Source organism: Corynebacterium sp. ACRQP, from assembly GCF_022345915.1.
Classification (GTDB): Bacteria; Actinomycetota; Actinomycetes; order Mycobacteriales; family Mycobacteriaceae; genus Corynebacterium; species Corynebacterium lehmanniae.
This window is the reverse complement of record NZ_JAKRMZ010000001.1, coordinates 224,809-267,188: the sequence shown is the minus strand read 5'-3', so window position 1 is coordinate 267,188 and position 42,380 is coordinate 224,809. Positions and strand designations below refer to the sequence as shown.

51 protein-coding genes and 1 tRNA gene (1 of these 52 running past the window's edge) are annotated in these 42,380 nt (G+C 64.4%); 17 read left to right on the top strand and 35 right to left on the bottom strand.

Features of this window, described 5'->3' with window-relative positions:
* Together MHY23_RS01340 and MHY23_RS01335 are read right to left on the bottom strand one after the other, a co-directional pair.
* Positions 1 to 980 (bottom strand): hypothetical protein (locus MHY23_RS01340; protein WP_239306087.1); only part of this gene is annotated, 980 nt, incomplete at its 3' end.
* Positions 981 to 1,157: 177 nt separating this feature from the next.
* Positions 1,158 to 1,817 (bottom strand): DUF3558 family protein, encoded by a 660-nt coding sequence (locus tag MHY23_RS01335; protein WP_239306086.1) that lies wholly within the window; start codon positions 1,815 to 1,817, stop codon positions 1,158 to 1,160.
* 169 nt (positions 1,818 to 1,986) lie between these two features.
* On the opposite strand from MHY23_RS01335, the gene MHY23_RS01330 reads away from it, so the two are divergent.
* Complete coding sequence (locus MHY23_RS01330; RefSeq protein ID WP_083327966.1) at positions 1,987 to 2,652, top strand: TetR/AcrR family transcriptional regulator; 666 nt, start codon at positions 1,987 to 1,989, stop codon at positions 2,650 to 2,652.
* 5 nt (positions 2,653 to 2,657) lie between these two features.
* Complete coding sequence (mfd, locus tag MHY23_RS01325; RefSeq protein ID WP_239306085.1) at positions 2,658 to 6,302, top strand: transcription-repair coupling factor; 3,645 nt, start codon at positions 2,658 to 2,660, stop codon at positions 6,300 to 6,302.
* A 20-nt stretch (positions 6,303 to 6,322) separates the two neighbouring features.
* Here the strand turns inward: mfd and MHY23_RS01320 are convergent, their stop codons facing one another.
* The gene (locus MHY23_RS01320; RefSeq protein ID WP_239306084.1) at positions 6,323 to 6,976 is read right to left on the bottom strand and encodes a CPBP family intramembrane glutamic endopeptidase; all 654 of its coding nucleotides are present in this window, start codon (positions 6,974 to 6,976) and stop codon (positions 6,323 to 6,325) included.
* Positions 6,977 to 7,019: 43 nt separating this feature from the next.
* Positions 7,020 to 8,345, bottom strand: coding sequence for an esterase-like activity of phytase family protein (locus tag MHY23_RS01315; protein WP_239306083.1), 1,326 nt, complete (start codon positions 8,343 to 8,345; stop codon positions 7,020 to 7,022).
* A gap of 158 nt (positions 8,346 to 8,503) precedes the next feature.
* Between MHY23_RS01315 and MHY23_RS01310 the strand changes: the two genes are divergently transcribed.
* A tRNA-Leu gene (locus MHY23_RS01310) sits at positions 8,504 to 8,577 on the top strand.
* 253 nt (positions 8,578 to 8,830) lie between these two features.
* On the opposite strand, the gene MHY23_RS01305 is transcribed toward MHY23_RS01310, so the two are convergent.
* From MHY23_RS01305 to MHY23_RS01245, 13 genes are all read right to left on the bottom strand, one after another.
* The gene (locus MHY23_RS01305) at positions 8,831 to 9,367 is read right to left on the bottom strand and encodes a phage protease (RefSeq protein ID WP_239306082.1); all 537 of its coding nucleotides are present in this window, start codon (positions 9,365 to 9,367) and stop codon (positions 8,831 to 8,833) included.
* 9 nt (positions 9,368 to 9,376) lie between these two features.
* Positions 9,377 to 9,757 carry a capsid cement protein gene (locus MHY23_RS01300; RefSeq protein WP_239306081.1) on the bottom strand — a complete coding sequence of 127 codons (381 nt, stop codon included), beginning with the start codon at positions 9,755 to 9,757 and terminating at the stop codon, positions 9,377 to 9,379.
* Between the two features lie 9 nt (positions 9,758 to 9,766).
* Complete coding sequence (locus MHY23_RS01295; RefSeq protein ID WP_239306080.1) at positions 9,767 to 10,663, bottom strand: major capsid protein; 897 nt, start codon at positions 10,661 to 10,663, stop codon at positions 9,767 to 9,769.
* A 2-nt stretch (positions 10,664 to 10,665) separates the two neighbouring features.
* Entirely contained in the window at positions 10,666 to 10,881 is a 216-nt protein-coding gene (locus MHY23_RS01290; protein WP_239306079.1) for a hypothetical protein, read from the bottom strand.
* A 3-nt stretch (positions 10,882 to 10,884) separates the two neighbouring features.
* Positions 10,885 to 11,379, bottom strand: coding sequence for a hypothetical protein (locus MHY23_RS01285; RefSeq protein WP_239306078.1), 495 nt, complete (start codon positions 11,377 to 11,379; stop codon positions 10,885 to 10,887).
* Positions 11,318 to 11,689, bottom strand: a complete 372-nt coding sequence (locus tag MHY23_RS01280) for a helix-turn-helix domain-containing protein (protein ID WP_239306077.1) — start codon at positions 11,687 to 11,689, stop codon at positions 11,318 to 11,320. The genes MHY23_RS01285 and MHY23_RS01280 overlap by 62 nt, the downstream gene beginning before the upstream one ends.
* A 325-nt stretch (positions 11,690 to 12,014) precedes the next feature.
* Positions 12,015 to 12,329, bottom strand: coding sequence for a hypothetical protein (locus MHY23_RS01275; RefSeq protein ID WP_239306076.1), 315 nt, complete (start codon positions 12,327 to 12,329; stop codon positions 12,015 to 12,017).
* 92 nt (positions 12,330 to 12,421) lie between these two features.
* Positions 12,422 to 13,834 carry a phage/plasmid primase, P4 family gene (locus MHY23_RS01270; RefSeq protein ID WP_239306075.1) on the bottom strand — a complete coding sequence of 471 codons (1,413 nt, stop codon included), beginning with the start codon at positions 13,832 to 13,834 and terminating at the stop codon, positions 12,422 to 12,424.
* A 3-nt stretch (positions 13,835 to 13,837) separates the two neighbouring features.
* Entirely contained in the window at positions 13,838 to 14,362 is a 525-nt protein-coding gene (locus MHY23_RS01265; RefSeq protein ID WP_239306074.1) for a hypothetical protein, read from the bottom strand.
* A 211-nt stretch (positions 14,363 to 14,573) separates the two neighbouring features.
* Positions 14,574 to 15,020 carry a hypothetical protein gene (locus MHY23_RS01260; RefSeq protein ID WP_239306073.1) on the bottom strand — a complete coding sequence of 149 codons (447 nt, stop codon included), beginning with the start codon at positions 15,018 to 15,020 and terminating at the stop codon, positions 14,574 to 14,576.
* 69 nt (positions 15,021 to 15,089) lie between these two features.
* Positions 15,090 to 15,470 (bottom strand): hypothetical protein, encoded by a 381-nt coding sequence (locus MHY23_RS01255; protein ID WP_239306072.1) that lies wholly within the window; start codon positions 15,468 to 15,470, stop codon positions 15,090 to 15,092.
* Positions 15,471 to 15,487: 17 nt separating this feature from the next.
* Positions 15,488 to 16,177 carry a hypothetical protein gene (locus tag MHY23_RS01250; protein WP_239306071.1) on the bottom strand — a complete coding sequence of 230 codons (690 nt, stop codon included), beginning with the start codon at positions 16,175 to 16,177 and terminating at the stop codon, positions 15,488 to 15,490.
* Positions 16,178 to 16,191: 14 nt separating this feature from the next.
* Positions 16,192 to 16,380 (bottom strand): AlpA family transcriptional regulator, encoded by a 189-nt coding sequence (locus MHY23_RS01245; RefSeq protein ID WP_239306070.1) that lies wholly within the window; start codon positions 16,378 to 16,380, stop codon positions 16,192 to 16,194.
* A 134-nt stretch (positions 16,381 to 16,514) separates the two neighbouring features.
* Here MHY23_RS01245 and MHY23_RS01240 point away from each other — a divergent pair, with 134 nt between their 5' ends.
* Both MHY23_RS01240 and MHY23_RS01235 read left to right on the top strand, forming a co-directional pair.
* The gene (locus MHY23_RS01240) at positions 16,515 to 17,219 is read left to right on the top strand and encodes a hypothetical protein (RefSeq protein ID WP_239306069.1); all 705 of its coding nucleotides are present in this window, start codon (positions 16,515 to 16,517) and stop codon (positions 17,217 to 17,219) included.
* Positions 17,206 to 18,339, top strand: a complete 1,134-nt coding sequence (locus MHY23_RS01235; protein WP_370645786.1) for a tyrosine-type recombinase/integrase — start codon at positions 17,206 to 17,208, stop codon at positions 18,337 to 18,339. Before MHY23_RS01240 ends, MHY23_RS01235 begins: the two co-directional genes overlap by 14 nt.
* A gap of 170 nt (positions 18,340 to 18,509) precedes the next feature.
* Here the strand turns inward: MHY23_RS01235 and MHY23_RS01230 are convergent, their stop codons facing one another.
* The 3 genes from MHY23_RS01230 to MHY23_RS01220 form a co-directional block, all read right to left on the bottom strand.
* A complete protein-coding gene (locus MHY23_RS01230; protein ID WP_239306067.1) occupies positions 18,510 to 19,268 on the bottom strand; it encodes an SDR family NAD(P)-dependent oxidoreductase in 759 nt (252 codons plus the stop codon).
* 84 nt (positions 19,269 to 19,352) lie between these two features.
* Positions 19,353 to 19,709, bottom strand: a complete 357-nt coding sequence (locus tag MHY23_RS01225) for a hypothetical protein (RefSeq protein ID WP_239306066.1) — start codon at positions 19,707 to 19,709, stop codon at positions 19,353 to 19,355.
* Positions 19,710 to 19,735: 26 nt separating this feature from the next.
* Positions 19,736 to 20,602 carry a GDSL-type esterase/lipase family protein gene (locus tag MHY23_RS01220; RefSeq protein ID WP_239306065.1) on the bottom strand — a complete coding sequence of 289 codons (867 nt, stop codon included), beginning with the start codon at positions 20,600 to 20,602 and terminating at the stop codon, positions 19,736 to 19,738.
* Between the two features lie 90 nt (positions 20,603 to 20,692).
* Here MHY23_RS01220 and MHY23_RS01215 point away from each other — a divergent pair, with 90 nt between their 5' ends.
* Entirely contained in the window at positions 20,693 to 21,157 is a 465-nt protein-coding gene (locus MHY23_RS01215) for an S-ribosylhomocysteine lyase (protein ID WP_239306064.1), read from the top strand.
* Here the strand turns inward: MHY23_RS01215 and MHY23_RS01210 are convergent.
* Positions 21,150 to 22,076: a suppressor of fused domain protein gene (locus tag MHY23_RS01210; protein WP_239306063.1), complete on the bottom strand. Its 927-nt coding sequence runs from the start codon at positions 22,074 to 22,076 to the stop codon at positions 21,150 to 21,152. The two genes, MHY23_RS01215 and MHY23_RS01210, sit on opposite strands and share 8 nt — an antisense overlap.
* Before the next feature lie 181 nt (positions 22,077 to 22,257).
* Between MHY23_RS01210 and MHY23_RS01205 the strand changes: the two genes are divergently transcribed.
* Positions 22,258 to 23,064 (top strand): Bax inhibitor-1/YccA family protein, encoded by an 807-nt coding sequence (locus MHY23_RS01205; RefSeq protein WP_239306062.1) that lies wholly within the window; start codon positions 22,258 to 22,260, stop codon positions 23,062 to 23,064.
* 73 nt (positions 23,065 to 23,137) lie between these two features.
* Here the strand turns inward: MHY23_RS01205 and MHY23_RS01200 are convergent, their stop codons facing one another.
* The 3 genes from MHY23_RS01200 to MHY23_RS01190 all read right to left on the bottom strand — a co-directional run bounded on the left by MHY23_RS01200 (position 23,138) and on the right by MHY23_RS01190 (position 24,803).
* On the bottom strand, positions 23,138 to 23,677 hold the full coding sequence (locus MHY23_RS01200) for a hypothetical protein (RefSeq protein WP_239306061.1): 540 nt from the start codon (positions 23,675 to 23,677) through the stop codon (positions 23,138 to 23,140).
* A gap of 39 nt (positions 23,678 to 23,716) precedes the next feature.
* Positions 23,717 to 24,238, bottom strand: coding sequence for a transcription elongation factor GreA (gene greA / locus MHY23_RS01195; RefSeq protein WP_181888100.1), 522 nt, complete (start codon positions 24,236 to 24,238; stop codon positions 23,717 to 23,719).
* A 106-nt stretch (positions 24,239 to 24,344) separates the two neighbouring features.
* Positions 24,345 to 24,803, bottom strand: coding sequence for a DUF4307 domain-containing protein (locus MHY23_RS01190; RefSeq protein WP_239306060.1), 459 nt, complete (start codon positions 24,801 to 24,803; stop codon positions 24,345 to 24,347).
* Positions 24,804 to 24,919: 116 nt separating this feature from the next.
* On the opposite strand from MHY23_RS01190, the gene mca reads away from it, so the two are divergent.
* Genes mca through MHY23_RS01175 form a run of 3 tightly spaced genes read left to right on the top strand, consistent with a single transcriptional unit; the run spans position 24,920 to position 26,872 of the window.
* Positions 24,920 to 25,774: a mycothiol conjugate amidase Mca gene (gene mca / locus MHY23_RS01185; RefSeq protein ID WP_236883387.1), complete on the top strand. Its 855-nt coding sequence runs from the start codon at positions 24,920 to 24,922 to the stop codon at positions 25,772 to 25,774.
* Positions 25,775 to 26,074 carry a hypothetical protein gene (locus tag MHY23_RS01180; RefSeq protein WP_239306059.1) on the top strand — a complete coding sequence of 100 codons (300 nt, stop codon included), beginning with the start codon at positions 25,775 to 25,777 and terminating at the stop codon, positions 26,072 to 26,074.
* Between the two features lie 18 nt (positions 26,075 to 26,092).
* A complete protein-coding gene (locus MHY23_RS01175) occupies positions 26,093 to 26,872 on the top strand; it encodes an isoprenyl transferase (protein ID WP_181888103.1) in 780 nt (259 codons plus the stop codon).
* Here the strand turns inward: MHY23_RS01175 and coaA are convergent, their stop codons facing one another.
* Positions 26,873 to 27,796 carry a type I pantothenate kinase gene (gene coaA, locus MHY23_RS01170; RefSeq protein ID WP_181888104.1) on the bottom strand — a complete coding sequence of 308 codons (924 nt, stop codon included), beginning with the start codon at positions 27,794 to 27,796 and terminating at the stop codon, positions 26,873 to 26,875.
* Between the two features lie 113 nt (positions 27,797 to 27,909).
* Between coaA and glyA the strand changes: the two genes are divergently transcribed.
* Entirely contained in the window at positions 27,910 to 29,202 is a 1,293-nt protein-coding gene (gene glyA, locus MHY23_RS01165) for a serine hydroxymethyltransferase (protein ID WP_370645783.1), read from the top strand.
* Here the strand turns inward: glyA and MHY23_RS01160 are convergent.
* Complete coding sequence (locus tag MHY23_RS01160) at positions 29,199 to 29,600, bottom strand: DUF5997 family protein (RefSeq protein WP_181888106.1); 402 nt, start codon at positions 29,598 to 29,600, stop codon at positions 29,199 to 29,201. The genes glyA and MHY23_RS01160 overlap by 4 nt on opposite strands.
* 25 nt (positions 29,601 to 29,625) lie before the next feature.
* Here MHY23_RS01160 and MHY23_RS01155 point away from each other — a divergent pair, with 25 nt between their 5' ends.
* From MHY23_RS01155 to MHY23_RS01145, 3 genes are all read left to right on the top strand, one after another.
* A complete protein-coding gene (locus tag MHY23_RS01155) occupies positions 29,626 to 30,204 on the top strand; it encodes a LysR family transcriptional regulator substrate-binding protein (RefSeq protein ID WP_239306058.1) in 579 nt (192 codons plus the stop codon).
* 53 nt (positions 30,205 to 30,257) lie between these two features.
* Entirely contained in the window at positions 30,258 to 30,845 is a 588-nt protein-coding gene (locus MHY23_RS01150; protein WP_239306057.1) for an LGFP repeat-containing protein, read from the top strand.
* Positions 30,846 to 30,959: 114 nt separating this feature from the next.
* Positions 30,960 to 31,490, top strand: a complete 531-nt coding sequence (locus MHY23_RS01145; RefSeq protein ID WP_181888109.1) for a GNAT family N-acetyltransferase — start codon at positions 30,960 to 30,962, stop codon at positions 31,488 to 31,490.
* 4 nt (positions 31,491 to 31,494) lie between these two features.
* Here MHY23_RS01145 and MHY23_RS01140 read toward each other — a convergent pair whose 3' ends face one another.
* The 4 genes from MHY23_RS01140 to MHY23_RS01125 all read right to left on the bottom strand — a co-directional run bounded on the left by MHY23_RS01140 (position 31,495) and on the right by MHY23_RS01125 (position 35,654).
* Complete coding sequence (locus tag MHY23_RS01140; RefSeq protein WP_239306056.1) at positions 31,495 to 33,054, bottom strand: MDR family MFS transporter; 1,560 nt, start codon at positions 33,052 to 33,054, stop codon at positions 31,495 to 31,497.
* On the bottom strand, positions 33,048 to 33,656 hold the full coding sequence (locus MHY23_RS01135; RefSeq protein ID WP_239306055.1) for a TetR/AcrR family transcriptional regulator: 609 nt from the start codon (positions 33,654 to 33,656) through the stop codon (positions 33,048 to 33,050). Before MHY23_RS01135 ends, MHY23_RS01140 begins: the two co-directional genes overlap by 7 nt.
* 27 nt (positions 33,657 to 33,683) lie before the next feature.
* Complete coding sequence (locus MHY23_RS01130) at positions 33,684 to 34,187, bottom strand: hypothetical protein (RefSeq protein ID WP_239306054.1); 504 nt, start codon at positions 34,185 to 34,187, stop codon at positions 33,684 to 33,686.
* Positions 34,188 to 34,253: 66 nt separating this feature from the next.
* Complete coding sequence (locus MHY23_RS01125; protein ID WP_239306053.1) at positions 34,254 to 35,654, bottom strand: class II fumarate hydratase; 1,401 nt, start codon at positions 35,652 to 35,654, stop codon at positions 34,254 to 34,256.
* 136 nt (positions 35,655 to 35,790) lie between these two features.
* Here MHY23_RS01125 and MHY23_RS01120 point away from each other — a divergent pair, with 136 nt between their 5' ends.
* Positions 35,791 to 36,390 carry a CPBP family intramembrane glutamic endopeptidase gene (locus tag MHY23_RS01120; RefSeq protein ID WP_239306052.1) on the top strand — a complete coding sequence of 200 codons (600 nt, stop codon included), beginning with the start codon at positions 35,791 to 35,793 and terminating at the stop codon, positions 36,388 to 36,390.
* A 65-nt stretch (positions 36,391 to 36,455) separates the two neighbouring features.
* On the opposite strand, the gene glpX is transcribed toward MHY23_RS01120, so the two are convergent.
* A complete protein-coding gene (gene glpX, locus MHY23_RS01115; RefSeq protein ID WP_239306051.1) occupies positions 36,456 to 37,466 on the bottom strand; it encodes a class II fructose-bisphosphatase in 1,011 nt (336 codons plus the stop codon).
* 122 nt (positions 37,467 to 37,588) lie between these two features.
* Here glpX and MHY23_RS01110 point away from each other — a divergent pair, with 122 nt between their 5' ends.
* A complete protein-coding gene (locus MHY23_RS01110) occupies positions 37,589 to 38,170 on the top strand; it encodes a DUF4245 domain-containing protein (protein WP_239306050.1) in 582 nt (193 codons plus the stop codon).
* Here MHY23_RS01110 and MHY23_RS01105 read toward each other — a convergent pair.
* Both MHY23_RS01105 and xseA read right to left on the bottom strand, forming a co-directional pair.
* Positions 38,136 to 38,399 (bottom strand): exodeoxyribonuclease VII small subunit, encoded by a 264-nt coding sequence (locus tag MHY23_RS01105; protein ID WP_181888116.1) that lies wholly within the window; start codon positions 38,397 to 38,399, stop codon positions 38,136 to 38,138. The genes MHY23_RS01110 and MHY23_RS01105 overlap by 35 nt on opposite strands.
* 13 nt (positions 38,400 to 38,412) lie before the next feature.
* Complete coding sequence (gene xseA, locus MHY23_RS01100; protein ID WP_239306049.1) at positions 38,413 to 39,654, bottom strand: exodeoxyribonuclease VII large subunit; 1,242 nt, start codon at positions 39,652 to 39,654, stop codon at positions 38,413 to 38,415.
* 95 nt (positions 39,655 to 39,749) lie between these two features.
* On the opposite strand from xseA, the gene MHY23_RS01095 reads away from it, so the two are divergent.
* Positions 39,750 to 40,727 carry a 4-hydroxy-3-methylbut-2-enyl diphosphate reductase gene (locus tag MHY23_RS01095; RefSeq protein WP_239306048.1) on the top strand — a complete coding sequence of 326 codons (978 nt, stop codon included), beginning with the start codon at positions 39,750 to 39,752 and terminating at the stop codon, positions 40,725 to 40,727.
* A gap of 18 nt (positions 40,728 to 40,745) precedes the next feature.
* Here the strand turns inward: MHY23_RS01095 and MHY23_RS01090 are convergent, their stop codons facing one another.
* Complete coding sequence (locus tag MHY23_RS01090; protein ID WP_239306047.1) at positions 40,746 to 41,387, bottom strand: DUF6542 domain-containing protein; 642 nt, start codon at positions 41,385 to 41,387, stop codon at positions 40,746 to 40,748.
* Positions 41,388 to 41,452: 65 nt separating this feature from the next.
* Positions 41,453 to 42,380: the 3' portion of a DNA recombination protein RmuC gene (locus MHY23_RS01085; RefSeq protein ID WP_194991483.1), read on the bottom strand. Its footprint extends 122 nt past the window's final position; the window shows 928 of its 1,050 coding nt (coding positions 123-1,050); the start codon falls outside the window, past its right edge — the gene reads right to left on this strand; its stop codon occupies positions 41,453 to 41,455.

Sequence of the window (42,380 nt, the reverse complement as noted above, 5' to 3'; positions counted from 1 at the left end):
GCTGCGATGCGCTCGAAGGTCTCGGGGGTGGGGCGGCCGTACTGCTGGATGACCTCCGCCGGCGACTTGGCGTGCGCGAGGTCGCCGTAGCCGCGGCTGGTCAGCACCTCCCGAAGGCCCGGTGGAAGCTCGGTCGGCGTGTACGACGTTGTGGCCGGGGCGGGCACGTCGGTGCTGGCGTAGGGCGTCGACGGAAGCTTGCCCGCGTCCGGCAGCAGCCGGTTAAACGCAGGAATCGCCGGCTGGAGCCCGGAAGTGACGCGCATGGAATACGAGCTGAGGTAATCCGATTCGATCTGCGACTTAATCTTCGGATCTTCCGCGGCGGCGTAGGCGGCAGCGGCTGCGGAAGCGTACATACTCTCCGAGTCAGCGGCCATGCCAAGCGCCTCGGTGTGATTGGCGAGCGAACGCGAGTTAGCGACGTATTCCAAACCCGCATTCTGAATCTGGGTGACCTTCTTCATCGCCTCTTGGATCCAGACCGTGTCCGCGGACGTGCCCAGCGCGTGGTGGACGCCGTTGAGTTCCTCAATGGCGTCTTCGATGAGTTGGGCGTTGGAAGTCCAAAAGTCCGACGCCGAGTACGCCAGAGACGTATTGGTCAGGTTCAGATTCATTTCCGCGCCGAGCAGCGATGACTCGGACGCGGAGGACACCGCCGCGTTGTCGAACGTGTTGGTCTTCGGGTCCGCAGCCTTGAGCTGCTGGAAGCCCTGGGCGTACATCGGTGTTAGCGCAGCAGCTGGGCCGCCGAGCGGTGCCAGCAGTGAGCCCATCATCCCGGAGAACGACTCATCTGTTTGCTGCGTGTTGGTCAACGCCAGCCACAGGTTGTCCGCGGTGTGCTTCAGATACAGCGCGATGGCCTGGTTCGCCTCCGGCGCGCGCTCGTCCCCGATCGGGCTGAGCCGCTCGCCCGCCTCGTCCAAGCCGCCCGCGTCGGAGAACCCGGAGAGGGAGGCTCGAACGCCTGCCATACGCTTCGATGCCAAGCGATTTGACGTCTCCCGCAAGATATCGATGCCACGTTGAATCTGTCCTGTGTCTAACTGAACCCGCATGATTTCCCCCAAGTCTTACAACTTCAATTCGACTTTGAAGCGTAAACACTTGGTGGCCAGTAGAAAAGAGGTTGTCCACTAAAATGCGCAAGCCTAAAGGGAATTGTGTAATTCCTCGATGATTCGGATTGCGCGGTCGCAAGTCTCGCTCCGCTCATCGCGGCCGGGGAGACCAGGAACTCCTACGCTCAGCCCACCGCGGGTGGTGTCCACCTGGGCGAAGCATCCGGTGCTATTCGGGTCTTCGAAGTCGTATGTAAACAGGGTGGGGAGGAGACGCGATGTGTGGTCTCGAAAAACAGCGGCCTTCTCTTCAATCACTTCGCGATTGGCGGGGCTGTTAGAAATGTCTGCGATAGGTCGTCCGCGTGAGTCGAGTATTTCGCACGTGCTCAACCCCCGCGCCAGTCCCGCGTACTCCTCTGGGATCGGCTCGACGTTGTCGAAGCCGGCTGCGGCGAATTCCTCTGGCGAGATCTCGGTGCAGGGGTCGAAGATGTCGTCGCCGAGGGCGTAGGGGTCGAAGTCGCCGATTTCGAGGGTGCCGCTCTTGAAGTGGAACGCGGCGGGAGCATCAGCAGAACTGCCAGCAGCACTGTCACCGGAGTCGCCAGAATCACCCCTGGCTTCGGCGCTGTGCTCGTTTGCCTGGTGGTTGGCGGTGGGGGCCGGAGGGGCGTCGATAGGCGAGGGCTCCGAAGCGCACCCCGCGAGTACCCCGCATGCCATGAGCCAAGCGACGTGGCGTTTCATGTACCCCTCCAATAAAAAAGCTTCCCCACCAGGACTCGAACCTAGAATGACGGTACCAAAAACCGTAGTGTTGCCGATTACACCATGGGGAATAGCACCGCTGATTGTAGACCAGACCCGTCAACTGCCAAAGACGGGGTTAACACTACGACGCTCTAAGCTAGGGCGCATGGCTCGAAGGCGAATGACGGCACCCCAGCGCAGAGATCAGTTGATCGGAGTGGGCAGGCAAGCATTCGCCGAGCGGGGCCTCGACGGCATTTCCATGGAGGAGATCGCGGCGCGCGCCGGGGTGTCCAAGCCTGTGGTCTACGAGCATTTCGGCAGCAAGGAAGGCCTCTACCAGGAGGTTGTGCGGCTGGAAATGGCCCGGCTGGAGCACACGATCACGTCGAACATCCAGGCCGGCCCGTGGCGCGACCGCATCGAGCGCGGCGTGCTGGCGCTTTTGACCTACGTGGAGGAGGAAACGGACGGGTTTGTCATCCTCGCGCACGGGCAGCTGCCGGGGGAGGGCAGGACGTACTCGACGATCCTCAACCGCGTCACCGCCGAGGTGAGCTACCTGCTGGGGGAGGCGTTTAAGCACCGCGGGCTCGACGAGTCGATGGCGGGGCTGTACGGTCAGGCGCTTGTCGGCACCGTCTCCAATTCTGCGCTGTGGTGGCTGGACGAGCGCACGCCCGACAAGCACACCGTGGCGGCGCATATTTCCAACCTGTGCTGGAACGGGTTGCGGGGGATGGAGGCGCAGCCGCGCGTGTACGGAAGCGGCGAGGCGAGCGAAAGCGCGAGCGACGAGACAAGCGGCGAAACCGCAGAGAAGGATGCGTAAGACACATGACTGACACCACCCCGCCCGTGTTGGGCGGTTTGCTCACCGCGGCGCTGACGGACCCGAAGCTGAAAGGTCTGGTCACGCACGTGGGCGAGGATTCGCTGCACGTCACGGGCATTGACCAGGTGCGTTCTTGGGCGGCGGGCGCGATTGCGCGCGAGACGCCGGTGCTGCTTGTCACGGCCACCGGCCACGAGGCGGAGGATCTCGCCGCGGAGCTGAAGGCCATTTTGGGCGAGGAGAAGGTCGCGCAGTTCCCGGCGTACGAGACGCTGCCGCACGAGCGTCTTTCGCCGGCGCCGGACATTGTGGGGCGCCGCTCGAAGGTGCTGTGGGACATGCCGCGCGTGATCGTCGCGGCGGCGCGCGCGGTGTGCCAGTCGGTGCTGCCGCCGGCGGAGCCGATCAGCGTCGCGGTGGATGAGGAGCACGACTTCGAGGAGCTGACCGCGCAGCTGGTGCACTTCGCGTACAACCATGTGGACATGGTCGCGTCGCGCGGCGAGTTCGCCACCCGCGGCGGCATCATCGACGTCTTCCCGACCACCGCGCAAAACCCCGTGCGCATCGAATTCTGGGGCGACGAAGTCACCGACATCCGCTCCTTCGCCGTCGCGGACCAGCGCACCATCGAGGAGGTGCGCACGGTTGAGCTGCACCCCGCGAGGCAATTGCTTATCGACGACACCGTGGCCGCCAAAGCCGACGACCTCGCGCGAAAATTCCCCTCGAACCCGACGCTGTCGTCGCTGCTCGCCCGCATCTCGGAGAAGCAGCCCGCGGACGGCATGGAGGCGCTCATCCCGGTGCTGACGGACAAGCAGTATTCGGTGCTGCCGGAGCTCATGCCCGCCGGTTCCGTGGTGCTGGTGACCAACCCGGAGAAGGTGCGCGCCCGCATCGCCGACTTGGAGGCGACGGACCGCGAGTTCCTCGAGGCCGGCTGGGAGGCCGCGGCCATGGGCGCCGAGGGGCCTGTGGTGGTGGAGGGCCTGGACGTGTCCGCCTCCTCGTACCGGTCGTACGAGTCGCTGGAAATCTCCGCGTCCAAGGCCGGCAACGCCTGGTGGACTTTTGCCCCGCCAGGCATGTTCGCCGCCGACGACGCGGAGACGCTGCCGCTGGAGTTCGAGGCCGCGCCCGCGCCGAAGGGCGACCCAAAGGCGATCGAGCAGCTCTACGCCACGCTGAAACTCCACATAGGGCAGAACCACGGCAAGGTCGCCTTCGTGGCACCGGCGAAGGGCACCATCGACCGCATGGCGGAACGCCTGCGCGAGCACGGCGTGTCCGCGCGCGTAGCCACACCAGGCTTGGAGCCGGTCGAGGGGGCGGTGACCCTGTACCAGGCGCTGTCGCACGCGGGCCTGGTCTTTGGTGGCCCGAACCTCGTCGTGGTCACGGAAACGGACGTGACCGGCAACCGCGTCGGCGACATCGCAGGTGCTAAACGACGCGCCCCGCGCCGCCGCAACCGCGTCGACCCGCTCGCGCTGCAGCCCGGCGACTTCGTGGTGCACGACACCCACGGCATCGGCAAGTTCGTGAAGATGGCGGAGCGCACCGTCAAAGCCGGCGACGAGGACTCGCGCCGCGAATACATCGTGCTGGAGTACCAGCCCGCCAAACGCGGACAGCCCGGCGACCAGCTGTGGGTGCCGATGGAGTCTTTGGACCTGCTGAGTAAGTACACCGGGGGCGAGAAGCCGTCGCTTAGCAAAATGGGCGGCTCCGACTGGAAGTCCACCAAGCGCAAGGCGCGCGCCGCGGTGCGCGAGATCGCCGGCGAGCTGGTGGAGCTCTACGCCAAGCGCCAAGCCGCGCCGGGCCACGCGTTCGCGCCGGACACCCCGTGGCAGCACGAGATGGAAGACGCCTTCCCGTTCGTGGAGACCGAAGACCAGCTCACCGCCATCGAAGCGGTGAAGGCGGACATGGAAAAGCCCACGCCGATGGACCGCGTCATTGTTGGTGATGTGGGCTTCGGCAAAACCGAGGTCGCCGTGCGCGCCGCGTTCAAGGCGGTGCAGGACGGCAAGCAGGTCGCGGTGCTCGTGCCCACGACGCTTCTGGCCCAGCAGCACTTCTCCACGTTCAACCAGCGCATGGACGGTTTCGGCGTGACCGTGCGCGAACTGTCGCGCTTCACCACCGCCGCCGATTCGAAGAAGATCATTTCGGGACTTGCGGACGGTTCGGTGGACATCGTCATCGGCACCCACCGCCTACTGCAGACGGGCGTGCAGTGGAAGAACCTCGGGCTGATCATCGTGGACGAGGAGCAGCGCTTCGGCGTCGAGCACAAGGAACACATCAAGGCGCTCAAATCGCACGTGGACGTGCTGACCATGACCGCAACGCCGATCCCGCGCACCCTGGAGATGTCGCTGACCGGCATCCGCGAGATGACCTCCATTACCACCGCGCCGGAGGACCGCCACCCGGTGCTGACCTACGTGGGCCCGCAGGAGGACAAGCAGGTCGCCGCCGCAATCCGCCGCGAGCTGCTCCGCGACGGCCAGGTCTTCTACATCCACAACAAAGTCTCCGACATTGAAAAGACCGCCCGCCAGCTGCGCGAGCTGGTCCCAGAGGCACGCATCGTGGTCGCCCACGGCCAGATGAGCGAGCAGGTGCTCGAGCAGACCGTGCAGGGTTTTTGGAACCGCGACTGCGACGTCATGGTCTGCACCACCATCGTGGAAACCGGCCTGGACATCGCCAACGCCAACACCCTGATCGTGGAAAACGCCCAGAACATGGGCCTGTCCCAGCTGCACCAGCTGCGCGGGCGCGTGGGCCGTTCCCGCGAGCGCGCGTACGCCTACTTTTTGTACCCGAAGGACAAAACGCTCACGGAGACCTCCTACGACCGCCTGGCCACCATCGCCCAGAACAACGATTTGGGTTCCGGCATCGCCGTGGCGCAAAAGGACCTGGAGATGCGCGGCGCCGGCAACGTGCTGGGCGCCGAGCAGTCCGGCCACATCGCCGGCGTGGGCTTTGACATGTACGTCCGCCTAGTCAGCGAGGCCGTGGAAACCTTCAAGGGGCTCATGAGCGGCGAGCCCATCGACGCCACTGACAAGGGCCCGAAAGAGATCCGCGTGGACCTGCCCGTCGACGCCCACATCCCGGAGAGCTACATCAACTCCGAACGACTGCGCCTGGAGGTCTACCGCAAGCTCGCGGAAGCGCGTGACGACGACGCCCTGACCGCCGCCGCCGACGACATGATCGACCGCTTCGGCGCCCTGCCGCCAGAGGTCGAACACCTCATGGCCGTGGCGCGGCTGCGCAACCAGGCCCGCCAGGTCGGCGTCGCGGACATCCTCACCCAGGGCAGCCGCATCAAGCTGCACCCGGTGGAGTTGCCGGACTCCAAGCAGGTGCGCCTCAAGCGCCTCTACCCGGGCGCGAACTTCCGCGCCGCGGCGAAGGCGCTGCAGGTGCCGATGCCGCGCGAAGGCGGGGCGAAGCGGGCGCTGAACGCGCCGAACCTGCGCGACCTGGAGCTTTTGCAGTGGGTCGCCGACTTCATGACGGAGATGCTCGACGCCCCGAAGATCTCCGTCGCGGGTGCTGCGGCGGATTCTGCGGCCGCAGACAAGGCGCCGAAGAAGAAGGTGTTTTCCGTCAGCGAGTAGCAGGGCTGCTGAGAGCCTGCCTAGAAAAAGTGCGGCAGGATCAGCAGCATGCCAATACTCCACGTCAGGTGCGCCGCGATAGGGGAGTAGAGCCTGCCGGTTTTCACGGACTCGTAGTAGGTCACCGCCCCCAGCACGCTGGCGGCGAAGACCAGAAGCGGCACGCCCATCACGCAGGTGACCAGGCAGTAGGCCAGCGTGGACCACACACCTGCCTGCACCACCGACTGGCCCATGCCGCGCAGCTGGCGCGGCACTGCGTCGCGGAAGACCATCTCCTCGCCGGCGCCGTTGACCACCAGCACCAGCAGGGTGAGAAAGTACCCGCCCTTGTTCGGGGTCTGCAGCAGCTCCGCCGCCGGGCCGGCCAGCAACGGGATATGCTGCACCACCAGCGCGCCGAAGACGAACACAACCGCGAGGGTGGCGCCGATGAGGGTGCCCCGGAGGACGTCGAGAAGCTTGCGGGGCCCCGCGAACGTCTGGCGGCTGCCCCACAGCCACCACGCGGCCGCGTAGACCACCGCCGTAAACGCGGTGGCCCAGTAGAAGCCGGCGGTGCCGTCGCCGGCGCGGCGCGCGAGAAACAGGCCGAGTGCGCCGAGCGCGCACGGCACCAAGAACAGCCATTGCCTGGTCACGCGGGGCCTTTGTCCGTCAACTTCCGCAAACACGGAAGCTAAGGTTACCGGCCCGCAGGCCAAGCATCCCCGGTTGCTACTTCACGGAGAAGATGATCATCTCGGTGTCGTCGGGCTTGCCGCGGTAGCGGCCGTCGTCGCCCGGGAAGTTGTTGTCCAGCGCGGTGAGGTAGCGGCCGTCCTCCAGCTGGACAATGGTTTCGACGCTGAGCAGCGCGAATTGGAACGGGTCGCCGACGCCGTAGGCGCGGGCGTCGGAAACCATGCCGATCTTGGACGGGTTGGCGATGTCGAGCAGGTCCGCCATGAGTTCCTTCTTCACCGTGGAGCCGGGCTTCGCGTCCGCGAAGTCCTTGACCTCGAAGACCTTCTTCAGCTGCGCGTCCGAGCCGCGGAAATCGTCGCGCTCGAGCATGAGCAGGCGGCCGTCCTTGGTCAAAAACGCGTCGCCGATCAGGGCGTCGTCGCCTTCTGCAAGGTAGTTCCAGGTCTTGCCGGTGTACTTGCCGGTTTCGGTGTCGAACTGGGAGATCACGCGCTCGCGCTTGTCAGTGGCGCTGTCCAGGTAGCCCTCGAAGATGGGGTACAAGTAGCGGCCGTCGGTGGCCATCGCTTCGAAGCCCTTGGAGTTGCGCAGGTTCGGCTTTTCGTCCTTGCCCAGGGTCGGGTTCGACGGGCTCTTTACGCCGGGGTAGGGGTACGGGGCGTCGAGAAGCGTGCCGTCCTTGTCCACGTGCAGGATGTAAGGGCCGAACTCCTCGCCGACCCAGAAGGTGCCGTCTGCCGCGCGAACGAAGGACTCCGGGTCGAAGTCGGCGCCGGTGAGCAGGCGGTCCTTGGTGTCGTTGTTGACGATCTCCCACGGGATTGTGTTGTTCGGGTCCTTCAGCGCGACGTAGTCCAGCACGTCGATTCCGCCGACGTCCTTCGGGTCCTTCGCGGTCTCTGCGGTCTCCCAGTTCGGCTTCACCGTGTAGATGCGCAGCAGGAAGTCCGACGAGTTCTGCTTCGAGCCGAAACCGTTGTCCGGCAGGGCGTAGAACTCGCCGTCGCCCTTTTCGATCATGCCGGAAAAGCCCGGGATGACCTGGCCTTTAAACGGGTGGGTCTGGCCGTTGCCGTCGAAAGCGTCCTTGCCGGAATCCGGGCCCGGGGCCTGGTAGAGCGCCGACAGCTTCGCGCGGGCCTCCAGGGTGGGGCCCTGGGCTTCCGGAGCGGGTGCTGCGGGGGCAGTGGTGCGGTCGCTGGAGCCGGTTGCCTCCGAGCTGCCACCGGCGGCGGCACCGATCGCGCCGCCGACGAGGCCGCCGACAATGAACGCGCCTGCGACAGCCGCGATGAGCTGCTCGAGGTTGAGGTTCTTGATGATCTGGTCGAGCGGGGGAGGGAGCTGAATAGTCATGTGCCACTGCCTTTACTGTCGTTCAGAAGCTGAGCGCAAACTCAGGCGAAACTTAGTTTTCGCACAATGAGTGTAGGGCGGGGAGGCCGGCTCCGCTCGGTGAAAAAGCCGACCGATTCCCGCCCGGAGGCGCGGGGGAAGTACGATGTTTCCCCGTCGCCCCTATAGCCCAATTGGCAGAGGCAGCGGACTTAAAATCCGCCCAGTGTCGGTTCGAGCCCGACTGGGGGCACGTTTATCAGGCGAAACGATTGTAGAAGCTGCCGATCGCCGGTTGAGGTGTCCGAAAAATGTCCATTTAAAAACGTGCCGCCATCGCGCGCGCGTGTTGTCGGCCGTGCACGTCAACTCGACCGGAAAGCCGGATACCTCTATAACGCGCGCGACCCCCCTTATCTCGGGGAGAGAGAAACCTGACTCGGGTGGCGCGGTGCTCAGTCAGGGGCGGGGGTGCCGAAGATTATTGGGGGTGACCCACCATTGGCCTACCGAACCCATCCCCTTGGCATATCCCCACTGTCGCCCGCTTCGGGGTCGATACCGTAGCCGATCTCCATGCGGGGAATCTCGCCACCGCGATTAAGCGCGTGAAGGGTGGCTTCGGGGTCTTGGCCGTACGCGGCAATCCAACGTTCTCGTTGGCTCGCGCTGGTCTTGCCAAGACGAATGGCCTGGTCGACAACTTGCTCGGCGGCGAGACGATGCTGCTGCTTCTCGGCTGTCATACCGACTTTGAGCGAACGCTGCATGTCTCTCCATACAACCGGGTCGATGATGATTGGCTGTTTGATTTCGGCGTCGGCAGCTGCGATCTTGTCGTTTTCTTCTGCTGTCGCTCTACCTTCGGCGAGTTCGGTGACGGCTGCGAGGATGTCTGCGGCGTCAGCGGTGTCTTCGAGCTCGAGCGTGGCGGTGAGAGTCTCCCACTGCTCGACGCTGAACGTCGGTGCTGTTGCCGACTCGTCTTCATTGGCGGGGGTGCTGAAGGTGAGACGCTGGTTTTTGCGGTTGAACAGGTTCACGGTGGCTCCTTAGTGCGCAAGGCTGATGAGGGCGTCGGTGTTGGCTTCGGCGTCGTCTGCGGCCCATCCGACAACGGTTCCGGTGGTCGCTTTGGTTGCGCGGCCGCCGTCGCCTACCTCGATCGGGTCGCCAGCTTTAAGCGCGACCTCCGTGGTGACGGTGATGACGCGGGCGGAGCCGCGGGCCACTCCGACGAGCTGGTCAGTTTTGGCGTCGTACTTCGCTACGCCTGCGACGGGCTCGCCGGCGGCTGCGGGGCGCACTGCGATGTTGCTGGTGCGCATCGGCCCGCCGTAGGCGACAAAGGTCTTGCCGGAAACGTCTACCGTTGCGACAGCGGTGAGGTCGGTGCCGGGGTTGAACCGGTCACGGGTTTGGTTGGTGTACATCTTCGCTCCTTATGCGTGGTACTCGATGGTTGCAATCGCAGCGGGCATGGTGATGCCCATGACCGGCATGGCGTAGGCCTGCACCCAGGTTTGGCGGTGGTGCTCGTCGCGCCACGTCGTGACGGTGAGCGGCTCCTCAAACTTCACGAAGCCGGCCTTCCCGGGGTCGACGAGATAGCTTCGATCGTCCGGCACGAAGGTGGAAGTGATGAGTTCAAGGCCGTAGGTATCGAGGAGCGGCTTGAGGTCTTGGCCGTAGGCGATGAGCATCTCAGCGCGCGTGCGCGGGGAGACGAGCATCTTCGTGTACTCGATTCCCAGCTCCTTGCTTTCGGCGACTGCGAAGAGGTGGGCGATCATTGAGATGGGCCGCTCGACTGGCGGGGTGATGAGCTCCGGTGCGCCGTCTAGCCGAACGTTCTCCCACGATGCCCCGGCGTGCACTCCGACGATTGTTTCACCGGCTGCTTCGGCGGCTTGTACGGTTTCGATCGCTCGCTGGTTCAGCTTGCGGGTGACGGTGTTTGCAAGGACGGTGACGTCGTTGTCGAAGCTGACGTTGTCGTTGCGGCGGCGTGCTTCGTCGGAGACGGCGAACTTGCCGCCGTAGTCTTCGACGCGGGCGAGCTCGTCGACCGGGCGCTCGCGGTAAACGATGCCGTATTCGTCGCCTGGCTGTCGTGCGGTGACGTCGTTGTCGGTGTAGAAGTTCTTCTCGGTGGTTTTCGAGAAGATGACCGCGCCGCCCTGTACCGGGGTGGAATCGGTCGAGAAGATCGTCTCGACGAGAAGGTCGCGGCCTGCGACTTCGGCGACTCGTTCGGTGATGGTGGTTGGGTTGTTAAGCGCTTCGTCGACGGAAATGACGCCGTCGTTGTAGTCGGCGCGTGCTGGGTAAAAGCCCATCGTTAGGACTCCTTCGTGTTGTCTGCTGCGGCTTGGCCGGCGACGTAGCCGATGAACCATGCTGCGAGGTTGGACGGTTCGCGGTAGGCAGGGCTGTTTTCAACGCCGTTGAGGGTGAAGGCGTAGCCGTTCGCGCCGCCGGCTTCTGGCTTGAGGTTGAGGTCGATCGGACAGTGGCTCATTACGTCGCGGATCGAGATTGGGGCAATTTGAGCCATTGGCTAGGACTCCTTTGCGAGTAGTTCTTGTAGTGAGGGCAGGTCGGTGACGGCGGGCCAAGACGCGCCGAGTAGCGCGAGCCCGGTGATTGCGAAGCGGTAGATGCGGCCGTTGGTTTCGTAGTTCGCGCATGCTTCGATACTTCGCTGCGGGTAATGCTTCGCCATATCGGTGGCGAGCCATTGCGGCACGTCGACCAGATCTCCGATGAGGGTGGCACCACGGTCAGCTACACGTAAGTTCTCGATGTGCCCAAGTGCTGGGGTGCCGTCGAAGCGGGGGTCACCGTGGCCCAGTTTGAGAACGGGATGCGGTAGCCGGCGTGCCGCTGCTGCGGCGGCTACGAGGTCGGCGCGGGTGATTTCGACCGGGCCGGTCGATGCTTGCCATTTGCCGACGCGGGCGAGCTCGATGCCGGGGAATGAGCAGAAGCGACTATCGCCGGTGGTCTCGGTAGACTTCGACGTCTTCGCGATTGAAGCGCCACTGGCCGCCATTTTTAACGCCGGGGAGAAGTTTTCTCGCGGCGAGTGCGCGGACGTTTCGGTCGGTACAACCCAAAAGCGCGGCGGTGGTGGCGGTGTCGATCTGCTCATGCTCAAGATGGTCTTCGATCTCGATATACTCCGGTTCCGTTGTTCCGGCGGCGGAAACGAGGTCGGTAGCCAGCGCGAGGGCGCGGGGGTTGATTCGCGCGCCGTGGCGGTTGGCGAGGTCGGCGGCGGCAAAGATGGTTTCGGCAAGTTCTCGGGCGTCACCCGCCGCGATTATGACGCTGTTCTCCGTTACGGTAATTGGGCGCATCATGGGCTTCTCCGGCGTTGTTTTCCGGAGCTGGCGGCCCACACACCTTCAGCGTTGCGGGGAATTCGGATGCCGCACTTCGCGAGAATCGGGCAACTACGGCATTGCCCCTTCGCCCACTCGATGCGCTCGTCGTAATCGGTTTGCGATTCGCCCTTGAGCCGGTCGGTGTCGAAGCGTGGCGCCTGGCCCACACACCGGCCTTGGCGTAGGTCGTAGGTCGGTTGAATCTGCTTGACGAATCGCAGTAGTGCGGGTCCGGGCATTCGCACCGGGGCGGCGGCGACTTCGGCGCGTGTTGGTAGCGGCGGGCGTGCGGGCTCGTCTTTCATGCTGCACCGCTTTCCATCGTGTCGACGATGCGGTTAACAAGCTCAAAGGCGTGACGAGCTTCGAGTTCTAGCGTGATGTAGAGCCCGTTTGTCATGTGGGCTCGAATGCAGACTCGTCGTTTTCTTTTGCTGTTTAGGTGCCTGTCGATGGTGATTTCGGTGGTTTTCCAACCGTGTACGGGTTGACTAAGGCGGGCGCGGATGGGTTCGGCGGCGGGCTGGTTGTTTTCTGGGGGGAGTTTTGTGCTCGGAACATGTTCCGGGCGTTCCTGCTGGTCATTGGGTTGATGGGTTGTGTTCCGAACATTCATCGTTGTGTTCCTGTTCTGTTCTGCGTGTTCTTTTGTTCCTGGGAACAAGGGGAATATGTGGGTTGAGCTGGTGGAACATTTGGAACATGTTCCTAGGCGGTTCTTTGTGAGACTTGCCAAGCAGTAGGGTTCTGCGCGCGTTTCACACCGAAGATGCGGCGAGCTTTCGGGTGGCCGTCGACTGCGGTGTTTTTGTGTTCAATGCGTGGGTCGGTGGCTTTGAGTGCTTGCGCGAAAGAGGATTGTTTGACGGCTCCGATACCGACTTCTTCACACCACGTCCTGTAGTCGCCGTGAATGTCGCGAAGTAGAACGTGATCTTCTGGGTTGCCGGTGAGTGTGTAGTTCTCGTGATCGTCGAGGAAGGTTGCGACGGGTTGTGAGACGTCGGCGAGCATCTCGGTTAGGCCGGCCATTGTCTGCGGGGTGGTGAAGGTGCCGGCGGATTCGAGGTCGCGAAGGCCTTCGAGTGCCCAAAGGAAGATGCCGGGGAGTTCTGCGGCGAGTTTGGCTCCGAGCTCCGGGTCGGGGTTGTCGGCGTGGGAGCGTTTGAGCTCGATGGAGACGAAGCGGTTGACGAGCGCGCCGGATGCGTCGGTGAGTCGAGGTATCTCGTTGGAAACGAGCATGAAACGGGTGTTGAGCCGGCCGTTCCACGCTTCGTGGTACTTGCGGTCGATGGTCTGTGCGTCGCCGCCGGTGATGCCGATGATGCGTTCGACGGTTTGGCCGATGTTTCGGTCGCGGTCGTTGCGGGTGTCTTCGAACACTGCGAAGGTCTTGCCGATTAGGACTTGTGCGCCGAAGTTGGTGCCGAGTGTGCCGAAGCTTGGGGATACGGAGTTTTGCGTGCCGACGAGCTGTTGGAGCACTCGCGAGATGGTGCCTTTGCCCGAGCGGGGCGGGCCGATAAGCATGAGTGCCTTATGCAGGTCGGTTCGGCCGCTAATGAGGTAGCCGGCCCATTGTTGGAGTGTGCGGGCGGCGTCCGGGTCGTGAGCGAAGGTCTGTTTGAGAAACGCCTTCCACTGCGAGCATGTCGCCTTCGGGTCGTACGGGAAGGGCAGGTGCCACAGCGTGAACAGTGCCGGCGTGTGTCCTTTGGTGAAGGTGCCGGTGCGGAAGTTGAGCACTCCGTTGTCGAGGGCGATTAGTGCCTTCGGGTTGTCGCTGGTGCGGCCGTCGAGCCAGATCGGCGGTTCGGCGGTGTCTGCGAGACGGTTGAGCCACTGTAACGGCTCGATGGTGTTGGCAACCTTCGCCGGTGTCGGTGAGTAGTCGACAAGACCTTTTTCGCCTTCGTACTGTGTTTGCTCTAATCGTTCCCAGATTGGGCCTTTGACTTCGAGCTCGTCGACCGGCGACCAAGACCGGCCGTTGTAGCGATACCAGCCGTGTTTGAGCCAGTAACGAAGCGTAGGAATACCGTTGCGGCTGAACACGTCGGTATTGAGTGCGTGAGCGACAGCGAACGGCTTCGAGGGCGGCGGATAGATCGAGTCCAAACCTTATGCACCTTCCTTTTCCACGACGTGAAGGGTTGGTGTGTGGCCGGTGCGGGCGTGTATGTCGAGCATGGTTTGACGGTCGCGGGACATGCGTTCAACGAGCTCGTCGAGCGGTGCGATGTCGTGGTCGCCGTAGGTGTAGACGTCACCGATTTTCTGGCGAAGGTGATCTTCGGCGATTCGGCGAGCAAGTGCTTTCAGCCGGTGCTTCGCGGGGGTGTACGCGACGGCCGGGGCGACGAGGTCGTGCCAGTAGCGGCGCATCGGTTCCTCGTCGAGGTGGCCTTCGTCGCGAAGGTAGTCGTTGACGTCGGTAGGGGCGAGCTGTTTCAGGGCAAAACCGGAGTCGATGCCGGCGCGGGCGACGGTGGTGATTGCGGCGAGTACGGTTCGGGCTTGCCAGTGGGGCAGATCGTCGGTGTGGATGTGGCGGGTGCCGTCGTAGGCTTCGCGGTTGGTTGATTCGAAGAGAAGCGCGGCGAGGTATTCGAGTGTGTGCGCTTCGCGGGGGTGAAGGTGTTTCAACTGACTGTTCCTAACGTGAGGTAGGTGTCTGCGGCATATTGAGTTGTGTGGGTGACGGCTCCCCAGTGGCCGCCGGGGACTTGCACGCCCGGTGTCTGCTAGTCGGCCCGTTTTACGTCACTTGACGTTTGTGAGTAGGTGGTTAAGGTCGAGTGCTTCGAGAAGTGATGCGGCTTCGACTTCGAGAATCTGGTCGGCCTGATCGAGAAGGTCATTCATCGTCGTTCACCTCGCCCCATGACGAGATGCCGAGCTCGGCGAGTGCGGCATCGTCTTCAGCGAGAAGCGCGTCGAGCAACTTCGTCACTGTTTCGGTGTCGCCTGCGCGGTGAGCTTCGATAAGTTCGTAGTGCATATCTGCTTCGCGCATGCGACGTCGGTGAGCTTCTTCGTTCGCCCGTTGCTGGCGAAGTTGCTCTTCTTTCTTTCGCCGCTCTTCTTCGGCGTGGGCGACTGCGGTGTCGACACATGCCGGGCAAAGCTGCGCGGGGCGCGCTCCGTCGCTCATGTCGAGGTAATCAGCGGCGTCTACAAACACTGTTCGACGGTTCTCTTGGAGAATGTCGCACTCGCCCCAGGTATCCAGGCGTCCGTTCGTTCGGTGCGGTAGGTGGAGTTCAACCGGTCGTGCGGTATTGTTCTGGTTGAGGTTCGGCATATCTACTTGCTCCTTTGCCCCGGTAGTCGTTGGCGCGGTTGCCGGGGTTTTCTCGTTGATTGGGGACATTTAGGACACCAGCCCTTCAAGGTGGAACGGGCTTCCAGCGCGGGGGCATCCGAGCAACTTCTCGGCGAGAGCGCCGGCGATATTGGCCGTACGCTCAACCTCGAAAACTTCGGGACGCTTCTCGGCGAAGAAATCGAGCCCGCGCTGAATCTGCCGCGAGTACTCGAGAAAGGCTGTGCGGGAGTGCCCCTTCGGGTCATGTCCCGTTCCAAGCGCTAGTGCTTCTTCGAGATCTTCGATTGTCGATTGGATGCCAGCGGCGAAAGTTACGTTTTCATCTGTTTCCGAGCGGTCGGTGGCGTTGGCCGCTTCGTACATGGCGGCGGCGTGAGTTATAGCTGCGGACTTCAGGAAGTACTCGAGCTGCTTCTGGTTGAGCATTTTTCCTCTCTAGGGAATTACGCGACGTAGCCGTCTTCTAGGCCGTCGAAGTAGCGGTCGGCATCCGCCGAGCGGGTCAACAGCCGGAAGCCTTCGCCGGGGTGGTTGATGTGTTGCGCAGGCGCGACGAAGGTCTGCTTGCCGTCGTTGGCGATGTGCGGCACGACGGTAGACACCGGCATGCCGTTCGAGTAGACGGCCGGGTCTTCGTCAGTGCCCCGGTGGCGCATGTACTCGACCCGAATAAGCTCTTGCGTTTGCTCGATTACGGCGCGGACAGTGCCGAGCTCGGCGGTGTCCGGGCACTCGTCGAGCGTGTCGAGAGCGACGTCGAGCGGAGCACCAAGGTGCAGGTACCGCAAAGAGTCAACCGGCGAATAATCCATGCGCGACGAGTGGGAATCTTCGGCACCTTCGGCACCTTCGAGGGAATCTTCCGGGGCGAGATCGGCCGAGCGTTGAGCTACGGCATCGAGGGCGTCGCTCCACGATTCGACCTTCACGGTCTCGACGCACTCTTCGTTGTCGTAAACCATGACGATGAAACCGGCGTTGTCCTTGATCGCGTAGATCTCGAAGCGGTCGGAGAGCGCGTTTGCGATTTCGCGCGCGGCGTCCAGGTCGAGACCTTCGGCGAAGGTGCGGGGCTCGTCGAGAAGGACTGCGGCAGTGTTGCCGCGCTTCTCGACCGTAGGGATAAACAACATGGGGTTCCTTTCGGCTAGGCGGTCGCAGGCAGCTCGTCCAGGCCGAGCGCGTCGAGAAGCGGCTTCGTCGGTACGACATAGCGGCCATTGATCTTTAAGACCGGTGTCGGAAACTTACCGGCGCGTGCTGCGTTGTATGCGCCGCTCCTGCTAATGCCGAGCAGATCGGCAGCGACAGGGATAGAGACAGTGGGGGTGGTCATCACCCCTCCTTTCGACTGGAATAAGGTCAATTCAGTTGTCAATATCGAGCACGATGTCTCGATAACAGTCAAACTAGACGTTATTGACTGGACTGTCAAGAATTAACGGCACATTATGGCCTAAACTGACTGGCATGGAGTCAAATGAATGGGTAGAGAACTTCACTCGCCAAATGGGGCAAGCGATCGACCTGGTTCGCGGTACGCATTCTGACCAGTGGATTTCTGATAGAACAAAAATGCTCGGGCATCCAATTTCGCGAACGGCTATCTCCGAGTATCGGCGGGGAATACGAAAGACGATGCCAGTAACTGACTGGCTTGCAATCGCGGCCGCATTGGAAGTTCCTCCGGTTTCGCTCTTGTTTCCGAACTTGCCTAACGGCCTTGTTTCACTCCTCCCAAATCATTTAGATGTGGTTGGTTTCGATGCGGTCGAGTGGATTAGCGGTGAACGTCAAACCGTGCCACGCGGGCTATACCTAGTAGCGGATTCCAATGGCGAACCCCTTGCTACCCATTCCAGGGCGGAGTACTACGAAGGGCGGGTTGAATCGGATGAGCCACAGTTTGTTAGAAGTGAGGAAGATCCTTCCGTCCAGGTAAAGATTCTCCGGCTTGCGCGTGATGCAGGTCGATTATCAGAAAATCTTCACGGGCAACTAAACGAATTTTGGAAACAGCTCATGCGTGGCGCTGTGGACGGTGGAGAGTTAGCACCGATGGTTGAGACCCTCCAGCGCCAGCTGGAGAGGATTTTCGAACAAATTGCCGAACTAGGTGGAACTGTCGAGACGCCTGCCGCCGTTGAAGTGGGTGAAATTGATGGCGAGGGGTAGGCCGGCGACGCCGCTCGGGACGTGGGGCGAAATTCACGTTAAGGAACTAGCGAGCGGCAAGTTCGAAGCTTCGACACGTCTTCGAATGTGGAACGGTGAAACGAAACGAGTACGCGGCCGAGGTAAGTCGGCAACCGCCGCGAAAAACAACCTAAAGGCCCGGTGCTCCGAGCGTCTCGGAACATCTGACACGAAAGACCTAGCGACCACAAGCACTGTAGGCCAACTACTGAACTACTGGCTCGAAAGCAAAACCGATATACGCCCGCAATCACGCGACCGATACCGGCGAATGATCGACCTACACCTTGAGCCGGCCTTCGGAAAACTACGCATTCGCGAAGTCTCACCCGCTCTACTCGATTCATGGATAAAAGGGCAATCGAGCGGGGTAGCGGCAACCGCTCGCACTGTGCTCGCCGCCGCCTTCAACCTGGCGACACGCTTCGGTCTAGTGGCAAGTAACCCAATGGCCGCTATCGAGCCTGTAGCGACGCGAAAGAAAGAAGTCCGCGCCCTTACCCGCGACGAAATACCGCGCTTCCGAGATGCGATCGCGAAGTCAGAAAACGAGACGCTCATCGACGTCGTTGATGTTGCCCTAGCAACCGGGCTCCGGGCGGGCGAAGTGCTTGCGCTTCGCTGGGAAGATGTTCACCTTGAAGAAACACCACCACGCCTGGAAGTTACGGGAACGCTGGTGTACTCGAAAGAAAAGGGTCATTACCGGCAAGAGGGAGGAAAGACGTCGAAGGCGAAGCGCCCGGTGCAACTTTCCGAATCATGTGCCGCAACACTGAAAGCGCGGCGCGACAAGTACGGGCTGCTGCCGATGGTCTTTCCGAGCGGTGCCGGAAGTTACATCTGGGAGAACAATTTTAACCGCTGGCTCCGGGAATGGAGGGGCGACGAATTTAACTGGGTCACGATTCACACGCTGCGAAAGACACTCGGCTCATTGGTCTACGACGAACTGGGGCCACACCGCGCCGCTGAAGTACTGGGGCACTCGAATTCAACGTTGACCGAAACGGTTTACGTTCAACGAAACAGGGACGGCGTGCCGATCGGGGAAATCGTCGACGGGGTGCTTGATGGTGTCCGAAAAGTGTCCAGTTAATGGCTCCATCCGCTCGCAATGGGGGCAAATAATCCGTAGGGTACACCCGTCTAATCAGTAGGTGTACCCGGTGAACTGGGAAAATGCATATGTCGAAAAATCAGTAATACTGAATGAGTGTTCTAATCAACAACCGCCCAGTGTCGGTTCGAGCCCGACTGGGGGCACTACTACACGGCGGTGTATCCGCCGTCGGCGAGGTGGTAGGAGCCGTTGACAAACGACGCGTCGTCGGAAAGCAAGAAGCTCACCACCGCCGCGATCTCCTCGGGCTCGCCCAGGCGGCCAGCAGGATGCTTATCGACGAGCGCCTGGCGGGCCTCGCCCTGAGCCCGCTGAATCAGCGGCGTGTCGATATATGCCGGACCCACGCAGTTGACCCGGATGCCGGTGGCGGCGTAGTCCGCGGCCAGAGACTTGGTCAGCCCCACCACGCCGTGCTTCGCGGCGGTGTAGGCCTCGATGCCGCCGGCGCGGCCCACGGAGCCGTGGATGGAGGACATGTTCACAATCGCGCACTGTTCCGTGTTGCCCTGCGCGAGGAACTGCTTGAGCTGGTAGTGGCAGCCGTAGGCCACGCCGGACAGGTTGATGGCGATGACCTTGTCCCAGTCGGCCAGGTCCTTGTCCGCCAGCGGGGTGTGGTCGCCCACACCAGCGTTGTTCACTGCGAGGTGGAGCGCGCCGAACGTGTCCACGGCGAACTGCACGGCCGCCTCGTTGTCCTGCTTGCTGGCTACGTCCTGGCGGAACGCGGCTGCGGCGCCGCCGCCCGCCTCGATTGCGGCGGCGACGTCCTTGGCGGCGACGTCGTTGATGTCGGCGACCACCACCTTGGCGCCCTCGCTGGCGAGACGTTTCGCGATGGCCTCACCGATGCCGGAGGCGCCGCCGGTGACCAGCGCAACTTTGTTTTCAAACTTGCTCATGACTGCTCCTTGACCTTCCGTGGGAAATGAGATGCAGCCAAAGTGTAAGCAGCGACCGATCCTCCTAGGGCCGGTTTGAGGCAGTTACTTCTTCGCCGTGCCGAGCGCAGCTTTGATCAGCGGGATCTGCAGCGGCAGGCGTCCGATGGAAATGATCTGCTTCTGCCAGGGCTCGTTGCGCCACTGCCACGCCATCTGGAAGTTCGCCGGCCACACCGCTGCCAACAGGGCCGCGGCGAACTTGCCGCCGGCCGCGCGGGTTTTGGGATTCGCCAGCAGGGCAGCTGCGGCGAGCTCGGCCGCACCGGAGACGTACGTGTAGCTGCGCGCGGAGCCGGGGAGGGCGTCGGGCACGATGTCGTCGAAAGGCTGCGGCTTTGCAAAGTGCAGCACGCCCGCGCCAGCGAACAAGGGGATGAGGAACTTCTGCAACGGTGTCATTGGCCCGAGCTTACGCCTGGGCTGCGTTACAGCGCGCGGGCGACCTGGTCGGCCACGAAGGCGGACCCGGCGCGGGAGGGGTGGAAGACCATGTTGTATCCCGCCGTAGTGGTGTCGACAAGTCCTGCGACCCAGCGGTCGGCGTCGCGGGCGCAGGTGCTGTGGCCGGTGGACTGGGCGTTGATGTCTAAAAACGCCGCGCCTACTTGGCGTGCGGCCTCGCGCTGGTTGTCGCGGTGGTGTTGCTCCCAGCCGTGCACCGTCGGGGTAGGCACGCCGAGCGGAACGTTGGGCACCACGTTGAAGGCGCAGATTGCGCCGTTTGCTCCGGTCACCGAAAGCATGCCGGGAATGATGATCTTCGCGTTCGGCGCCACGGCGCGCACCTTCGCCACGGCGGCGCGCATGTTGGTCAAATACTGCTCGCGGGTGCGTGCGGCGTCGTAAGTAGTGCCGGGCTTGTCCAGCAAGGGACGCCAGTGGTCGTTGAAGCCGGCGCCCAACGTCACCGCCCGGGTGCCCGCGTTCAGCGCGCCGGTGTGCACCGCATGGTCGATGCGGCCGAGCATCTGCCCGGAGGTGATGCCGGCGCACGACCAGTCTGTAACCTTCGCGCCGGTGCGCTCCCCGAGCTGGCTGGGCCAATTGCCTGGGCCGTGGAGGCAGCCTGACTCGCTCGGGTTGTTTCGGAGCACGCGCTCGGAGGAGGTGGAGGAAAGGCCTGTGCCGTCAGCGAAACGCAGCACAGTGTTGGGGTACTGGTCCGGGTTAGCGGTGAACGAGTCGCCGAAGACCACCACGTTGCCCGCGGGCTGCGCGGTAGCGGGGGAGGCGGTCGTGGCGGCAAGTAGCGCAGAGGCGGCCACTGCTGCGTGACGGATCAGGTTTCTCACGCGCCTGAGCCTACCTGCCGTGACTGTTGCCGTCGCGGAACCAAACAAGGGTGGTGGGCACGTGAGCCTCCGTTCAGTAGAGTCGAGGCCATGACTGATCGTATGAATGTGGAATCTTTCAACCTCGACCACACCAAGGTAGCCGCCCCGTTCATCCGGCTCGCGGACCGCAAGGAGCTGCCCAAAGGCGACACCTTGGTGAAGTGGGACATCCGCTTCAAGCAGCCCAACGAAGAGCACCTGGAGATGCCGGCGGTGCACTCGCTGGAGCACATGTTCGCCGAGCACGCCCGCAACCACGCGGACAACGTCATCGACTTCGGCCCGATGGGCTGCCAGACCGGCTTCTACCTCATGCTTTCCGGCGACGTCGCTGAGGAGGAGGTCGCCGAGCTGGTGGAAAAGACGCTCACCGACATCACCAACGCCAACGAGGTGCCGGCCGCCAACGAGAAGCAGTGCGGCTGGGGCGCAAGCCACGACTTGGAGGCCGCCAAGCGCGAGGCGCAGGCGTTTTTGGACAAGCGCGACGAGTGGGGCACCGTCTTTAAGTAGTCGGGTCCACCACCCGAATCTCCAGCGGCGCGGTGCGCAGGCGGTAGAGGCCTGGCACCGCGTCGAACACTGCGAGCAGCTCGTGGGCGAGCGCCGTGGTGGCCAGGACTGCGATGTGGTCGTCGGTGAGCTCCGCCGCCGACAATTGCGGGTCTAGCAGGAACCAAATGTCGCCGTTGAGCAGCGCAAACGTTCGCCCATGCAGGATCCGGTGGCGTGCAGCCCGGATGATTGCGCGCGCAGCCGCCGGGTCCAGGTCCACGCGTCCCCCGGCGTCGACCTCGAGGTAGCGGGCGTGCATCGCGCCTATCGATGACCCTTCGGCCCCCACCGCCTCATCCAACAACGCACGGACCTGCGGATCGGCGCCGATTGGATCGCGGTCCGTGGAGCTCAGCCCAAGCGGCACGCGGTCGCCGACAAAGGCCGCGAACTTCAATGGGTCCCAGGACAGCATGTACTCCACGTCGTCGCCGTTGAGGCCGACGGCGTAGGTGAAGCGGATCCGGCCGGTGGGCCCGTCGAGCGTGCCGAGGACAGGGTCGGTGACAAACGCGAAACCGGCCAACGTTCCGCGCGGGTTGTCCAGCACGAGGTAGTGGCCCGGCTCGATGTCGTCGCGGGCGGCGCGGGCGAGCAGGCGGGCCGGCCACTCGTCGGGAAGCGCAGGCGTGCCCGGCACCCGCAAGGTGAGCTCCGTCTGTGTGCCCGCGGACGGCTGGGAAGACTCCACGCGGGACTTGCCGTAGGTGCAGTACAACACGTGGGGGACAGGCTCGGCTAGCACGTACGCGTGGACCTCTAAGTGGCGGTAGGAAAACACGTACGCGTCCGTGCCACCGGCAGCTTGAGCGATGTGGCTGCGCACCACCTCGCCGCCGGTTCTAGGGCCGCGGCGGGCGCTGTCGAAAACTCCCATGGAATTCCACCATAACCCCGCCCCGGCGAGGTGGGCTTCAGCCGTGGTTTCAGCGAACACTGCGCTCGCGGGAACCTTTTTGGTAAGTGTGGCGTTATACCCGGTGAACTCTTTGGACTCTGGTTCAAGATCGGGTCCGGGACAAACGGTACGAAAACCCATTGGAAAGGATTTGTACGACGTGAGAAGCACTAACCCCGTTCTGCGCAACATTCCGGGGGCGGACGCGGACAACGGCTACCAGGATGGCCAGACCGCGACGCTTCCGGGGCACGCGCCCGAAATTGATCAGCAACGCCCGATGACGGTGGATGATGTGGTGACCAAGACGGGCATCACCCTCGCCGTGATCATCGCGTTCGCCGCAGCGAACTTCGGCATCTTCCTCACCGGCAACGTTCAGCTCGGCTTCATCCTGACCATCGTCGGCGCCATCGGCGGCTTCATCACCACCTTGGTCAACGCGTTCCGCCGCGAGTTCGGCTCTAAGACGCTGACGTTGATCTACGCCGCGTTTGAGGGCCTGTTCCTCGGCGGCTTCTCCCTGACCGTCTCCGGCTGGTTTACAGTCGGCGGCGCCGATGCCGGCCAACTGATCTTCCAGGCCATCCTGGGCACGATCGGCGTGTTCATCGGCATGCTCGTGGTCTACCGCCGCGGCGCGATCCGCGTGACCCCGCGCTTTAACCGCATCCTCACCGGCCTGATCTTCGGCGTGGCCATCATGGCGCTGGGCAACTTCCTGCTGGCTATCTTCACCGGCATCTCCCCGCTTCGCGACGGCGGCACGCTGTCCATCATCTTCGGTGTGGTCTGCGTGGTACTGGCGGCCCTGTCCTTCCTGCAGGACTTCGACCTGGCCGACAAGCTGGTCCGCACCGGTGCGCCGGAGCGCGCCGCCTGGGGCGTCGCCCTCGGTCTCGCCGTGACTCTGGTGTGGCTCTACACCGAGATCCTGCGCCTGCTGTCCTACGTCAACGACCGCTAGGGCCTTCGCAGAAACACAAAGCGCCTCGCTTCCGGATCATCTCCGGGGCGAGGCGCTTTGTCGTGCGCGCGGTTTAGTAGTTGTTATCCGGCACGACGGGCTGGCCGTCGACAGTCACGGTAGTGAACACCGGCTTGCCGTCGACGATCTCCGGGTTGCCCAGCACAACCTTCACGCCCTCTTCGCGGTTGTCCGGGGAGGTGACAACGCGGGTTGCGGTGCCCTCGGCGAGGTCCTCGCCCCACTGGTCCCAGACGATGCTCTCGAGGAAGTCGTCCTGGTTCTCGCAGTCCACCGTCAGGCGGTCCGGGCGCACAAGGTCGGTGGCGCCGCAGTTATTGAACACCGGTGCAGCGGCGACAGCGGCCTCGGAGGTCTCCTGCTCCTTCACGGCATTCGCCGCGGTGACGTTTGTCGCCGTAGCGGTGCTGGTGGCGGTGCCGGCCGTGGTGGCGGAGGTGCCTGCACCCTTCAGGGAGTTCGGGTCCTGGGTCGTGGCCGTGTCGACCTTCTCGGAGGAGGGGTTCTGGTGCGGCGGGGTGCAGCCTGCCAGGGCGAGAGCTGCCAGGGCGGCGACGCCGGCTACTGCTTTGCGGGAAGAGGTGGCAATCACAGGAATGGTCCTTCTGTATTGAAAAGAGAAACGTACTGGCTACTTCGCGCGGGGCGTGGAGGCCTTGACTGAATCATACGGCTCGGCCGAGACCACGGTGACGGAAATCTCGCGGCCGTTCGGTGCGGTGTACTTGCGGGTTTCGCCCTCGGCGGCACCGACGACGGCGGCGCCGAGAGGGGACTGCTCCGAGTAGGTCTCCAAATCCGCGTTGTCGGTGGAGGCGGCGCGGGTGCCGATGAGGAAGGTCTCGCGGTCGTCCTCGTCGCCGTCATAGTAGACGTGCACGACGGAGCCGACGTGGGCAACACCCTCGACAATGCCAGCGCGCTCCGTGGTGGAGTTGGACAGGATCTCGGAGATCTGCTTGATGCGCGCCTCCTCCTGGTCCTGCTGCTCGCGGGCCGCGTCGTAGCCGGCGTTCTCCTTGAGGTCGCCCTCCTCGCGCCGCTCGTTGATCTCGGCCGCGATGGCGGGGCGGTTATCAATGAGCTGCTGCAGTTCGGCCTCGAGCTTGGCCTTCATTTCGGGAGTGATGTACTGCTGCTGGGATTCAGCCATAGGGGTCTAAACCTTCCCTGATACGTGAAATCGGCCCGCCGCTAGCGGGCCAATGTGTGCAGATATACAGCCGGAAGATTACCACACGCCTTCGGGCCGGTTTTCGCTAGCGCGCTGCGTAGAAGCTGCTCTCCGGGTCCATGTAGAAGGGGAGATTCTCGGAGCAACCGTAGATGCGGCCAGACACCAGCGGCTCGCGCACCGGCAGGTCCACCGCGATGCGGGAGTGTTGCTCGCCGCCGGCCGGCAGCACCACCTCGCGGCGGCCCACCTCCGAATGCGAGTAATCCACCGCAGTGACGATGCAGTACGCAGGCACGTCCGGGTTCTTGCGGTTGACGTCGATCCAGAGCCGGCCCGTGTTGTCGTCGATACGCTCCTGTGAAATGAACTCCGCGCGAACGGGCTCGCTGAACCGCTGCATGATGGTGCGGGCGCCGACAAAGAGCAGGGCAATCATGAGCAGTGCGGCGACAACCGCGACCACTTTGCCGCCGATGGAGCCGCCGGCGCGGTTGGAACGGCCGTAGCGGTTGGCGGGGCGGGGAGTGGTTGCGGTGCTCACGGAAACGGCTCCTTGCAGGTGGTAAGGACTTTCGAGTTGATGGTACTAAGATGACGCGGAGGTACAGAACTGACCCCTACGAAAGTTGGATTGATCGAGTGACCGGGTTGCGTCTCATGGCGATTCACGCCCACCCCGACGACGAGTCCTCCAAGGGTGCCGCCACCATGGCCAAGTACGCCGCAGAAGGCAACCGCGTCAAGGTCGTCACTTGCACTGACGGCCGGCGCGGCGACGTGCTCAACCCGGCAATGGACCGCCCGGGCGTGCTGGACAACATCCTCGAGGTGCGCCGCGAGGAAATGGCGCGCGCCGCGGCAGCCCTCGGCGTGGAGCACGTCTGGCTGGGCTACGAGGATTCCGGGCTGCCCGAAGGCGACCCGCTGCCGCCGCTGCCGGAAGGCTCGTTCGCGGTGCAGGACCCGGAAGAGGTGGCGGTGAAGATCGTGGAGCAGATCCGCGAGTTCCGCCCGCACGTGATCATCACCTACGACGAAAACGGCGGCTACCCGCACCCGGACCACCTGATGGTGCACGCGATTTCCATGATCGCCTGGGAGCGCGCGGGCGACCCGGACTTCGCGCCCGGCACCGGCGAGCCGTGGACGCCGCTGAAGCTGTACTACTCGCACGGATTCATCCTGCAGCGCATGAAACTGCTGCAGGAGCGCCTGATCCAGCGTGGGAAGCAGAGCCCGTACGAGCTGATGATCAAGCGTTGGGAGGAAAACGAAGGCGACGTATTCGGCCGCGTGACCACCCAGGTCGAGTGCGCCGGCTACTTCCAGCAGCGCGCCGAGGCGCTCACTGCGCACGCCACGCAGATCGACCCCGCCGGCGCGTTTCTAGCTAGCCCGGTGGAGGACCAGCAGGACGTCTGGCCCACCGAGGAGTTTGAGCTCGCCGCGTCCAGGGTGGAGACCACCCTGCCGGAAACCGACCTGTTCGCCGGCATCGAGGAGGAAAGCTAAATGACAACCTTTACTGTCGCCGCCGCCAACGCCGCGAGCTTCGTACTGGCCCAGAATCCGGGCGAGACCCCGGTGGGCCCGGACTTTGGCAAGGCCTCGCCGATCGGTCTGCTTCTGTTGGTGGTCTTGGCCATCGTGGTGCTGTTCATCGGCTGGTCGTTCCACCGCCGTTTCTCCCGCTTCAAGCGCCGCCAGGCGTTCGCGGAGGCGCGCGGCATCGACCCATTCGACGAGAAGACGATCGACGAGGCCATGGAAAAGGCTGGTCTGAAGGACCAGCGGAAGAAAAACGCGTTCTAGCTGGCTAGAATTTATCCCGTGTCTGTCCTTTCGAAGCTGCGATACCCGCTGTACCCGCTGTATGAGGCGCGCCTAAAGCGCGAGCTGCGCGGCAAAAAGCGTCCGAAGCACATCGCCGTGATGGCCGACGGCAACCGTCGTTGGGCGCGTGAGGCGGGCTTCGAGGACATCTCCCACGGCCACCGCGTCGGCGGCGCGAAGATCGGCGAGCTCGTGCGCTGGTCCGCGGAGATGGACGTGGACGTGCTCACCATTTACCTGCTTTCCACGGAGAATCTGCAGCGCACCACCGAAGAGGTGGAGCTGCTCTTCGACATCATCTCCGGGGTCATCGAGGATCTGGCCACGGAGGATTACACCTGCCGCGTGCGGTTGGTGGGGCATTTGGATCTGCTGCCGGAGGACGTCGCTAGGCGCATGCGCGAGGGTGCGGCCGCAACCGACACCAAGCACGGTCTCACCGTCAACATCGCGGTCGGTTACGGCGGGCGCCAGGAGATCGTGGATGCGGTGCAATCGCTTATCGACGACAAAGCGCACGCCGGAGTGCCAGCCACGGAGATGGCCGCCGAGATCACGGTGGAATCCATCTCGGAGCACCTGTATACCTCCGGCCAGCCGGACCCGGACCTGGTCATCCGCACCTCCGGCGAGCAGCGCCTGTCCGGTTTTCTGCTGTGGCAGGCGGCGTACTCGGAGATTTGGTTCACCGACATTTACTGGCCGGCGTTTCGCAAGATCGACTTTTTGCGCGCGCTGCGCGACTACTCGCAGCGCTCCCGCCGCTTTGGCAAGTAGCTAGATCTTGCGCATGCGCACGCGTTGGACGGTGTGGTCGTAGTCCTTGCGCAGCACCAGCGAGGCGCGCACGCGGGTGGGCAGGATGTTTTCCACCAGGTTGGGCAGGTTGATGGTCTGCCACAGTTCGCGCGCGGCGTAGGCGGCTTCGGCGTCGTCCATGCCGGCGAAGCTCTCGAAGTGGTTGCCGGGCTGCTGGAACGAAGTGTCGCGGAGTTTGAGGAAGCGCTCGATGTACCAGCGCTCGATGTCTTCGGTCTTTGCGTCGACGTAGATGGAGAAGTCGAACAGGTCGGAGACCATCAGCGTTGGGCCGGTCTGCAGCACGTTGAGGCCTTCGAGGATGAGGATGTCGGGCTGGCGGACCTCCACGAATTCGTCGGGGAGGATGTCGTAGGCCTCGTGCGAGTAGATCGGGGCCCTGACCACCGGCTGGCCGGACTTGACCTCGGTGACAAAACGCATCAGGTTTCTGCGGTTGTAGGACTCTGGGAAGCCCTTGCGTTTCATGATCCCGCGCTCTTCCAGCACCGCCTTCGGGTGGAGGAAGCCGTCGGTGGTGACCAGGTCCACCCGCGGGTGGGAGTCCCAGCGCTGCAGCAGCACCTGCAGCACGCGCGCGGTGGTGGATTTGCCCACGGCCACCGAGCCGGCCAGGCCGATGATGAACGGCACGTGCCCCGGGTCGCCGCCGATGAATGTTTCGGTGGCGTTGGTGAGCTTTTGCCGGGCGCGCACTTGCAGGTGGATCAGGCGCGACAGGGGCAGGTAGATGTCCTCGACCTCCTGCAGGTCGAGGTTCTCGCCGATGCCGGAGAGCTTCTGCAGCTCTTCCTCGGTGAGCACCTGGGGCATCTTGGCGCGGCGCTTGCGCCAGTCCTCGCGGTGGAAGTCGAGGTACGGCGACGAATCGGCTCGTGACATAGCCACCATTGTTGCACCCGCGTAAAAGGGGAATGAATCCGCCTTCTGGGCGTGCCGATTTTCCTATACTGCGAGAAGCCGTTGTCAACGCGAAAAGAAAGGACCCGGTCGACGTGCCTGAAGACCTCCGCTACCAGGATCTGGCCACCTACGACCCAGAGGTGCACGCCGCAATTGTGGACGAGCTGGCGCGCCAGCGCGACACGCTGGAGATGATCGCCTCCGAGAACTTCGTGCCGCGCTCCGTGCTGCAGGCGCAGGGCTCGGTGCTGACCAACAAGTACGCGGAGGGCTACCCGGGCCGCCGCTACTACGGCGGCTGCGAGCACGTGGACGTCATTGAGGACTTGGCGCGCGACCGCGCGAAGGAGGTCTTCGGCGCCCAGTACGCGAACGTGCAGCCGCACTCCGGCGCGCAGGCGAACGCCGCGGTGCTCATGGCGCTGGCGGAGCCGGGCGACACCATCTTGGGCCTGGACCTGGCGCATGGCGGCCACCTCACCCACGGCATGAAGATCAACTTCTCTGGCCGCCTGTACAACGTTGCGGCGTACCAGGTGGAGGAGGACACCCACCAGATCGACATGGCGAAGCTGCGCGAGCAGGCCCGCGAGGTCAAGCCGAAGGTGATCATCGCCGGCTGGTCCGCGTACCCGCGCCACGAGGACTTCGCGGAGTTCCGTTCCATCGCCGACGAGGTCGGCGCCTACCTGTGGGTGGACATGGCGCACTTCGCCGGCCTGGTCGCCGCCGGCCTGCACCCGAACCCGGTCCCGCACGCGCACGTGGTCTCCTCCACGGTGCACAAGACCCTGGGTGGCCCGCGCTCCGGTTTAATCCTCACCAACGACCTGGAGCTGCACAAGAAGCTCAACTCCGCGGTCTTCCCGGGCCAGCAGGGCGGCCCGCTGATGCACGTCGTTGCCGCGAAGGCGACCGCGTTCAAGATCGCGGGCACGGACGAATTCAAGGATCGTCAGAGCCGCACCCTCGCCGGCGCGAAGGTGTTGGCGGAGCGTTTGCTTGCCGACGACGCACGCGAGGCCGGTGTGTCCGTCGTCTCCGGCGGCACCGAGGTGCACCTCGTGCTGGTGGACCTGCGCAATTCGCCGATGGACGGCCAGCAGGCCGAGGACCTGCTGCACTCGGTGGGTATTACCGTCAACCGCAACGCCGTGCCTTTCGACCCGCGCCCGCCGAAGGTGACCTCGGGCCTGCGCATCGGCACCTCCGCGCTGGCCACCCGCGGCTTCGGCGAGGAGGACTTCCGCGAGGTCGCAGAGATTATCGCGGAGACCCTGATCAAGGGCGAAGCAGCCGACATCGACGCGCTGCGCGGCCGCGTTGAGGCCCTGGCGCGGAAGTACCCGCTCTACCCGGACCTCGAGGATTGGAAGATGCTCTAGTCCTTTTCGGCTTCTCCGGCGTCGGCGCTTGCGCCGTCGCCGCCGGCAACATCATGCCCGCGCTGCTCCGCGAGAGTGGCGCGGGCTTTTTGCAGCCACTCGGGCTGGTCGTCCAGCAGCGCGCGGATCTCGTCGGTGGTCATCGCCTGGTCCACGCCGGCGCTTTTCAGCGCGGTCACGGAAATGCCCAGCTTGCGGGCGACCTCGGGGCGCGGGTGTGGGCCGGAAAGGCGCAGCTCCTGCAGCCACTGCGGCGGGTTGTCCTGCAGGTCGCGCAGCTCGGCGTGGGTCACGGCGCCGTCCTGGAACTCCTGCGGGGTGGCGGGAAGGTAGATGCCCAGCTTCTTTGCGGCGGTTACCGGCTTCATGGCGATGCCGGAGGGGGTCTGATCAGTCATGGTCAAAACGGTAGCATTGACGGCCATGCTCACCATTGCCTTCGCCACCGGCACCGAGCCGGGGAAGTGGTTCCGCCGCTTCGAGGAACTCACCGGAAGCCGACTTGAGACGATGCCGGCGGATGATCCGTTCGTGCTCGTCGGCAAGCAAGCAACTGCAGCGCTCGTGCGGCTTCCGGACGAGCGCGTCACCGACGAGTACCACGTGGTGCGCCTCTACGAGGAGGCGGCCGGCGTCGCGGTGCCGAAGGATTCCGTCTACGTGGAGGTAGGGGAGGTTTCCCGCGCGGATCTCGCGGACGAGATTGTGAATTTCGACGGGCAATCGCCTATCGACGACCTCCGGTCCGCCCTCCAAGTCGTCGCCGCCAACGTCGGCGTGGCCTACGCGCCACTGCCGCTGCTGAAGAACCTGGCGCGCAAACAGATCAAGGCGTTACACCTTCTGGGGGAGGAACCGGCGACACAAATCGCGCTCGTCTGGCGAAAAGCGGACGATTCGGACGCTGTGCAGGACTTTGTCGGTGTGACGAAGGGGCGGACGGTACGTTCTTCGCGGGGAAAAGCGCACCCCCGATCGGGTGCAAAGAGGGCTCGAGGTTAACGCAAAGTTCATAATGGACGGCGCACTTATTTCAAGAATGAAAGGTATTGATTATGTTTTCCCGTAAGATCGTCGCTTCCGCAGCTGCACTGACCCTAGGCGCAACCGGCCTGGTTGCTTGCTCCAACGACGGTGAGGGTGAGCCGACCTCCACCGAGATCGTCTCGGAGACCGCTACCGAGACCGAGATCGTTACCGAGGGCGCTGCTGCTGACGCATCCGACGAGGCTGGCGCAGGCGCTGCTGCTGGCAACGCTGAGGCTACCGAGGAGATCACTACCGCTGACGGCGCAACCGCTATGGTTCCGGCCGGCGTGAAGGAGACCATGGATAAGTACGCTCAGCCGGAGTGGGGCGAGCCGATGGCGGTTGAGGAGACCGACGGCGGCTGGATCGTCACCTACGACAACGAGCACTACATCACCTGGAACGAGAACACCGGCGGCGCTCCGACCTGGGGCCAGATTGCTAACGAGTGGATCACCGACGTCCACCTGGACAAGAAGATGGGCTTCCCGGTAGCACCGGAGACCGAGAACGCTGACAAGTCCGGCTGGACCCAGGAGTTCGAGAACGGCACCATCGAGTGGACCCGCGGCGGCACCGAGGATGCCTTCACCGCAATCGTGACCGAGAAGTAAATCGGCGGCCTACCTCGCCTGATTCCAAGCGCCACTCCGCTGCGGCGGGGTGGCGCTTTTGCGTTGCTGGGCGAGTGTTTGCGCGCCCTCGCGGGGATCTGGACAATGGAGCGCATGCAAAAATCGGACTTTGCCATCCGGCCCATCCGACCGGAAGACTATCCGCAGGTACGCGCCATCTATGAGATGGGGCTGCAAACCGGAAACGCCTCCTGGGAAACCCAGGGGCAGACCTGGGAGCAGTTCTCCCGCAAGAAGATCATGGAGACCGTCTTCGTGGCGGTCGACGCCGCCGACGACACCAAAGTGCTCGGCTGGGTTGGCGCGGCGAAGGCGTCCACCCGCAGCGTGTTCCACGGCGTGGTAGAGGATTCGATCTACACCCATCCCGACGCCCGCGGACGCGGGATCGCCGGCGCGCTTTTGGACCACCTGATCCAGACCTGCATCAACTTGCACAAGTGGTCCATCCACTCCTGGATCTTCCCCGAAAATGAAGGATCCGCGGGCCTGCACAAGTCCCGCGGATTTGAAAAGGTGGGCACGTTCCACAACATGGCGCAGATGGCCTACGGCGAGCGCCAGGGTGAGTGGCGCGACTGCGACATCTGGGAGCTGATTTTGCCGATGTCGCGCGAGCAGTGAGCTGCTAGCTCAAGTCCTCCTTGAGCGCTTCCTCGCGCACCGGCAGCAGGAGGACGAAGGCGACGATCGCCAGCGGCACCATGAGCAGGAACACGGGGGTAAGCCCGTCGTTGTAGCTGCTCAGCACCGCGTCCTTGATGGGATCCGGCAGCTGGGCGACAACGCCGGGGGTGAGGCTGTTCGCCCCGCCTTCCTGGAACTTCGCCGCGTACGCCTGGCCCTCCGGGCCCAGCTTGGCTAGCGCCTCCGGGAGGCGCTGCTCTAGGTTGTCGCGCATGTTGTGGATGAACAGCGAGCCAGCCAGGGACGCGCCGATGGAGGAGCCGATCTGGCGGAAGAAGTTGTTCGTGGACGTCGCAGTTCCCACGTGCTTGAGCGGGAACGAGTTCTGCACGATCAGCACCAGCACCTGCATGACCAGGCCCAGGCCGAAGCCGAAGATGAACATGTAGATGCCCAGCCTGGTCAGCGACGTGGTCACCTCGAGGCGGGAGAACAGGAACAGCCCCAGGGTGGTCACGAGCATGCCGACGAGCGGGTAGATCTTGTAGCGGCCGGTCTTGGAGATGACAAAGCCGACCGCCATGCCGGTGACGAGCATGCCGATGACCATCGGCAGCATCATGAGCCCCGCCTCGGTGGGGGTGAGCTGGTGGACCATCTGCAGGTAGGTGGGCAGGTATGCCAGGCCGCTGGTCATGGCCAGGCCCAGCACCGTGCCGGCCAGGGTGGTCAGGACCATGTTGCGGTTTGTGAACAGGTCCATCGGGATCAGCGGGTTGGTCGCGCGCAGCTCCACAAACACGAACGCCACGGCGGCAACAAGCGCGATAAGCGAGGTGGCGATGATGGTGGGGGAGGTCCACTCGTACTGGGTGCCGCCCCACGTGGTGGTGAGGATCAGCGAGGCCGTGGCCACCACCATGAGCGTGGTGCCGACGTAGTCGTAGTGCATGCCCTTCGCGGATCCGCGGCGCAGGCGCAGCACGGCGGTGCACACGCACATGGCCAAAATACCCAGCGGGATGTTCATCCACAGTGCCCAGCGCCAGCCGGGCCCGTCAGTGAACCATCCGCCGAGCACCGGGCCGAGCACAGAGGACACGCCGAAGACGGCACCCATGACACCCATGTACTTGCCGCGCTCACGGGCGGGGACGACCTCGGCGATGATGGATTGCGAGTTCACCATCATCCCGCCCGCGCCCAAGCCCTGGATGGCGCGGCCGATGATCAAAAGCTCCATGGTGTGGGCGAAGCCGCCGATGGTGGAGCCGACCACGAACAGGCCGATGCCGGTGATGTAGAGCCACTTGCGGCCCAGGATGTCGCCGAGCTTGCCGTTGACCGGCATGGCGATGGTCATGGTGACCAAAAACGCCGAGATGACCCAGCTCATGTGGTCCACGCCACCGAGCTCGCCGACGATAGTGGGCAGGGCGGTGGCGAAAATCATCTGGCCCAGCGAGCTCATCAGCATGGTCAGCAGCAGGGCCGAGAACACCAGCCCCACGTTTGGCGGGGTGGCCTGAAGCGGATCGCGGTCCGCGCGGGTTTCTACCATTTCATCTCCTTTGCGTAAGTGGAAAGATCGTGTGCGTTAGCTAGCAGTTGCTCGACGGGGTCGGTGCCCTCCGGAGGGTGCCACAGGTAGCGGCTCACCGCGCCCTGGAAAAGGACCACGATGAATTGCGTCTCATCCTCCAGCGTCCCGGGGTGCCTGCGGTCTTCGGGGAAGCGTTCGAAGTGCGCGTAGACGGCGCGGCCGACCTCGGTGAGGAACCCGCGCTTGCGGGCGGCTTCGGCGTGCATCAGGCCGGGGTTGTTTTCCAGCAGCTCGCGGCGGCATTTCGCGGCCAGCCCGTCAAAGCGCCCCGGCTCCACTTTGATGGAGCGGATGACGAGCTCGAGCACATTGTCGCTTCGCGTCTGACGAATTGCGTCGAGCGCATCCTCGCTGAAGGCGAAGGGGAACGAGCCCAGGATCGCCTCGTCTTTGGAGTCGACGTAGTTGAAAAACGTGCGCCGGGAGATGCCTGCAGCCAGGCAGATGTCGTCGACGGTGACGTTGTCGTAGCCGTGAGCGTCCACAAGCCGGGCCGCCTCGTCGCGGATGCGTTGCAGCGTTTCGCGCCGCTTCTGCTCCCTGATTCCCTCATTTTGCACGGGGTGCAATATTACACCCGGTGCACATTATGGCAAGCCCGCTGAAAGTTCGCCTTCTACCAGCGCTTTTCCGTCCTCTAAGTAGGTCAGCTTCACAATGCCGGGCGTATGCTTCTCGACGTCCCAACGGCCCTGCCCGTCATTACAGCCCTTCGTCAACGGGATCGATTCGCCGCCTTCACCGATCAACGCCGTGCAGCCGGTGAGGGGGTAGGTCACCGAGGCGGTGCCGCCGCCGAAGGTCGCCACCGCGGGCCACGCCTTGACCTTTGCGTCATCTTCCAAGCTGTTCAGCGTTCCGGTGTAGGTGCCGGTGGGGGCCGAAGGGTCGTCGATAGGCGATTGCTGCTGCGCGGTGACCGTGACCGTTTCGGGGACGGTGCTTTCGGGCTCGGGGCGCGGGTTGGCGTACCAGTAGGCCGCCGCGAGCGCGACGCCGATGATGGCGACGATGAGCGCAAGCACCCCGCCGACGACCCACGGCTTGTTCGGCCCGCCCGCGGTGCGCAGTTCGGAGAAAGAATCAGGCATGGAAAAAGCCCCCAGCAGATTGGTTGATGTGCTGGGGGCAGATTCTAGCGGGGAGCTAGTTGCGGACTAGTTGCGGTCCGTGTTGGCCATGGACAGCACGTCGAGGCGCTTGTCCAGCTCCTCCTCGGTGAGCTTCTCGCCGTCCACGAAGCCCAGGTCGATGGTGGCCTGGCGGATGGTGATGCCCTCCTTGACCGCGTGCTTGGCAATCTTCGCGGCGTTTTCGTAGCCGATCGCGGAGTTCAGCGGGGTCACGATCGACGGGGAAGATTCGGCCAGGGTGCGCATGCGCTCCTCGTTCGGCTCGATGCCGTCGACAAGCTTGGTGGCGAACTGGCGGGCCGTGTTCGCCAGCAGGCGGGAGGACTCGAGGACGTTGCGCGCCATCATCGGGATGAACACGTTGAGCTCGAACTGGCCCTGGGTGCCGCCGAACGCGACAGCCGCGTCGTTGCCGATGACCTGCGCGGAGACCTGGGTTGCGGTCTCGCACAGCACCGGGTTGACCTTGCCCGGCATGATGGAGGAGCCCGGCTGCAGGTCCGGCAGGTGGATCTCGCCGAAGCCGGCCAGCGGGCCGGAGCCCATCAGGCGGATGTCGTTGGCGATCTTGTACAGGGACACAGCAACGGAGCGCATCGCGCCGGAGAACTCGACCAGGCCGTCGCGGTTGGCCTGCGCTTCGAAGTGGTTCTTCGCCTCGGAAAGCTGCTCAACACCGGTGAGCTTGATCAGCTCCTCGGTGACCTTGCCGCCGAACTCCGCCGGGGTGTTGATGCCGGTGCCCACGGCGGTGCCGCCGATGGCGAGCTCGCCCAGGCGCTCCAAGGTGCCCTCGACGCGTGCGATGCCCAGCTCGATCTGGCGGGCGTAGCCGGAGAACTCCTGGCCCAGGGTGACCGGGGTGGCGTCCATGAGGTGGGTGCGGCCGGACTTGACCACCTCGTGCCACTCCTTCGCCTTCTTTTCCAAGGACTCCTGCAGCACCTTCAGCGCCGGGATCAGGTCGTTCGCGGCAGCCTCGGTGGCCGCGACGTGGGTGGCGGTGGGGAAGGTGTCGTTGGAGGACTGGCCCATGTTGACGTGGTCGTTCGGGTGGACCTCAACGCCGTTCGCCTTCGCGATGGAGGCGATGACCTCGTTGGTGTTCATGTTCGACGAGGTGCCGGAGCCGGTCTGGAACACATCGATAGGGAACTGCTCGTCGTGCTTGCCGTCCGCGATCTCCTTCGCGGCGGCGATGATGGCGTCGGCCTTCTCGGCGTCCAGGTTGCCCAGGTCCTTGTTTACCCGCGCGCAGGCCGCCTTGAGCAGGCCGAGCGCGCGGATCTGCTGGGACTCCAGGCCGCGGCCGGAGATGGGGAAGTTCTCCACAGCGCGCTGCGTCTGGGCGCGCCACAATGCGTCGACGGGCACCTTGACTTCGCCCATCGTGTCATGCTCGATGCGGTATTCCTGATCAGCCATTATTGTCCTTTACTTCTGTCGCGTGCACGTCGCGCACGGTAAGGTGCGCGCGTGCCTTTCCACTGCACGATTATGCCCCAACCGGATATGCCGAGGAGATGAAATGCCCGAACCGCAGGCCATGGAGACCCCCACTTTGAGGGACGCGGGAGTTGCGGCCGCCGCGATGGGGGCGATGTACGTTCTGCTCCTCGGCCAGGGGCTGGTTTTGGTGCGCGCCGGTGTGTCCCGGACTGTGGCGCTGACGGTGCTGCCGGTTGCCGTGTTGGTCGCGTTGGCGGTGCCGACGGTGCTGCTCGTGCGCTACATGCGGCACCGCGGGCTCGAGCTCGGCTTCTCCCGGCTCGGGCGCCGGGGCTGGCACCTGCTGTGGCAGGCTCCGGCGGTGGTGCTCGGCTCTGCGGCAGCGACGTCGGTTGTCGCGCCCCTGTTCGGCCTCGAGTCCGGCGGCGATTCCACAGGGGACGTCCTCGCGCGGGATCTGGATAGCGCCGCGCCGGTGCTGGCTCTGCTCGCCGGCTACCTGCTCATTGGGCCGTTCATCGAGGAGATCGTGTTTCGCCGCGTCCTCATGGGGTACTTCGACAGGCTCATGCCCGCGGCGGCGAGCGTTCTGGCCTCCGCGGCAATTTTCGGGGCGGCCCACATCGCGCCGCCGGCGATCCTGTTCACCTTCTTTTCCGGCATTGGCCTGGCGCTGGTGGCGCGCTTTCACGGCACCATCACCGCCAGCTAAATCGTGCACGTGGTGAACAACCTGCTGGCTAGCGCGGCGGTGATTGGCGCGCTGCTCAGCGGGGTTTAGTTCTCCGGCTCGGTGTAGTCCACCACGGAGTAGTCCTGCAGCTTGGTCAGCTGGTGCTGGGACTCAATGAAGCGCACGGTGCCGGACTTCGAGCGCATCACCAGCGAGCGGGTGGTGGCACCGGACTTGCGGTAGGTCACGCCGCGCAACATGTCGCCGTTGGTCACGCCGGTGGCGGCGAAGTAGCAGTTGTCGGAGGTGACCAGGTCGTTGATACCCAACACGCGGTCCAGGTCGTGGCCGGCGGCGAGGACCTTCTCGCGCTCCTCGTCGCCCTGCGGGGCGAGCATGCCCTGGATCTCGCCGCCCAGGCACTTCAGAGCGCACGCCGTGACGACGCCCTCCGGGGTGCCGCCGATACCCATCGCAATGTCGATGGAGCTGGTGTCCTGTGCAGCGGCGATGGCGCCGGCGACGTCGCCGTCCATGATGAAGCGGACTTTGGCGCCGGCGGCGCGGATGTCGTCGACAAGCTGCTTGTGTCGCGGACGATCGAGCACGACCACCGTGATGTCGGCGGGGCGCACGCCCTTCGCCTCGGCGACCGACTTGATGTTCTCGGCGGTCGACTTCGTGATGTCGATCGCGCCGACCGCCTCCGGGCCGACGGCGATCTTGTTCATGTAGAACGCGTCCTGCGGGTTGAACATGGAGCCGCGGTCCGCGGCGGCGATCACGGAGATCGCGTTCGGGCGGCCCTCGGCCATCAGGCGGGTGCCGTCGACTGGGTCGACAGCGATGTCCACGGCCGCGCCGTGGCCGGTGCCGACCTGCTCGCCGTTGAAGAGCATCGGGGCCTCGTCCTTCTCGCCCTCGCCGATGACGATGACGCCGTCCATCTCCACGGAGTTGATCATCTTGCGCATCGCGTTGACGGCGGCACCGTCGCCTTCGTTCTTCTGGCCGCGGCCGACCCAGCGGCCGGAGGCGAGCGCGGCGGCCTCGGTGACGCGCACCAGCTCCATCGCGAGATTGCGGTCGGGGAAAAGATCGGACTGTTCGGTCATGGGGAGGCCTTCCTAAACATGAATCACAAAAAGACCCCTCTATTGTGGCACTACCAATCGCACAATTGCCCGTTCTTCCCACCTTTAAGGGGGAAGCGGGGGCGCATGCCATACTGTTCGGCGTGGCTAGCAACAAAAAACCCCGCATCTTCCAGGACGGACGAGACATCGCGATCAACTCCGTGCTCATCATCGTGCTGATGGTCGTCGCTGTCGGCGCGACCGGGCTGTGCTCGTTTAACCCCGGCGCGCCCGAACAGGGGCCGGTCCAGGAGGTCGACGCGGAGACCTTCCTCGACTTGGAGGCGCGCGGCGTGGACTTCCCGGTGCGCTACCCGGAGATGCCGGAAGGTTGGGTCACCAACTCCGCGCGCCGCTCCATGCTCGGCGGCCAGCCGGCGCCGACCGTCGGCTGGATCACCCCGGACCGCGGCTTCATCCAGCTCACGCAGACCGGCGTCGACGCGGAGGAAGCTGCAAAGGGCGCGGACGAGAAGCCGCGCACCCTGGACCGCTCCGAGGAGATCGACGGCCGCAGCGTTGAGATCTACACCTCCGAGGAGAAGGACGTGCGCGACCTCTGGGTCGTCGACGCGGGCGATGCCCGCCTCGTGCTCACCGGCGCAGGGGAGGCCAGCGAGTTCGAGGAGCTGATCTCGACCGCGCTGGCTACTGCTCCGATTCAGGCTGCTGGCGGGAACTGATCGCTTCCTCGACGCGCTTTGAGGCGCCGTCGAGAAGCACCTCGCACCGCTTCGCCAGTGCCTCGCCGCGCTCCCAGTACTTCAGTGACTCGTCCAGGCTCATCTGGCCCAGCTCGAGGATCTTCACGGTTTCGACCAGCTCGTCGCGGGCCTGCTCGTAGCTTAAGGTGGCGGGGTCCGGAAGGGCGTTGTCGTTGGCCTGGCCGGTGCCGAAAGCGTTCTCAGTCATGTTTTTCGTGTTCCTAATCTGCTTGCGTGGTGGACATGGAGGCGGCGCTAATGGAGCCGTCGCCGACGCGGATGCGCAGCTGCGATCCGGGAGGGGACTGGTCGATGGAGGTGACAACTTCGGCGTCGGAGCCGTCGCGGGGCAGCACCTGCACCACGGCGTAGCCGCGGGCGAGCGTCGCCGAGGGGCCGAGCGCGGATACCTGTGCGCGCAAGCCCCGCACGTGCTGCGTTTCGCGCTGCAGCAGGTGGGAGACGTCGCGGCGGATCAGGGCGGTGGCGCGCTCGATCTCCTCGCGGCGGCGGGTAATGGCCATCATCGGGTCGGCGAGCGCGGGGCGCGTGCGCACCGAAGCCAGGCCGTCGCGCTCGCGTTGGACCCAGCCGCGCAGGGCGGCGGCCATGCGGGCACGTGCTTCGTCGATAAGCAATCGCTCCTGGGCGACATCGGGGACCGCGCGCTTGGCAGCATCGGTGGGGGTGGCGGCGCGCACGTCCGCGACGTTGTCGAGCACCGGGTTGTCAGGCTCGTGGCCGATCGCGGAGATCACAGGGGTGCCAAGCTTGACGACGGCACGCTGCAGCGCCTCCTCCGAAAACGGGAGAAGGTCCTCCACGGACCCGCCGCCGCGGGCGACGATGATCACGTCCACCTCAGGGTCCGCATCGAGGACCCCGAGCGCCTCGATCACCGCGGGCACGGTGGTGGGGCCCTGGACCGGGGTGTTGATGATCTCGAAGCGCACCTCGGGCCAGCGGCCCTGCGCCACGGTGACCACGTCGCGCTCGGCGGCGGAGCCGCGGCCGGTGATCAAACCGACCTTTGCGGGCAGGTAGGGCAGCGGCTTTTTGCGCGCGGGGTCGAACAGGCCCTCGGAGGCGAGCTGCTTGCGCAACGCCTCGATGCGGGCCAGCAGCTCGCCGGCACCGACGTGCCTGATCTCGGTCACGCGCATGGAAAACGTGCCGCGGCCCGGGTAGAAGGACGGTTTGCCCAGCACGACGACGCGGTCGCCGTCGTTAAGTGGCACCTGCATACCCGTGAGCAGCGAGGTTTCCGCGGTGAGCTGGACGCTGGCCTGCTCCTGGGTGTCGCGCAGCGTGAGGTAGGAATACCGCCACGTCGGCTTGGTGTTGACCTGGGTGAGCTGGCCTTCGATCCACAGCCAGCCGAGGCGCTCAATCCAGCCCTTCACCGAGGTGTTGAGCTTGGACACCGACCACGGCTGCTCCGGCGAGCTTTTCGAATCTGCCACCGCATGCTCCTTTCCATTTGACTTCTGCCACGTTACCCGGCGAGCCGACACGGCCCGCCTATTGTTTTTGACGCTGATTAGTTAGGGTTGGTTCCATGACAGAACAGGGTAAAAAAGTCCTCCTCGCATCCCCCCGCGGCTACTGCGCCGGCGTCGACCGCGCCGTGGAGACCGTAGAGAAGGCCCTGGAGAAGTACGGTGCACCCGTCTACGTGCGCAAAGAGATCGTCCACAACAAGTACGTCGTGGAAACGCTGCAGGAACGCGGCGTGATCTTCGTCGACGAGACCGACGAGGTCCCCGAAGGCGCGCACCTGGTCTTCTCCGCCCACGGTGTTTCCCCGGCGGTGCGCGACTCCGCAAAGAGCCGCAACCTGCTCACCCTCGACGCGTCGTGCCCGCTGGTGACCAAGGTGCACAACGAGGCCAAGCGCTTCGCCCGCGACGGCTACCACATCCTGCTTGTCGGCCACGAGGGCCACGAGGAGGTCGAGGGCACCGCCGGTGAGGCCCCGGAGATTACGCATCTTGTCGACGGAGTGGACGGCGTGGACCGCCTGCCCGACTTCCCGGACGACCAGAAGCTGGTGTGGCTGTCCCAGACCACGCTGTCGGTGGACGAGACCATGCTCATTGTGGACAAGCTGCACGAGCGCTACCCGAACCTGGAAAACCCGCCGAGCGACGACATCTGCTACGCCACCCAAAACCGCCAGGCCGCGGTCAAGGAGATCGCCCCGCGCTGCGAGCTGGTCATCGTGGTCGGCTCCCAGAATTCGTCGAACTCCCGCCGCCTGGTCGAGGTGGCGCTGGAGGCAGGCGCGAAGGAGTCGCACCTGGTGGACTACGCCTCCCAGGTCCAGGACGAGTGGTTCGAGGGCGTTTCCACCGTCGGCGTGACCTCGGGCGCGTCCGTGCCGGAGATCCTGGTCAAGGAGCTGGTGGAGGAGCTCGGCCGCCGCGGCTACTCGGACGCGGAGGAAGTGACCACCACCGTGGAGACCATCACCTTCTCCCTGCCGCGCGACCTGCGGCTGCCGCGCCGCGAAACCCCGGCGGTGGCGCAGGGGTAAGGCGCTCGGGGCTCGCTGTTAGCCCTTGTAGAGATCCTCGCCGAGCCGGTCCGCAATCGAAGTGGAGCCGGACCGCGGGGACTTTTTCTGTGCCCGTTCGGTGCGCCCGGCACGCTCGGCCCGCTCGGTGCGCTTCACGCTGCGCTCCGAATCCGCGCGGCGCAGAAGCTCGTCCACTGACACTGCTTTGGCGCGCTCGCGGGCGCGGCGCCCCTCAGAATTCGTGCGGCGGTTGCTGCGGTTGATCCGGGTGCGCTCGGCGGTCTCGCGGCGCAGCAGCTGCGCGTTGTGGCGCTTGATCAAGCGGATGCGCACAAACGCGATGACGATCGAGCCCAGCGTGACGGCGAACAGCACCGGAAACAGCTCCGTGACCGGGTAGAACACCAGCAGCAGCGCGGCCTTGCCGGAGGAGCCGCCGGCCGCGATCTCGGTGCGCGACATCACCCAGCCGGCGACCACCACCGCGATCACGAACAGGATCGGCGCGCTGGCCACGTTGAGGAACAGCCCCCGCGGGTTGACCAGTGTGGCCACCACAATCACCGCGACGGCGTACAGGGCCAGAAACGGCCAGCCGATCACCCCGGTGGAAAGCGACAGCAGCACGCCGGTGAACAGCGCGGCGAAGATGATGCCAATGCCGGACCCCGTGGGCAACCCGTGAAACGTTGCGGACGGGGAAGTTGAGTTCCGGTGAGAGACATGCGACACGCCAGACGAGTCTACTCGCCGGTGTGCTCGGCAGCGTGCCGGGCACGCGAAGAGACCGGTTTCAGTGCCGGGGCCTCGCCGCGCCGCGACGGCACTTGGGCTTCTTCCAGCTTGCGGGCGGTGACCATCACGCGCGAATCCATCGACGCCAGCGTGGCGTTGTACGCCTCCACCGCCTTGTCCAACGACGAGCCGACCCGGTTGTAGTGCTCCGCCATGGTGGACAGGCGCTGGTGCAGCTGCCCGCCTAAGCGCTGGATTTCCTTCGCGGCGTCGTTGAGCGATTCTTGGCGCCACCCCAGCGCCACGGTGCGCAGTAGCGCGAACAGGGTGGTGGGGGTGGCGATGACCACGTCGCGGGCGAACGCGTAGTCCAACAGCTCGGGGTCGATGGACAGCGCCGCGTCCAGGAACGGGTCTGCCGGCACGAACAGCACCACGAACTCCGGGGTGGGCTGGAACGCCTCGATGTAGGACTTCGCCGACAAGGTGTCCACGTGCGCGCGCACCAGGTGGGCGTGGCGGCGCATGAACGCCTGGCGCTCCTCCGGGTCCTCGGTGCCCAGCGCGTCCAGGTACGCCTGGAACGGCACCTTCGCGTCGACGACGATGTTTCTGCCCTGTGTGAGGCGGATGATCATGTCGGGGCGGACGCGTGAGCCGTCGATAAGCATGTGCTCCTGGGTGTCAAAGTCGACGTGCTCGAGCATGCCGCCCAGCTCAACCACCCGCTCGAGCTGGATTTCGCCCCAGCGGCCGCGGGTCTGCGGGGAGCGCAGGGCGGTGATGAGCTGGTCGGTACGGTCGCCCAGGCGTGCCGACGTGCGCCCGATCGCCTGCACCTGGCCCGCCAGCGAGGATGCGGAGACCGCCTGCTGCTTGTCCATCTCGTCGAGCTGTTCGCGCATGTCTTTCAGCGCGCGGGCGACAGGCCGCAGG

Coding starts and splice junctions, on each gene's coding strand:
- MHY23_RS01255 (WP_239306072.1), bottom strand. CDS start 15,470: ATGCTCAACCAGAAGCAGCTCGAGTACTTCCTGAAGTCCGCAGCTATA.
- MHY23_RS01210 (WP_239306063.1), bottom strand. CDS start 22,076: ATGGGAGTTTTCGACAGCGCCCGCCGCGGCCCTAGAACCGGCGGCGAG.
- MHY23_RS01290 (WP_239306079.1), bottom strand. CDS start 10,881: ATGGCTCAAATTGCCCCAATCTCGATCCGCGACGTAATGAGCCACTGT.
- MHY23_RS01285 (WP_239306078.1), bottom strand. CDS start 11,379: ATGGCGGCCAGTGGCGCTTCAATCGCGAAGACGTCGAAGTCTACCGAG.
- glpX (WP_239306051.1), bottom strand. CDS start 37,466: ATGACCGAACAGTCCGATCTTTTCCCCGACCGCAATCTCGCGATGGAG.
- MHY23_RS01125 (WP_239306053.1), bottom strand. CDS start 35,654: ATGGCTGATCAGGAATACCGCATCGAGCATGACACGATGGGCGAAGTC.
- MHY23_RS01155 (WP_239306058.1), top strand. CDS start 29,626: ATGCTCACCATTGCCTTCGCCACCGGCACCGAGCCGGGGAAGTGGTTC.
- MHY23_RS01260 (WP_239306073.1), bottom strand. CDS start 15,020: ATGCCGAACCTCAACCAGAACAATACCGCACGACCGGTTGAACTCCAC.
- MHY23_RS01105 (WP_181888116.1), bottom strand. CDS start 38,399: ATGACTGAGAACGCTTTCGGCACCGGCCAGGCCAACGACAACGCCCTT.
- MHY23_RS01315 (WP_239306083.1), bottom strand. CDS start 8,345: ATGACTATTCAGCTCCCTCCCCCGCTCGACCAGATCATCAAGAACCTC.
- MHY23_RS01095 (WP_239306048.1), top strand. CDS start 39,750: ATGACAGAACAGGGTAAAAAAGTCCTCCTCGCATCCCCCCGCGGCTAC.
- MHY23_RS01140 (WP_239306056.1), bottom strand. CDS start 33,054: ATGGTAGAAACCCGCGCGGACCGCGATCCGCTTCAGGCCACCCCGCCA.
- MHY23_RS01330 (WP_083327966.1), top strand. CDS start 1,987: ATGGCTCGAAGGCGAATGACGGCACCCCAGCGCAGAGATCAGTTGATC.
- MHY23_RS01160 (WP_181888106.1), bottom strand. CDS start 29,600: ATGACTGATCAGACCCCCTCCGGCATCGCCATGAAGCCGGTAACCGCC.
- MHY23_RS01245 (WP_239306070.1), bottom strand. CDS start 16,380: ATGACCACCCCCACTGTCTCTATCCCTGTCGCTGCCGATCTGCTCGGC.
- MHY23_RS01240 (WP_239306069.1), top strand. CDS start 16,515: ATGGAGTCAAATGAATGGGTAGAGAACTTCACTCGCCAAATGGGGCAA.
- MHY23_RS01280 (WP_239306077.1), bottom strand. CDS start 11,689: ATGATGCGCCCAATTACCGTAACGGAGAACAGCGTCATAATCGCGGCG.
- MHY23_RS01335 (WP_239306086.1), bottom strand. CDS start 1,817: ATGAAACGCCACGTCGCTTGGCTCATGGCATGCGGGGTACTCGCGGGG.
- MHY23_RS01300 (WP_239306081.1), bottom strand. CDS start 9,757: ATGTACACCAACCAAACCCGTGACCGGTTCAACCCCGGCACCGACCTC.
- MHY23_RS01295 (WP_239306080.1), bottom strand. CDS start 10,663: ATGGGCTTTTACCCAGCACGCGCCGACTACAACGACGGCGTCATTTCC.
- MHY23_RS01150 (WP_239306057.1), top strand. CDS start 30,258: ATGTTTTCCCGTAAGATCGTCGCTTCCGCAGCTGCACTGACCCTAGGC.
- coaA (WP_181888104.1), bottom strand. CDS start 27,796: ATGTCACGAGCCGATTCGTCGCCGTACCTCGACTTCCACCGCGAGGAC.
- MHY23_RS01235 (WP_370645786.1), top strand. CDS start 17,206: ATGGCGAGGGGTAGGCCGGCGACGCCGCTCGGGACGTGGGGCGAAATT.
- MHY23_RS01145 (WP_181888109.1), top strand. CDS start 30,960: ATGCAAAAATCGGACTTTGCCATCCGGCCCATCCGACCGGAAGACTAT.
- MHY23_RS01250 (WP_239306071.1), bottom strand. CDS start 16,177: ATGTTGTTTATCCCTACGGTCGAGAAGCGCGGCAACACTGCCGCAGTC.
- MHY23_RS01180 (WP_239306059.1), top strand. CDS start 25,775: ATGACAACCTTTACTGTCGCCGCCGCCAACGCCGCGAGCTTCGTACTG.
- MHY23_RS01230 (WP_239306067.1), bottom strand. CDS start 19,268: ATGAGCAAGTTTGAAAACAAAGTTGCGCTGGTCACCGGCGGCGCCTCC.
- MHY23_RS01130 (WP_239306054.1), bottom strand. CDS start 34,187: ATGCCTGATTCTTTCTCCGAACTGCGCACCGCGGGCGGGCCGAACAAG.
- mfd (WP_239306085.1), top strand. CDS start 2,658: ATGACTGACACCACCCCGCCCGTGTTGGGCGGTTTGCTCACCGCGGCG.
- greA (WP_181888100.1), bottom strand. CDS start 24,238: ATGGCTGAATCCCAGCAGCAGTACATCACTCCCGAAATGAAGGCCAAG.
- MHY23_RS01275 (WP_239306076.1), bottom strand. CDS start 12,329: ATGAATGTTCGGAACACAACCCATCAACCCAATGACCAGCAGGAACGC.
- MHY23_RS01215 (WP_239306064.1), top strand. CDS start 20,693: ATGACTGATCGTATGAATGTGGAATCTTTCAACCTCGACCACACCAAG.
- mca (WP_236883387.1), top strand. CDS start 24,920: ATGGCGATTCACGCCCACCCCGACGACGAGTCCTCCAAGGGTGCCGCC.
- MHY23_RS01225 (WP_239306066.1), bottom strand. CDS start 19,709: ATGACACCGTTGCAGAAGTTCCTCATCCCCTTGTTCGCTGGCGCGGGC.